This is a genomic window from Rhodosalinus sediminis (assembly GCF_003385555.1).
Lineage (GTDB): Bacteria > Pseudomonadota > Alphaproteobacteria > Rhodobacterales > Rhodobacteraceae > Rhodosalinus > Rhodosalinus sediminis.
The window spans coordinates 1-54,875 of the sequence record NZ_QOHR01000017.1 but is presented as its reverse complement, the minus strand read 5'-3'; the positions used below and the strand labels follow the sequence as shown (position 1 = coordinate 54,875).

Sequence of the window (54,875 nt, the reverse complement as noted above, 5' to 3'; positions counted from 1 at the left end):
CGGCCCGGCGATCAGCTTCCGCACCTCGTGCTGGCTCTTGCCGCAGAAGGAGCAGTAGAGCGTGTTCTTGCTGTCGCCTGAATTCGTCGCCATCTTCCACCTTTCGGCCGGGTCTCGTGCCGGGCGCCGCGTGGCGCGCCGGCGGTTGGCCTGTCTAGAGAAGCTTAGGGCAGCCTCCTGACCTCTACAATGTCAAAGTTTCCCAGACACTGGGATCAGCTTTCCGCCTCCTCGTGCTTGCCGCGGTTTTCGACGATCTCGTCGATGAGCCCCCACTCCTTCGCGTCCTCGGGGGACATGAACTTGTCGCGCTCGAGCGCCGCCTCGACCGCCTCGAGGGTCTGGCCGGTGTGGTGCACGTAGATCTCGTTCAGGCGGCGCTTGAGCTTCAGCGTCTCCTCGGCGTGGATCATGATGTCCGTCGCCTGCCCCTGATAGCCGCCCGAGGGCTGGTGCACCATGATGCGGCTGTTGGGCAGCGAGAAGCGCAGGTCCTTCGAGCCGGCGGTGAGCAGGAGCGAGCCCATCGAGGCCGCCTGACCGACCACCAGCGTCGAGATCTTCGGCTTGATGTACTGCATCGTGTCGTAGATCGAGAGCCCCGAGGTCACCACGCCGCCGGGACTGTTGATGTACATCGAGATCTCTTTCTTCGGGTTCTCCGCCTCGAGATGCAGGAGCTGCGCGACCACGAGGCTCGACATCCCGTCGTGCACCGGGCCGGAGACGAAGACGATGCGCTCCTTCAGCAGGCGCGAGAAGATGTCGTAGGCGCGTTCGCCCCGGCTGGTCTGCTCGACCACCATGGGGACGAGCGTGTTCATGTAGGTGTCGATCGGGTCGTTCATGCTGCTCCTGCCTGCGCTTGTGCTGCCGGGTCTCCGTCTGACCCCGGAGTCTTAGTGCCGGCACCGGACCCCTGCAAGGGCGCGACCCTCACGCTTGGCGCGGGGGCAGGCCGCGCTAGCTCGGCTCCCGATGACGGATACCGCCCCCCTCCCCCCGCTCGACCGCTTTCCGCCGACCCGGGCCGCCGGGCTCGAACGGCTGCGCGATTTCCTGCCCCGCGCGGGCGCCGACTACGCGCGCCGGCGCAATCACGACATGGGCCGCGACGCGCATGACGGCGTCTCGCAGCTTTCGCCGTGGATCCGCCGGCGCCTGATCACCGAGGAGGAGGTGCTCGCCGCCGTCCTCGCGCGGCACTCGCGGAACGCGGCCGAGAAATTCGTGCAGGAGGTCGTCTGGCGCACCTTCTGGAAGGGCTGGCTGGAGCGCCGCCCCTCGGTCTGGACGATGTACCGCGCCGGCCTCGCCCGCGCGCTCGACCGCGTCGCGACCGAGGGCGGCCTGCGCCGCGACTGGGAGGCCGCCTGCCACGGCGAGACGGGGATCGACGCCTTCGACGCCTGGGCGCGCGAGCTGGTCGAGACCGGGTACCTGCACAACCACGCGCGGATGTGGTTCGCCTCCATCTGGATCTTCACGCTGCGCCTGCCGTGGGAACTCGGCGCAGATTTCTTCCTGCGCCACCTGCTCGACGGCGATCCGGCCTCCAACACGCTGTCGTGGCGCTGGGTCGCGGGGCTGCAGACGAAGGGCAAGAGCTACCTCGCGCGGCCCGACAACATCGCCAAGTACACCGGCGGGCGCTTCCGCCCCGAGGGCCTCGCCACGAGCGCGCCGCCCTTCGACGGGCCGGAGCATCCGCCGCTCGGCCCCGCGCCGGTCTCCGATCCGATCGACCCGGCGGCGCCCACCGGGCTCCTCCTGACCGAGGAGGACCTCGCGCCGGGGTTTCTCTTCGAAAGCGGCGTGCAGCCCCGCGCGACGGCCTTCCTCGATTGCACCGCGGGCCTGAGCCCGCTCGCCGTCGCGCCGCATGTGAGCGCCCATGTCGCGGGCGCGATGGAGGACACCGCCGCGCGCTGGTCGGAGCGATTCGGGCCGGTGACCCGGCTCGGGAGCGCCGATCAGATCGCCGACTGGGCCGCGCGCGAGGGGCTCGCGCAGGTGGTCACGCCCTGGCCCTGCACCGGCCCGGCGGCCGACGCGCTCGCCGGGACGGGCGTGCTGCGCCACGTGCGCGCGCTCGACGCCGCCGCATGGCCGCACGCGACGCACGGCTTCTTCCGGTTCAAGACACACATCCCCGCGCTTCTCGGGCAGGTGACGGGGCGCGACGCCGCCTGAGCGCTCACTCCGCCGGCTGGCGGAACCCCTCGATCAGCTGGCGCAGCCCCAGCGCGGCCCCCGCGAAGACGGCGAGGAAGGTGACCGGCGCGCTCACCGCCAGCGTCGAGAAGGCGGTGAGCCCCTGCCCGACGCTGCAGCCCATGGCGACCACGGCGCCGCCGCCCATCAGGATCGCTCCGAAGATCTGGCGGCGGAGTTCCCGCGGGTCCTCGCAGGCCTCCCAGCGGAAGTGGCCCTTCACGAGCGAGCCGATGAAGGCGCCGAGCCAGACGCCCGCGACCGAGCCGACGGCGAAGCTCAGCGGCCGCGCGCTGCCGGTCATGGCGAAGAGGATCGATTCGCCCACCGGCGCCGAGAAGGAATGCGAGACCACGGGCAGCGCCTCGAAGCCCGTCGCGGCGACCCAGTGGGTGCCCGCCCAGCCGCTCACCACGGCGAGCCCGACGACGGCGGCCCAGAAGATCGATTTCGGGCTGCGGCGCAGCTCCGGCGAGGCGAGCGCGAGCGCGATGAGGCCTGCGCCCGCCGCGAGGCCGAAGAGCGCGGGCGGCAGCCCGGTCCAGGCCGCGGCGTAGGCCGCCAGCGCCGGCGGCGTGCCGGTCACCGCCTCCTGCGGGAAGAGCCAGTTGCGCAGCGGCGCGAGCGGCCCGGCGAGCACCGCGTAGGCCGAGACGCCCATCACCAGAACGATCACGAAGCTGCGCAGATCGCCGCCGCCGAGCCGCGCGATCGCTCCGTAGCCGCAGTTCCCGGCGAGCGCCATGCCGTAGCCGAAGGCGAGCCCGCCCAGAATCGAGGCGAGCGGCATCCAGCGGATCGAGTGATAGAAACTCGCCCCCGGATCGAAGAGCCCGAGCCCCGCGAGCGCGAAACTGCCCGCCACGGCGACGCCGATGGCGAGGCACCACATCCGGAGCCGCGTGTCGCTGCCGCCGTAGAGGAGGTCCTCGATCGCGCCGAGCGTGCAGAAGCGCCCGAGCCGCGCGGCGAGGCCCAGAAGCACGCCCCCCGCGACACCGACCGCCGCGACGATCCATGTTTCCGGAAACAGTTCCAGCATGTCAGCCCTCCCCGGGCCTCGCTTCCCCAAAGGGCACTATGTCGCAGCGCGGGACGGAAGACAACGGCATGCCGGACGGCGGGCGCCGGAGGCAGGGGGGCTGTCCGCCCCCTCTTGGCCTGCGGCCAATTCACCCCCCGAGGATATTTGAGCCAAGAAGAAGGACCGGCCCCCGCGCGGGCGATCGGGGACCCCCTCAGCCGGTCGGGCACGCGGCGCCGGCGCGACGGGCTCCGCCGGCCCTGTCGGGCGGACCGGCCGCGCCCGTCGGTGCGGCCGGCCGCGGGCGCGTCAGCCGAACATGTCGCTCGTGATGCCGGAATACCAGCCGAGGCTTTCCTCGTAGGTCTGGCGGCGCAGCGCCGCGTCCTCGCCGGTGTCGCTGATGAAGGACGAGACGGAGGCGATCTTCTCCTCGGTGGGCTCGTAGGAGGCGCCGACCTTCACGCCGTCCTCGGTGGCGATCAGCGACCAGCAGGTGTTGGAGTAGCGCGCCGGGAAGACCGCGCTGCCGGTGAGCTCGCCCCGGATCGCCATGGCGGCGACCTTGGCCTGGCTGTTGGCGGAGAAGCCGGATTTCGGCATGTCGCCCTGGCTCGTCGCGTCGCCCAGAACCCAGACGTTGGGGTCCTTCTTCGAGCGCATGCTGTCGGGTTCGACCGGCGCCCAGTTCCCCTCGGTCAGGCCCGCCTGATGGGCGATGCGGCCCGCCTTCTGCGCCGGGATCACGTTGCAGGCGTCCACCTTCTCCACCATGCCGTCGATCGAGACCGTCATCGCGGCCGGATCGACCTCCACCTTGTCGCCGCCGAAGTCGGGGCCGATGCGCTCGATCATGCCGGAATAGTGCTTCTGCCAGCCCTCCTCGAAGAGCGCCTGCTTGGAGAACTTCGCCTTGGGGTCCACGATCAGGATCTTGGCGGTCGGGTTCACTTGACTGAGCGCGTGGGCGACCATCGAGACCCGCTCGTAGGGGCCCGGCGGGCAGCGGTAGGGGTTGGGCGGCGCGACCATGGCGTAGCGCCCGCCCTCGGGCATGGCCATGACCTGCGCCTTGAGAAGCTCGGCCTGCGTGCCGCCCTTGTAGGCGTGGGGCATCGCGTCCTGGTCCGCCACGCTCCAGCCCGGGACCGAGCCCTCGACGAAGTCGATGCCGGGGCTCACGACCAGCCGGTCGTAGGGGAGCGCCCCGCCGCTCGCCAGCGTGACGCTTTTGGCGTCGCGGTCCACGGCGGTGACCCAGTCGTGGACGACGTTGATCCCGTAGTCCGCGGCCAGCGTGCCGTAGCCGTGGCCGAGGTCGTCCATCTCCTGAAAGCCGCCGATGTAGAGGTTCGAGAAGAAGCAGGTGTAATAGGTGCGCGTGGGCTCGATCAGCGTGACGTCGATGGCGCCCTCGCTGTCCTTGGCGATGTAGCGCGCGGCGGTGGCGCCGCCGCAGCCGCCGCCCACGACGACGACGCGGGGCCGTCCCTGCGCGCGGACCATGGGCGCGGCGAGCGTGGCCGCCGCGGCGGCCGTCGTGCCGATGAAGGCGCGTCGGTCGAGTGTCATGTCTCCTCCCTTTCTCGCGCGGGATGCCCCCGCGTCGTGCTTTTTACGCAGCGTCATGATGGTGCCCTCTCGTCGCCTCTCGGTCCAGAGTTTCCTCGCGCCGACGCGGGGGGACAAGGCGCCAGGGGCGCGTGGGCCGCGGGCGGTGGAGCGGATGGTTTGCGCGGCGGGCCGCTCGGGGGCGCGCGTTCCGCGGGGGCCGGTCGGGCGCGGGACGGCGGCGCGCGCGGCGCGGCGAAAAAAGGACGTCGGCCGCGGGGGCGGGCCGCGTCAGTCGATGCGCGCGAAGTAGGCCGCGAGCGCCGCGATCTCGTCGTCGGAGAGGCGCTTGGCCATCATCTGCATCACCGGGTGGGGGCGGATTTCCTGCCGGTAGGCGTGCATGGCGACGACGAAGTCCTCCTCCGGCCAGTTGGTGATGGAGGGGATGCCGTCGCTCGCCCCGTCGCGGCGGTGGCAGGTGGTGCATTCGGCCGAGAGGTATTCGCCGTAGGCCGGGTCGCCCGCGATCTCGAGCACCTCGGGCGGCAGGTCGACCTCGCGGACGATGGCGGTGGGCTCGGCCTCGGGGATGTTCGCGGGGCTCGCCGAAAACTGCCGGAGGTAGGCGAGCAGGTCGGCGCGGTCCCCGGCGCTTTCCATGCCGGGGTAGGCCATGCGCGTGCGCGAGACGAGGGCGCGCGGGTTCTCGATGTAGGCGTCGAGCGTCTCGAGCGTCCAGGTCAGCCCATCGGCGCCCATCCGCGCGAGGCCCTCGGAGTAGGGGAAGCCCTCGATCGCGCCGGCGCGGCGGCCGAAGATGTCGTTGAGATGCGGGCCGATGCGGTTCTCCGCCTCCGGCCCGACCTGATGGCAGCCGACGCAGTCGGTGAAGAGCTCCGCGCCGCGCTCGGCGTCGCCGATGGGCGCGGCCTCTTCGAGCGCGACGGCGGCGCCCCCGGGGAGCGCCGCCGCCGTGAGGATCACGGCGATATGGGCCGCGATCCGCGCCATCTAGTCGGACTGATGGGTCTTGAGGAACTCGATCACGGCCGCCACGTCCTCATCGCTGCGCAGGCCGTTGAAGGACATGGTCGTGCCTTCCACGTAGTCACGCGGCTTGACGAGAAACTCGGCGAGCGTCTCCTCGTTCCAGACCATGCCCTCTTCGCCCATCTCCTCCATGGAGGCAGAATAGCGGAACCCGTCGATCCCGCCCATGGGCCGTCCGATCAGATCGTTGAGCTGCGGGCCGACGCGGTTCTGCGCGCCCTCGCCGACCATGTGGCAGGCCTTGCACTGGCGGAAGACGCCCTCGCCCTCCTCGGCGAGCGCCATGTCGATCTGCATGCCGTCGCCGCCCTCGTCGGCGGGCGCCGCGGCCTCGACCGGCTCGGCGGCGGCCTGCTCGGTGGTCTCGGCCTCGGCCTCGTCCTCCGGCGTCACGTCGAGGATCGTGGCGCGCATGGTGATCTCAACCTCGTCCTTGCAGTTTTCCATGCAGGGCTCGGTGCGCCACTTGACGTATTCGGTCTCGGGCCGGTCGTCGACGATGAAGCCATCGGCGTTCGGCATCTCCACCTCGGTGAAGTTCTCGTCCGAGAGCACGAAGTCGCTTTCCACGAGGAAGTTGGAGTAGAGGATGTAGGCGGTGATGGCGTAGACCTCGTCGTCCGAGAGGGTCTGCGCCGCGCCGTAGGGCATGGAGCGGTGCACGTAGTCCCAGACGGTCGAGAGATAGGGCCAGTAGCTGCCGATCGTCTTGACCGGGTCCTCGTCGGCGAGCGTGCCGTCGCCGCCCGCGAGCGGAGGCCAGTTGCCGACGCCCTCGGCGAACTCGCCGTGACAGACGGCGCAGTTCTGCGAGAAGAGCATCTCGCCGTCGCGGACCGAGCCCGAGCCTTCGGGCAGGCCGCTGCCGTCGGGCATGATGTCCACGTCCCAGGCCGCGATTTCCTGCGGAAGCGCCTCACGGCCGAGGCCGTAGACCGCGCCGGCACCGCTCGCTTCGGCGTTCGCCGCCGCGATCAGGCCGCCGGACGGCTCGGGCTCGGGCGCGCGCTCGGCGAGCATCGGGTCCGGCCCGGCGAGCGCGGCGCGCTCGGGATAGGCGGTCACGTTGCGGTCGGCGAAGTTATAGGCCGCCGTCAGCACGACGGCGACGCCGAGGGCCGAACCGCCGTAGAGCTTAAGAGACTTCGACATTTTCGGCCTCTCCGTTCGTCTTGACGTGCCAGGTCTGGATGGCGTTGTTGTGATAGATCGAGTTCAGCCCGCGCACCTCGCGGAGCTGCGCCTTGGTGGGCTGGACGTAGCCGGTCTCGTCGATCGCGCGGGACTGCAGGAGCAGCTCCTCGCCCTCCCACGTCGTGTCGAGGTAGAAGCGCGCGACGGCCTTGGGATCGCCCGGCTGCGCGAGGCGCGCGGTCTCCCAGGTCTTGCCGCCGTCCTTGGAGACGTCCACCCGCGTGATCGCGCCGTGCCCCGACCAGGCGAGGCCGGTGATGACGAGCGGGCCGGGGCCGTGCTGGATCGGCGCCTGCGGCGAGGGCGAGGTGATGACCGACTTCGCGTCCATCTCCCAGGTCCACTTGCGCGCGGTGCCGTCCTCGAGGACGTCGGTGTACTTCGAGGTCTCCTCGCGGCTCTCGACGGCGGCGTCGGTGACCTCCACGCGGCGGAGCCACTTCACCCACATGTTGCCTTCCCAGCCCGGCACCACGAGGCGCACGGGATAGCCGTGCTCCTTGCGGAGCGCCTCGCCGTTGGCCTTGAAGGCGACGAGCACGTCGTCCATCGCCTTGGACATCGGGATCGAGCGGCCGTTGGAGGAGGCGTCGTGCCCCTCGACGTAGATCCACTTGTCCTCGAGGTCGCCCGCGGCCTCGAGGCCCGCTTCCTGCAGGAGCGTGCGCAGGGGCACGCCGGTGTATTCCATGTTGTGGATCATGCCGTGGGTGAACTGCGCGCCGTTGAGCTGCGCGCCGGCCCATTCCATGCCGGAGTTCGCCGCGCATTCGCAGAAATAGACGTGCTGCTCGCGCGGGAGGCGCTCCAGATCCCAGTAGGAGAAGACCAGCGGCCGGTCCACGAGGCCGTTGATCATCAGCCGGTAATCCTCCTTGCGGAGCTCGATCGCGCCGGAGTGATGGCGCTCGAAGGCGCAGCCCTGCGGCGTGATCGTGCCGTCGAGCGCGTGGATCGGCGTGAAGTTGATCGAACTGATCGTGTCCGCGGTCAGCCATTCGACGTTGCGGCGTATGACATGATCCTCGAACTCGATCGGCATGCCGTAGGGCGTGGCGTCCACGCCCTCGCCGAAGCCGGTCGCCCACGGCTGAAGCTCGGTGATCTTCGGATCCGGCGTCGCCGCGCCGCTGGCCGAAGCCGCGACCGCGCCGGCGCCGGCGGCCGCCGCGCCGGACAGGAACTGCCGGCGCGAGGGGGTCGGTCCCTTGAAGCTCTGCGTCATCTCTCTGCGTCTCCCTTCAGATCATCGAATTCGCTTTCGTGAATTCGATGGACAGACTGCGGCCCCGCGAGGCCGGGCGTCTCAGACGCCCGTGACCTCGACGGAGGTGTTCGGCTCCATCCTGATGGTGCCCTTCTGGCGGATGTGATCCTCCACCACGTCCCAGATTTGCGGTCCCTCGGTCCCCTCGTTCACGCTGGCCCAGCCGGCGACGACGTAGGAACGGGCGGGGTCGATCGGCTCCCCGGTCTTCAGGAAGGTCATCTCCGAGATCCGCTCGCCCGCCGGCGCGGTCACGTCGATGCGGTAGCCGAGGCCGCCCATCCGGACCATGTCGCCGCCCTGCTGGTAGTAGGGGTCGGGGTTGAAGAGGTTGTCGGCGACGTCCTCCATCACGACCTTCAGGAATTCCCCCGTCATCTCGGTGCGGTAGGCGCGCCCGTAGGTCATCGAGGTGACGTTCCAGATGTCCTCGCGGGTGATGTCCTGCCCCGGGATCATCGAGGGGCCCCAGCGCACGCCCGGCGACATGGCGATCTCGGCGTCGCGCTGTTCGATCAGCGCCTCGCAGATCAGGTCGTCCCAGGTGCCGTTGAAGTTGCCCCGGCGGTAGAGCAGGCTCTCCGTCTGGCCGATCACTTCCGAAAGCTCCGCCTCGAAGGGCGCGCGCTCGGCGTCGATGGCGGCGGCGACCTCCGGGTCCGGCTCGATCACGTCCGAGAAGATCGGGATCAGCTTGTGGCGGAAGCCCATCATGCGCCCGTCGCGCACGTCGAGATCGACGCGGCTCACGAACTTGCCGTTCGAGCCGCTGGCGATCAGGATCGTGTCGCCCACCATCACCGGCTCGGGCAGCGCGTCGTGGGTGTGCCCCGTCAGGATCACGTCAATGCCCGAGACCTGGCTCGCCATCTTCTTGTCGACGTCGAAGCCGTTGTGGCTGAGGCAGACGACGAGCTCGGCGCCCTGCGCGCGCACCTCGTCGACCATCGCCTGCATGTTCTCGTCGCGGATGCCGAAGGTGTAGTCGGGGAACATCCAGCCGGGGTTGGCGATCGGCATGTAGGGGAAGGCCTGCCCGATCACCGCGATCTTGACGCCGCCGCGCTCGAAGAACTCGTAGGGCTTGAAGCGCTCGGCCGGCTCGTCCCACATCGCGTCGAAGACGTTCTGCCCGAGCGCGGCGAAAGGCAGCCCCTCGACCAGCTCGCGGATGCGGTCCTGTCCCAGCGTGAACTCCCAGTGGAAGGTCATCGCGTCGGGGCGCAGCTTGTTCATCACGTTGACGACGTCCTGCCCCTCGGTGTGGTAGCAGGTGTAGCTGCCGTGCCACGTGTCGCCGCCGTCGAGCAGCAGCGCGTCGGGCCGCTCGGCGCGGATCGCGTTCACGACCGTGGCGACGCGGTCCATGCCGCCCATCTTGCCGTAGGTCTGCGCCAGCGCGGAGAAATCGTTGTAGGTCAGCGCGTAGTGCGAGGGGCTGCCGTCCTCGATGCCGTAAAGGCGGCGGAAATCGGCGCCGGTGATATGCGGCACCTCGCCCTTGTTCGGGCCGACACCGAGATTGATCGAGGGCTCGCGGAAATAGATCGGCTTCAGCTGCGCGTGAATGTCGGTGATGTGGATCAGCGACACGTTGCCGAAGCTGTCGAACTCCAGAAGCTGGTCCTGCGTCAGCGCCTGCTGCGCCGCGAGCCGCGACCAGTTGCCGAAGCCCGAGGCCCCGACCAGCGCGGAGGCGGCCATGCTCGCTTGCAGGAAATCGCGGCGGGAGATCATCGGTGCCAGGCTCCGTTCTTGTCGTTCGTCAGGATGAGAGGGGCCATGCCCCTCCCGCGCGGGCGGGAGGGATATGGCGTGTCAGGCTGTCACGAGCCTCAGTTGCGGACGGCCGGACCCTCGACCGAGAGGCCGTTGCCGCGCGAGGCGACGTAGAGCNGGTCGGCGGTCAGTCCCCTCCCGCCTGGGCGGGAGGGGATATGCCGTGTCGTGCTGTCATGCGGATCAGTTGCGGACGGCCGGTCCCTCGACCGAAAGCCCGTTGCCGCGCGAGGCGACGTAGAGCTCGAGCGCCACGAAATCCTCGCTGCCGATCTCGTACGGCACGCCGCGCGTGTCCCGGATGCAGCCGTTGAAGCGGTTGTGCATCGACACGAGGTTCGCCTGCTTGAGCCGGTAGGTCGGGAAGCCGTTGATGTGCCCCTGGCTCAGGTGGTCAGCGCGGATATTCATGTCGTAGTTTTCTTCGTGACACGTCGCGCAGGCGAGCTCGAGCTGGCCGTAGCGGGTGTAGTAGATCTCCTTGCCCCGCTCCCAGGTCTCGCGCACGGGGCCGTCGATCTGCACGTCCACCGTCATGCCGCGCGAGACGGAGGAGATGAGCGCCGTCATGTTCTTCATCTCCTGGCTGTCCCAGCCCCAGGGCTCGGCCTCCATGCGCTCGGTCCGGCACTCGTTGACGTACATCTCGGCCGTGTAGACTTTGCCCGCCTCCTCGTTCCACTTGGGAAGCTCGGCGCGCAGCCCTTCGAGCGACTCCGGGTCCTCGTGGCAGCTCGCGCAGGACTGATCGGCGGCGCCGTCCTTCGCGTACCAGGCGTCCCGCGCCTCGTCGACGTAGATCATCGCCGGGTTGTCGAAGTCGTCCATCTGCAGCGACTGGGTCTCTTCCGTGCGGAAGGTCCAGCCGGAGCGGATGGTGCGCAGGCCGTCGAGATGCTCGGGCGCCTCGGTCTCGGTCGTCATCTCGATCTGGCCGTTGACCACGAGCTTGGCGTCCGGGTTCGCGGCCAGCATCGCCGGCGTCACGAGAGCGAGCGCCGCGGCGGCCGTCATTGTGTTGAATTTCATTCGCTTCCTCCCTTGGGGCCGCCCCGCGCGACGGACGCGCGGGGCGGATCTGCCTTGGGGCGCGGGTGCGGCCCGGCGCTTGGCTCAGCTCACCTCGACGGACTTGGTCTCTTCGTAGACGGAGCCGTCGTCGTCGTACCAGGTGAACTGGAAATCGCCCGATTCCGGGATCTTAACCTCGAACTCGAAGTAGGGGTTCGTGGAGATCGCGGGCTCCATCGTCACGTCGATCACGTTCTCGCCGTTGAAGTCGCAGGTGAAGCGATTGATGATCTGCCGCGGGATGGTGTTGCCCTGGCTGTCCTTGCGCTGACCCGATTCCATCGGGTGGCTGATGAGCGTCTTGATCGTCGCCACGTCGCCTGCGGAGGCGGAGCGCGGCGTGCGGACGCGGGGTCTGACGTTGTCCATGGTCGTGTCCTCCTGTTCTCTCAGCCGCCGCAGCCGCCGATGGTGACTTTCACTTCCTTGGAGGTGCGCGCGAAGCTGCCGTCGGCCATCTTCGCCACGGCGATCACGTCCTGCGTGCCGGCGAGGCGGATGCGCGTGCTCGCGCTCGACGAGCCAGCGAGCGGGCCGAAGTTGAAGGTGGCCACGGGCGGCGTCGGGTTGCCGGCCGCGAGCACCATGATCGACGCCGCACCCTCGGCCGAGACGCTGATCGGCACGGTGTTGCCGTTCTCCGCGATCTCGGGCGCGTCGAGCGTCACGCCGCCCTCGGCGACGTCCGCGCCGCCGGTGAATTCGTTGACGAGCTCGTCAACGGTGGCCGCCGAAGCGCCGACCGGCAGCAGCGTCAGGGCCGCCGCGCCGGCGCCGAGCGCCAGTGTCTCACGTCTGGTGAAATCCATCTCGATCCTCTCCTTCATGGGTTCCGGGCATCGGTGTCCGGGGCGCGCGATCGCGTCAGTCTTCCCAGTGCAGGGTGGACAGGAACGCGACCACATCCTCGATGTCCTGCGCCGAAAGCAGGGGCGGCAGCGGCTCCTCCGCCGGCTTCTTGGTGAACGCCTGCCCGGGACGGACGTAGCCGGAGGTCTTGAAGTAGGCCGGCATGATCGTGCCCGGGTAGGTCTGTTTCGCGTCGACGAGCAGACCGCGCAGCTGCGCCTCGTCCCAGCGATCCGCGACGCCGTCGAGCGGCGGGCCGACCTCGCCGTGGAAGGGCGCGAAATCCAGCGCGCTGACCATGTGGCAGGAGATGCAGTTGCCCTCCGACTTGGTCACCATGATCTCCGCGCCGCGCTCGGGGTCGCCGGGCGTGTCGGTCAGCGGCTCGGCGACGCCGCCGTATTCGCCGAAGCTGATCTCCTGCGCGTAGGCCCCCTCGTCGGCCTGCGCCGCGCCGGCCAGCGCGATGACGCAGCTCGCAAGGATGGTTGCGGTCTGTTTCATGAATCCTCCCTTGGCTTGCCGGTCCGTCGCCGACCGCTCGCTTTGTATACCGTAGGCGACATAGTGTCGCAACGCAACAACGAATTCACGGATGTGAATAACATGCTGCGTCGCGGCATGACCTCAGTCGGCGCCCTCCGCGCGCTCGCGGATGCGGCGGGCGTGGTAGCGCTGGAAGTCCTCGTCGGTGTCCATGGCGTAGCGCTTTTCCTTGACCCAGGTCAGCAGGTCGAGCGTCGTCTGCCAGCCGAAGGCGCCCGGCATCGTGGCCACCGCCGCCTCCGGCGCGCTCGTGTCCTCGGGCACCTCCTCGGGGAAGAACATCAGCGTCGGGGTGAAGAGAATCCCCCACTTCCGCGCCATCGCCTTCTCGGGCAGCACCTCGCCGTCGAAGTCGGTGACCTCCAGGTCGCCGTGCAGGTTGAGCTGCACGACGAAGAAGTTCTCCTCAATGTAGTCGGCGATCTCGGGGCGCGGGAAGACCTCCTCGTGCATCTTCTTGCAGTAGATGCAGCCGCGCTGCTCGAAGATGATGGCGAAGCGCTTGCCCTGCGCGCGCGCCTCCGCGAGGTCGCCGCGCAGGTCCATGAAGGTCTGCGCCATCCAGGGCGCCTTGTGCAGCCCGTCGTCGCCCATCCGCGTCTCCGCGCCCGCGGGCAGGGCCAGCGCCGCCGCCGCCGCGATCCCGAGAATCGCGCGTCTCGTCCATCCGGTCATGGTTCTCTCCTCCCTGTGACGGTCTCAGCCGAGGCGGGTGAAGCCGGGCGCCACCTCGATCATCCAGTTGGCGATGACGTTGACCATGTCCGTCGCGATCAGCGCCGCGAAGAGCAGAAGCATCCCGCCGAGCGCCGTCTCGACGTGGCGCATCAGGCCGCGATGGCGCTGCACCCAGCCGAGGAACGGTCGCGCGAAGAAGGCCGCCACCACGAAGGGCGCCGTCATCGCCAGCCCGTAAACCATCAGAAGCAGCCCGCCCCGCGCGATGTCGCCCATGCCGCTCGCGATCATCAGGATCGAGGCGAGCGCCGGGCCCACGCAGGGCGTCCAGCCGAAGCCGAAGGCGAGCCCCATGACGTAGGCGCCGAAGAGCGTCGAGGGCTCCGCCGTGCTCTCGATCTTGGCCTCGCGGTAGAGAAAGCCGATGCGCAGCACCCCGAGGAAATGCAGCCCGAAGACCGCGAGCACCGCCGCCGCGACGTAGCGCAGCGGCTCGCGCCAGGCGGCGAAGGCCTCGCCCACCGCGGTCGCGCCCATGCCGAGCAGCACGAAGATCGTCGTCACGCCGAGCGCGAAGGCGACGGCCGAGATCACGAGCCGGCGCTGCGCCCCCGGCGCGATCGCCCCGTCGCCGCGCAGCTCCTGCATCGAGACGCCGGCCATGTAGCTCAGGTAGAACGGCACCATCGGCAGGATGCAGGGCGTGAAGAACGACAGGAGCCCCGCCGCCGCCGCGCCCGCGAAGGAAATCTCCAGCATGGCCGCTCCTTGTGCCATTCACGTATTCATATTACGTTGAGTGAAACGGCCCGTCCGATCAAGAGGCAGATGCCCATGCGCCGCGCGCTCCTCGCCGCCGCCCTGCTCGCGCCCCTGCCTGCGCAGGCGGCCGACCTCGTCATGGTGGAACAGCCCGGCTGCACCTATTGCGAGGCCTGGATGCGCGAGGTCGCGCCGGAATACCCCAAGACCGACGAGGGCCGCTTCGCGCCCCTGACCACCGTGCGCCTGCGCGAGGCGCCGCCCGAGGGCATGACCTTCGACCGCCCGGTGGTCTTCACGCCGACCTTCGTCCTCGTCGAGAACGGCGCGGAGATCGCCCGCCTCGAGGGCTACCCGGGCGAGGATTTCTTCTGGGGCCTGCTCGGACAGATGCTCGAAGAGCACACCGACTACGCCCCCGACGCTGCAGACGACACAGAGGGAGGAGGGACATGAAGAAGATTTTCGCCGCCGCCGCGCTCAGCGCGAGCACCGTCGCCGCGCCCGCGCTCGCGCAGGACGCCTTCGTGGAGTTCCGCGCGCTCACGCCCGAGCTGGCGCAGCGCGCCGCCACCGCCGCGCTGGAGCACTGCCGCGCCGAGGGCTACCAGGTCGGCGTCACCGTCACCGACCGCTTCGGAACGCCTCAGGTCTTCGTGCGCGACCGCTTCGCCGGCGCCCACGTCCACGAGACCTCGCTGCGCAAGGCCTGGACCGCGGTGAGCTTCCGCACGCCCACCTCCGAACTCGCCGAGGCGACCGAGGCGGGCACCGAGGCCTCCGGCATCCGCCACCTGTCGCAGGCGCTGCCGCTCGGCGGCGGCATGATGATCCGCGCCGGCGACGGCGACGTGGTCGCCGGTATCGGCGTCTCCGGCGCGCCGAGCCCGTCGCTCGACGACGTCTGCGCCGAGGCGGGCATCGCCGCGATCGAGATGGACATCGCCTTCTGAGCGCCGCCGCCGCAGACATCAGCACCGCAGGAAAGGCCCGCGCAATGGCATTGCCCGTCATCGACCCCGGCATGACGGAAGCCGAGCTCGACCGAATCGTCGACAAGGCCGAGACCGCCTCGGCCTTCCTCAAGGCGATCAGCCACGAGGGCCGGCTGATGATCCTCTGTCACTTGGTCACCGGCGAAAAGTCGGTGACCGAGCTCGAGGAGCTGCTCTCGGCCCGCCAGGCGGCCGTGTCGCAGCAACTCTCGCGCCTGCGCCTCGAGGGCCTCGTGGTGCCCCGCCGCGACGGCAAGACCATCTACTACCGCCTCGCCGACGATCGCCCCCGGAAGATGCTGGAGACGGTCTACGACCTCTTCTGCCGCGACGAGCCCTGACGCGGCCCGTCGAAGGCGCGGAAGGTCGCCACCTGCGCCCGCGGATACGGGCGAGGGGCTCTGCCCCTCGCGCTCCCCGGAGTATTTTCGCCAAGATGATGGAGCCTACACACCCCATCATCTTGGCCCAAATACTCTCGGGGGGTGAGGCGGCGCAGCCGCCGAGGGGGGCAGACAGCCCCCCTGCTCCGGCCGGCCGTCGCGCGCGTCAGCCGGCCTCGGCGAGCCGCGCGACGTAGCGGGCGAGCGTGTCGATCTCGAGGTTGACGGCATCGCCCGGCGCCACCTCGCCCCAGGTCGTCACCTCCTTGGTATGCGGGATGAAGTTCACGCCGAAGTCGCGCCCCGCGACGTCGTTCACGGTGAGCGAGGTACCGTTCAGCGCGACCGAGCCCTTGGGCGCGATGAACTTCGCCAGCCCCTCCGGCGCGCGGAAGGTGACGCGGGTGCTGTCGCCCTCCTCCTCGACCGCCACGACCTCAGCCACGCCGTCGACGTGGCCCGAGACGATGTGCCCGCCGAGCTCGTCGCCGACCTTCAGCGCGCGCTCGAGGTTGACGCGCTTGCCCGGCGTCCAGTGCCCGAGGTTCGTCTTGGACAGCGTCTCGGCGGAGTAGTCCACCTCGAACCAGTCGGGCCCGAGCGCCACCACCGTCAGGCACACGCCGTCGCAGGCGATGGAGGCGCCGATCTCGATGGTGCCCGTGTCGTAGCCCGTGGCGATCCGCGCGCGGGTGTCGCCGCGGCGCTCGAGGCTGCGGATTTCGCCCAGATCGGTGACGATGCCCGTGAACATGCCCTGCTCTCCCTTTCGCCCCTTCGGGCGGTCATAATTTCGGCGCGTTCCTATCCTACCCGAGCGGGGAGATGTAAGGGCGATGCGACCGATGACCACCGCGACCGGCGACGGCAGGGTGTTTCTCTTCCTCCAGGGGCCGCACGGGCCCTTCTTCGACGCGCTCGGGGCCATGCTGCGCCGCGCGGGCGCGACGGTCTGGCGGGTGGGCTTCAACGCGGGCGACGCGGCCTTCTGGTCCGACCGCGCGCGCTACATCCCCTATCGCGCGGCGCCCGAGGACTGGCCGGATCGCCTCGCCGCGCTTCTCGACGCGCAGGGCGTGACCGACCTCGTCCTTTACGGCGATACGCGGCCGGTGCACGCCGCCGCCGTCGCCGCCGCCCGGGCGCGCGGCCTCACCGTGCACGTCTTCGAGGAGGGCTACCTCCGGCCCTGGTGGGTCACCTACGAGCGCGGCGGCTCCAACGGCAACTCCCGGCTGATGGAGATGAGCGTGGCCGAGATGCAGGCCGCCCTCGCGCTGTCGGACCCGGACGATCCGCTGCCGCCCGCGCACTGGGGCGACACGCGCCAGCACGTCTTCTACGGCGCGCTCTACCATTTCCACGTCCTGCTGCGGAACGGCGCCTACCGGGGCTTTCGCCCGCATCGCGCGCTCGACGTCGGGCAGGAGTTCCGCCTCTACCTGAAGCGGCTCCTGACGATGCCCGCGCTGCGCGCCGAGCGCGCGCTCGCCACACGGCGGGTGCGCGGCGGGGGCTTTCCCTATCACCTCGTGCTTCTGCAGCTCGAGCACGACAGCGCCTTCCAGAGCCACTCGCCCTTCGCCAGCACCGCGGAGTTCCTCGATCTGGTACTCTCCGGCTTCGCCGCCGGCGCGCCGCGCCATCACCACCTGGTCGTGAAGGATCACCCGCTCGAGGACGGGCGCGCGCAGGTGCGCCGCACCCTCTCCCGTCTCGCGCGGTCCCACGGGATCGAGGACCGCCTGCACTACGTCCGCGGCGGCAAGCTCGCCCGGCTCCTCGACGAGGCGCGCAGCGCGGTCACCGTCAATTCCACCGCCGGGCAGCAGGCGCTCTGGCGGGGTCTGCCGCTGCGCTGCTTCGGCCGCGCCGTCTACGCCAAGCCCGAGTTCGTCTCCGAGCAGCCCCTGCCCGAGTTCTTCCGCCGGCCGGTGCGCCCCGACGCCCGCGCCTACCGGGAGTTCCGGCGCTACCTTCTCGAGACGAGCCAAGTGCCCGGCGGTTATTACTCCGCGCGTGGGCGCCGGCAGCTGTTGCGGCAGGTGGTGGACATGATCCTCGCCCCCGAGGATCCCTACGACGCGCTCAAGGCCGGGACCGCGGCGCCGCGGCAACAGTTGCGCGCCGTCACCTGAGCCGCGATTCGCGGCGGTTGGCGCGGCCCGCGCATTTCGGCTACACAGGTGTCAAAAGATAAAGGCAGGACAGACCAAGGTCGAGGGAGACCGAGCAGTGACTTCCCATCATCGCTGGGCGCGCCCCGTCGCCCTGCTCCTCATCGCCGCGCTCGTCGCGGGCTGCGGCCTGCCGCGCGGCGGTCCGACGAAACGCGAGATCTTCGCCGGCTCCGTCCAGAACGAGGGCGACGCCTTCGTGCTCGCCGTGAACGACCGCGTGACGCGGGCGACCGCCGTGCAGCCGGCGCTCGGCTTCTCGGATGCGTTCCGCTCCGCCGGTGTCCTCGGCTCCGACACCATCCGGCCCGGCGATACGCTGGGCCTCACCATCTGGGAGAACGTCGACGACGGGCTCCTCTCTAGCGAGGGGACCAACTTCACCACCCTCGAGGAGGTGCAGGTCGACGGCTCCGGCTTCATCTTCGTCCCCTACGCCGGCCGCATCCGCGCCGCCGGCAACACGCCCGAGGCGGTGCGCCGCATCGTGACCGAGCGCCTCGCCGAGCAGACGCCGGACCCGCAGGTGGCCGTGCGCCGCCTCGCCGGCGACGGGGCCAGCGTCTCGATCTCCGGCGTGGCGGGCGGCCCCGGCGTCTATCCGATCGAGCGGCCCACCCGGACGCTCTCGGCCATGCTCGCGGCGGCCGGCGGCGTCGCCGTCGCCCCGGAGGTCGCGCAGGTCACCGTGGTGCGCGGCGACCGGCGCGAGACGGTCTGGTATCAGGACCTCTTCGAGGATCCACGCTTCGACATCGCCCTGCGCGACGGCGACCGCATCCTGATCGAGGAGGACAGCCGCGCCTTCACCGTGCTCGGCGCGACCGGCGCGCAGGCGCAGGTCCCCTTCGAGCGGCAGACCCTCTCGGCAGTCGAGGCGCTCGCGCGCGTCGGCGGGCTGCAGACGGCCGCGGCGGACCCGACCGGCGTCTTCGTCTTCCGCAACGAGCCCGAGGCGATCGCGCGGCAGGTGCTCGCCCGCGACGACCTGATCGGCGCGCAGCGCATGATCTACGTGCTCGACCTGACACAGCCGAACGGCATGTTCCTCGCGCGGGATTTCCTGATCCGCGACAGCGACACGCTCTACGTCACCGAGGCGCCCTTCACGCAGTGGAGCCGCGTGATCTCCGCCTTCACCGGCACGCTCGGCACCGTGTCGCAGGTCGATTCCGCCGCCTCCGCGATCAGCGGCGACGAGTGACGACAGACCCGGCGCGGGAGAGCGACGCCGGGGGCGCGCGCCCCCGGCGTCTCTGCGTTTTCAACGGCGGGTTCCTCGCGCAGCGCCGCCTGCGCCGGATTCTCGCCCTCGCCGGCTACCGCGTCGCGCTCGGCCTGCCGCGGTCGGGCGACATGGTCGGCGTCTGGGGGCAGAGCCCGACCGCCTGGCGCGGCGAACGGGTCGCGGCGCGCACGGGGGCGCCGCTACTGCGGGTCGAGGACGCCTTCCTGCGCTCGCTCTTTCCGGCCCGCGCGCGCGGCGAGGCGCCGCTCGGCCTCCTCCTCGACACCCGCGGCGTGCATTTCGACGGCCGCGCGCCCTCGGATCTGGAGCATCTGCTCGCCACGCATCCGCTCGACGACACCGCGCTTCTCGACCGCGCCCGCGAGGGGATCGCGCGCCTCAGAGAGGCGCATCTGACGAAATACGCCGCCGTCGACCCCGATCTGGCGCCGCCCGCGCCGGGCTACGTCCTCGTCCTCGACCAGACGCGCGGCGACGCCTCGGTGCGCGCGGCCGGCGCCGGGCGCGCGCGCTTCCGCGAGATGCTCGCGCGCGCGGCCGAGGAGCACCCGGGCGCCCGCATCCTGATCCGCACCCACCCCGAAACCTCGGGCGGCCACCGCCCCGGCCACTTCGGCCCGGAGGACGCCGGCGGGCGCGTCTCGCTCGTCGCGGGGCCGCACTCGCCCTGGCGGCTCCTCGAGGGGGCGGTCGGCGTCTACACGGTCTCCTCGCAGATGGGCTTCGAGGCGATCCTCGCCGGCCACCGCCCCCGCGTCTTCGGCCAGCCCTTCTACGCCGGCTGGGGGCTCACGGCGGACGAGGAGGCGCCCGCTCGCCGGGGCCGGCGCCTGACGCGGGCGCAGCTCGTCGCCGCGGCGCTCATTCTCCATCCCACCTGGTACGACCCCTGCCGCGACCGCCTCGCCTCCTTCGAGGAGGCGCTCGACACGCTCGAGGCGGAGGCGCGCGCCTGGCGCGAGGACCGCCGCGGCTGGGTGGCGAGCGGCATGCGCCTCTGGAAGCGCGCGCCGCTCCAGCGCTTCGCCGGGCGCCACCGCGGCCTCGTCTTCGAGGATCGCCCCGCGCGCGCGGCGGCCCGCGCCACGCGGGAGGACCGCCGCCGCATGGTCTGGGCGAGCGCCGCGCGCCCCGACGACGACGCCGTGCGCGTCGAGGACGGCTTCCTGCGCTCGCGCGGCCTCGGCGCCGAGCTCGTGCCGCCCCTCAGCCTCGTCTTCGACGATCTCGGCATCTACTACGACCCGCAGCGCGAAAGCCGCCTCGAACGCCTGATCGCCGCCTCGGCCGATCTCCGGCCCGGTCAGCGCGCCCGCGCCGAGGCGCTCGCGCGCTTCCTCGCCGAGACCCGCGTGACGAAATACAACCTCCCGGGCGCGCGGCCCGAGCTGCCGCCGGGCCGCCGCCTCCTCGTGCCCGGGCAGGTGGAGGACGACGCCTCCATCCGTCTCGGCGCCGGCGCGGTGGCCACCAACCGCGCGCTCCTCGAAGCCGCGCGCGCCGCCAATCCCGACGCGATCCTCCTCTACAAGCCCCACCCTGACGTGGAGGCCGGCCTGCGCCCCGGCGCCCTGCCCGAGCGGGAGGCACTGCGCCACGCCGACGCGGTGCTCGCGCGGGCCGACCCGGCCGCCCTCCTCGACGCGGTGGACGAAGTCTGGACGATGACCTCGCTCCTCGGCTTCGAGGCGCTTCTGCGCGGCGTGCCCGTCACCACGCTCGGCGCGCCCTTCTACGCGGGCTGGGGCCTCACCCGCGATCTCGGCCCCGTGCCCGCGCGGCGGCGCGCCCGCGTCGATCTCGCCGGGCTCCTCCACGCCGCGCTGATCGCCTACCCGCGCTACCACGACCCGGTCACCGGCCGCCCCTGCCCGCCGGAACTCGCCGCCGAGCGCCTCGCCCGCGGCGCCCTGCCCCGCCGCGGCATCGCCACACGCACGCTGGCCAAGCTTCAGGGCCGCTTCGCCGGATACGCCCACCTCTGGCGCTGACCCCCGCGCCCGAGCCACCGCCGCAAGGGCCCACACGGTCCGCCCCATCATCTTGGTCCAAATACTCCGGGGGTGAATTGGCCGTCAGGCCAAGAGGGGGCAGCGCCCCCTCAGCCCCGGCGCCAGCGGTGCAGCACGTCGCCGCCGAGCGCCCGCGTCTCCGCGAGCCGGAAGCGCGGCGCCTCCGCGAGCCGCGCGAGGCCCAGCGCGCCGAGCGCCGGCCGCCCCTCCGCGCCGAGGGCGAGCCCGGCGCTCATCACCACAAGTTCGTCCACGAGGTCCGCGCCGAGGAGCGTCGCGGCGAGCGCGCCGCCCCCTTCGCAGAACACCCGCGTCAGCCCCGCCGCGCCGAGCGCCTGCAGCACGCCCGCCGGGTCGAGCCCGCCGCCGACCGCCTCCGGACAGGGCAGGAGCCGCGCACCGAGGCCCTCCCAGGCGGCGCGGGTCTCGCGGTCCGCCTCGGGCCCGTGGCAGAGCCAGACGGGCACCTCCCGCGCCGTCCGCGCGAGCTGTCCCATCAGCGGCAGGTCGAGCCGGCGCGAGACGGCGACGCGCACGGGCTGGTGCGCGATGCCGAGCCCGCGCACGGTGAGCGAGGGATCGTCGGCCCGCGCGGTGCCCGCGCCCACCATCACCGCGTCGTGGCGCGCGCGCAGCGCATGCACCTCGCGCCGCGCGGCCGGGCCGGTGATCCACTGGCTCTCGCCCGTGGCGGTCGCGATGCGCCCGTCGAGCGTCAGGGCGAGCTTCAGCGTCACGCGGGGCCGGCCCTCCGCGAGCCGCAGGAAGAAGCCCGCATGATCCTCGGCGGCCTCCTCGGCCAGCACGCCCGTCGTCACCGCGACGCCCGCGCGGCGCAGCCGGTCGAAGCCCTGCCCCGCGACGCGCGGATCGCTGTCGGCGAACGGCGCGACGACGCGGCCGACGCCGGCGGCGGCCAGCGCGTCGGCGCAGGGGGGCGTGCGCCCGTGGTGGGCGCAGGGCTCCAGCGTGACATATGCGGTCGCGCCCCGGGCCGCGGCGCCGGCCCGGGCGAGGGCCTCGGTCTCGGCGTGCGGGCGCCCACCCGGCTGCGTCCAGCCGCGCCCGACCACGCGGCCCTCCTTGACGATCACGCAGCCCACCGCCGGGTTGGGCCAGACGCGGCCCTGCCCCCGGCGGCCGAGCGTCAGCGCCACCCGCATCCAGCGGGCGTCGTCGGCCCCGGTCATTCGCCCGGGTCCACCGGCGACCGGGGGCGCAGTTCGGAGACGAAGTCCTCGAAGTCCTCGACCGCCTGGAAGTTCTTGTAGACGGAGGCGAAGCGCACGTAGGCCACGGTATCGATCCGGGCGAGGCTCTCCATGACGATCTCGCCGATGGTCTTGGAGGGGATGTCCGTGTCGCCGAGGCTCTCGAGGCGGCGCACGATGCCCGAGATCATCTGATCGACGCGCTCCGGCTCGACCGGGCGTTTCTGCAGCGCGATGCGGATCGACCGCTCGAGCTTGTCGCGGTCGAAATCCTCGCGCCGGCCGTTGGACTTGACCACGACGAGGTCGCGCAGCTGCACGCGCTCGTAGGTGGTGAAGCGCCCGCCGCAGGCCGGGCAGAACCGCCGGCGCCGGATCGCGACGTGATCCTCCGCGGGCCGGGAATCCTTCACCTGCGTGTCGACATTGCCGCAGAATGGACAGCGCATCGCGGTCCCCCATCGCTCTCGCCGGGCCGGGCACCGGGCCGGACGCTAGCAGTATAGGGCGACCGCGATATCGCGGGTAGCCCCAAATCGCGGCAACAAGATATTCACGCCCGCGGGGTGCGGCCTGCGTGCCGCACCGATGCCTCAGGGCAAGAGATGCGCGGCGACGCGGCGGCGGTGGGGCGCGTCGCGGTGCTCCACGAGGTAGATGCCCTGCCAGGTGCCGAGCACGGGCCGGCCCTCGGCCACGGGGATCGACAGCGAGACGGGCAGGAGCGCGGCGCGCAGGTGCGCGGGCATGTCGTCCGGGCCCTCGACCGTGTGGCGCAACCAGCGCATCGACGGGTCGTCGGCGCGCGGCGCGATCCGTTCCAGAAAGCCCTGAAGGTCGCGGCGCACGTCTGGGTCGGCGTTCTCCTGCACGAGGAGCGAGCAGGAGGTGTGGCGCACGAAGAGCGTCAAGAGCCCCGAGCCGGTCGTCCAGCCGGTGACCTCGCGCGTGATCTCGTAGAGGCCCGGGCCGGTCGTGGCGACGATGAACTCGGTCTGCATGACCGCGATCCTGACCGCCGCCGCGCCCCGGCGCAAGGCAGCGTCACGGGTCCCAGGTGTCGCCCCGCCCGGGCTGGTCCACGGCGCAGAAGGCGTCCGCCGTGGAGACGCTGTAGGTCTCTCCCGCCTCGCGCACGATGGCGAAGCCGCGGGCCGTGGTCTCGGGCCGCGCCTCGCGCGACATCAGGCGGAAGCGCGTGGCATCGCGCTGCGCGTCGGTCTCGGCGGGTCCGCGCGGCGCGGTGATCACCAGCCGGTCCGACGCGCCGCCGGAAAGCTCGGCGCGGGCGTAATCCGCGGCGGCGCACCAGATCTGCGTCGGCCCCGCGCCGCGCGACTGGATCACCTCGAAGGTCGCGGGCTCGGGCAGCGCGGTCACCTCGAGCCCGTTCTCCGCGCGGAAGGCCTGCGCGGCGGGCGCGATCAGGGACAGGGCGAGCGCGGCGAGCATGGTTTGCTTACGTGCCATGATCCGATGATAGCCGCGTGCCCCGGCGGCTCAACTCACAATCCCGCCATCACCGCGGGGAACGCAGGCAGGCCGCGCACGTTGGCCCCCTGCAATGGCAACCGACAGGAGGACGACATGAGCGTCGCACGCGTCACCGAGATTTCCGCCACCTCGCAACACAGCTTCGACGACGCGGTGAAACAGGGCATCACGCGCGCCAACGAGTCGCTGCGCAACGTCAAGAGCGCCTGGATCAAGGACAGCAACGTCGAGGTCGAGAACGGCGACGTTGCCGGCTACCGGGTCAACATGGAAGTGACCTTCGTGCTCGATCAGTGAGCCGTCCCGCGGCCGGCCGGTGCCCGAAGCCGGGACGCGCCGACCGGCCGCCTCTACCAGTCGATCAGATCGTGGAAATCCGCCACGGCGACGCCCCACATGCGCAGGACTTCCGCGAAGGCCGCGCGGGGTACGCCGCCCTTGGCCTCGACGTAGTAATCGATGTAGGCGGCACCGTCCTCGGCGACGTAGGTCCGCCCGACGAGCTTGTCGCGGTTCCAGTCGTTGACCTCGGCAAGCGTCAGGGGAACGGTGAGATCGTAACCCGACGAGAAGTGCAACGCCTCGCAGCGCGTCCCGTCCGTCCGGCACCCGTAGAACCAGATGGTGTAATCCGCGCCCTCGATCGAACTGCGGATCTTCGGATCGCCGGTCGTGTCGGTTTCGAGCGCCGCGCGATAACCGAGGTCCTGTATCGCCTGCACCACGGACCGGGGAAACGCGGGATCGACCATCTGCGCCGCCGCGATCGACGGCGCCATGGTCACGAGGCACACCAGCCCGGTTCTGACGCAGCGCATGAGACGCTCCCTTTCACGTTTCGGCGCGAGCGTAGGGCGTCCCGCGCGACCGGGAAAGCGCGCATAAGTTGCCCGCACGGCGCGACGGCGCGCGCCGCTCACTGATCCAGGAAGCTCCGCAGCTTGCGCGAGCGGGAGGGGTGCTTGAGCTTGCGCAGCGCCTTCGCCTCGATCTGGCGGATGCGCTCGCGGGTGACGGAGAACTGCTGGCCCACCTCCTCGAGGGTGTGGTCGGTGTTCATGCCGATGCCGAAGCGCATGCGCAGCACCCGCTCCTCGCGGGGCGTCAGGCTGGCGAGCACGCGGGTCGTCGTATCGCGCAGGTTGTCCTGAATGGCGGCATCCAGCGGCAGGACCGCGTTCTTGTCCTCGATGAAATCGCCGAGCTGGCTGTCCTCCTCGTCGCCGATGGGCGTCTCGAGCGAGATCGGCTCCTTGGCGATCTTCATCACCTTGCGGACCTTCTCGAGCGGCATCTGCAGCTTCTCGGCGAGTTCCTCGGGCGTGGGTTCGCGGCCGATCTCGTGCAGCATCTGGCGCGAGGTGCGCACCAGCTTGTTGATCGTCTCGATCATGTGCACGGGGATGCGGATGGTGCGCGCCTGATCGGCGATCGAGCGGGTGATCGCCTGCCGGATCCACCAGGTGGCGTAGGTCGAGAACTTGTAGCCGCGGCGATACTCGAACTTGTCCACGGCCTTCATCAGGCCGATGTTGCCCTCCTGGATGAGGTCGAGGAACTGCAGGCCGCGGTTCGTGTATTTCTTGGCGATGGAAATCACGAGGCGGAGGTTGGCCTCGACCATCTCCTTCTTGGCCTGGCGGGCCTCCTTCTCGCCCTTCTGAACCTGCGCGACGATGCGGCGGAACTCGGAGATGTCGAGGCCGACGTACTGCCCGACCTGCGCCATCTCGGCGCGCAGTTCCTCCACCTTGCCGGCGGAGCGTTCGCAGAAGGTCTGCCAGCCGCGGCCCGGCTTCTCGCGCATGCGGTCGAGCCACGCCGGGTCGAGCTCCGAGCCGCGGTAGGCTTCGACGAAGTCCTTGCGGTTGATGCGCGCCTGATCGGCGAGCTTCACCATGGCGCCGTCGATGCCCATGATCCGGCGGTTGATGCCGTAGAGCTGATCGATCAGCGCCTCAATGCGGTTGTTGTGCAGGTGCAGCGAGTTGACGAGCTCGACGATCTCCGCGCGCAGCGCCTGATAGGTCGCCTCCTGATCGGCGGTGAAGGAGCCGTCCTCGTTCAGCGTGGCCGAGATGCGCGCGTCCTGCATGTCGGAGAGGCGCGCGAAATCCTCTGCGATGCGGTCGAGCGTCTCGAGCACGCGGGGCTTGAGCGCGGCCTCCATCGCGGCGAGCGACATGTTGCCCTGTTCGTCGTCGTCCTCGTCGTCGTCGCGCTGGATCGGGTTGCCGTCGGCGTCGTACTCGGGCTCGCGCGCCTCTTTCTTCTCGCCCGTCTCGGCCGGGGCCTCGGGCTGCACGACGGGCTCCTCGGCCTCGCCGTCGCCGAGCTGATTGCCGAAGGTCGTCTCGAGGTCGATCACGTCGCGCAGGAGGATCTCCTCGGCGAGAAGCTCGTCGCGCCAGATGGTGATCGCCTGGAAGGTCAGCGGGCTCTCGCAGAGGCCCGCGATCATGGTGTTGCGGCCGGCCTCGATCCGCTTGGCGATGGCGATCTCGCCCTCGCGCGACAGAAGCTCGACCGAGCCCATCTCGCGCAGGTACATGCGCACGGGATCGTCCGTGCGGTCGAGCTTCTCGGACTCGGAGGAGGCGACGGCGACGTCCTTGGACGTGGAGGCCTCGACGAGTTCGGTGGAGCCCTTGTCCTCCTCCTCGACCTCTTCCTCCTCGATGATGTTGATGCCCATCTCCGAGAGCATCGACATCACGTCCTCGATCTGCTCCGAGGAGACCTGATCCGGCGGCAGCACCGAGTTCAGCTGATCGTAGGTGATGTAGCCGCGTTCGCGCGCCTGCGTGATCATCTTCTTGACCGCGGCCTGGCTCATGTCGAGCGTCAGGGCGGTCTCGTGATCCTGCTCTTCGGTCTTGCGGTCCTCGGTGTCCTTGGCGGCCATTCAGGTCTCCTGGCTGTCAGGGCGAGTCGGTTGGCACGAATCGTTAGCGCGGGTAAGTGATTCGGACAGCCGCCGCCCTCATTTTTCCGGAATCTGTATTCTTGCGGCCTCAGCGATCCGAGTCGCCGAGCCCGAGTTCCTCCAGCATCTTCGCCATGGCCTCGCGCTCGCGCCGGTCGATTCGCGCGCCGTTCTCGGCGACCTCGTAATCGGCGCGGTCCTCCTGCATGGCCTGCGCCGCCTTCTGGCGGGCCTCGGCCGCGTCGCGCAGGCGCCATGTCAGCGTCTCGCTCGCCAGACCGGCGATGTCTTCCTCCGCCTCGCTCAATTCCATCCGGTGGCCCCGTTCCGCCTCGAGCCGGTCGAGCGCCCCGGTCACGGCCTGCCGGGCCGCGTCGCGATCCGCCGGCCGGCGGCGGAACGGCATGACCGCCAGATGGTCCAGCCCGTCGAGACGTTCAAGAGGCTCCGTCCCCAAAACTTGGGCGACACGATCGCGCAACGCCTCCGGCGCCTCGTCCGCGTGCGCGAGGATCAGCTCGGCGAGCGCGGCGGCGCCGGGCTCCGACCATTCCAGCGCCTCCAGCCGCGGCTCGACCTCCAGCGCGAGCGCGGGGTGCAGGAGAAGCGCCGAGAGAATCACCGATTCGGCGAGCCGCTCGCCCCCCGGCCCCTCCGCCGCGGCGGCGAGCGCCGAGCGTTGCGTCGTGGGCCGCGGCTGCGCCTCGGGCGGCGGGCCGCGCCGCGCGCCCTGCCCCTTCGGGCGCGCGCGGAAGAGCTGGTAGCGCTTCTCGCGGATCGCCTCGCCGTAGTGGCGGCGCAGGCCCGCATCCTCGATCTTGCCGAGTTCGGCGCGCAGCTTGGCGTCGAGCGCCGCGCGCCGCTCGGGGCTGTCGAGCACCCGGCCCTCGGTCTCGCGGCGCCAGAGCAGATCGACCATGGGCAGCGCGTCGTCGATCAGCTTCTGCAGCGCCCCCGCGCCGCCCGCGCGCAGGAGGTCGTCCGGGTCCTGCCCCGGCGGCATCAGCACGAAGCGCAGCCCCTTGCCCGCGCGCAGCTTCGGCAGCGTCAGGTCGATCAGCCGGTAGGCCGCGCCGATCCCCGCCCGGTCGCCGTCGAGCGCGACGAGCGGCTCGTCGGCCATGCGCCAGAGAAGATCCAGCTGATCGCCGGTGACCGCCGTGCCGAGCGGCGCGACCGCCGCCTCGAAGCCCGCGCGCACCAAGGCGATAACGTCCATGTAGCCCTCGGCCACGATCAGCGGCTGGCCCTTGCCGGCCGCCTCGCGCGCGGGGCCGTGGTTGTAGAGGCTGCGGGACTTGTCGAAGAGCGGCGTCGCCGGCGAGTTGAGGTATTTCGCCCGCGCGTCAGCGCGCATCGCCCGCCCGCCGAGGCCGATCGCGCGCCCCTGCGCGTCCCGGATCGGAAAGACGATGCGGCCGCGGAAGCGGTCGTAGGCCGCGCTGCCGTCGTCAGGCTCCGCGGCGAGGCCCGCCTCGACGATCAGCCGGTCCTCGACGCCCTTGGCGCGCAGCGCCTCGAAGAGCCCGCGCCGCGCCTCCGGCGCGAAGCCGATCTCGAACCGCGCGAGCGCCGCCTCGTCGAGCCCGCGCCGCGCGAGGTAGTCGCGCGCCTCCCCCGCCGCCGCGGTCGAAAGCTGCATGCGGTAGTGGCGCACCGCCGCCTCCATCGCCTCGCGCAGGCGGGTGAGGTGATCGGCCTTCTCCTGCGCTTGCGGGTCGCGGGCGGGCATTTGCATCCCGGCCTCGCGGGCGAGGATCTCCACCGCCTCCATGAAGTCGGCGTTCTCCGTCTCGCGGACGAAGGAGATGGCGTCGCCCTTCGCGTGGCAGCCGAAGCAGTAGTAGAAGCCCTTGCGGTCGTCGACGTGGAAGCTCGCCGTCTTTTCCTGATGGAAGGGGCACGGCGCCCACATGTCGCCCTTGGCCTGGTTGGACTTCCGGGTGTCCCACATGACCTTGCGCCCCACCACCTGCGCGAGGCTCAGGCGGCTGCGCAACTCGTCGAGAAATCCGGGGGGCAGGCTCATGCCTCCTATATCGGGTGCGCGGGGCCGCCTGTCCAGTTCCCGCGCTCACTCCATCGCCGCGCCCTGTTCGAGGCATTGCGCGACGAAGGCGGCGCGGATCTCCTCGGGCGCCAGCGCGTCGGCGGGCAGCGTCCAGACCCAGGCGGCGATCTGCGGCGCGAGCGCGGCGAGCGCGGGGGCCTCGGTGCCGGCCGCGATCTCGGCGGCCGCCTCGGCTTCGCCCGCCTCGGCGCGGCGCAATTCGGCCGCGTCGGCGGCCATGGCGGCGCTCTCTTCGCAGAGCGCGCGCAACCCGTCTGCCGGGGCCGCGGCGGCGGGCAGGCAGAGAGCGAGAGCAAGAGCGATGAGACGCATGGGCAGGCTCCTTTCGCGGCCGGGCCTACCCGTCCGGCGCCCCGGTTTCGAGCCCGCGCCGCGCCGCGACACGCTCCATCGCCGTCTGCAACTCGTGCACGAGCGTCCCGGCCATGGAGCGGAAGGCCATGATCCGCAGCCGCTCGGGCCCGGTGCGCGTGATGCTGACGCTCATGTGGCCCAGGAGCGTGCGCGCCGTCGCCCCCTCGGCGAAGACATGGGCGCGCAGGTCCACCGGCACCAGCCGCGCGAGCGCCTCCGGCCCGTCCTCGCCCGACAGGTCCACCACCGCCCAGGCGTCCGACTGATCGGTGAGCGCGGCCGCTTCGGCGAGCGCGGGTTCGGGCGCGGGGCCCACCAGCATCGCCTGATCCATGCCGGTCCAGATCACCGCCGCCCCGTCGCCGAGATGCGCCGTGCCGGGATCGGGCCAGCCCACCCCGTGCGCCGCGTGGAGCGCCGCGTCGAGCGCCCCGGCCTGCCCCGGCCCCGGCATCAGCGAAGTGATCCGCCCCGGGTCCACCTCCTCCAGCCACATCGCGCCCGCGCGCAGCGGCAGCAGCCCCGCGCAGGGTGTCGTCGCCCTCAGCTCAGCCACGCAGACGCCCTCCCTCCGGGTCGAATTGAACGGGCTCCTGCACGGTCGCGCGCACGCGCGTGCCGCGCAGGTGATCCACGAGGACCACCGTCTCGCCGTGCCGCGCGCGCCCGTCGCGCAGGAAGCCGAGCGCGAGCCACCCGCCGAAGGCCACCGAGGGCGCGACGGAGGTGACGTAGCCCTGATCGTTCTCGCGCACCGCCTCCGCGCCCTCGGCGAAGACATGCGCGCCGGCGCTCATCGCCGCGCCCTCCTCGACCGGGCGGAAGCCCACGAGCTGCTCGCGCTCGGGCCCCGAGAGCCCCTCGCGCGAGGCGGCGGCCTTGCCGATGCAGTCGGTCTTGGCGCTCACCATCCGCCCCATGCCGATGTCGAAGGCGGTGGTGCGGCCGTGGATCTCGGCATGGGTGATGAAGCCCTTCTCGACGCGCAGCGCGTTCAGCGCCTCCATCCCGTAGGGCCCGCCGCCCAGCGCCTCGGCCCGCGTCGCCAGCTCTTCGAAAAGCGCGGCGCCGTAGCGCGCCGGCAGCGCGATCTCGTAGCCCTCCTCGCCCGAAAAGGAGATGCGGAAGAGCCGCCCCTCGATCCCCTGCACCGTGACCGGCCCGCAGGACATGAAGGGCCAGGCGCTCTTGTCGAGCCCGCCGTCGATCAGCCCGTCGAGAAGCTCGGCCGATTTCGGCCCGGCGACGGCGAACTGCGCCCACTGCTCGGTCACCGAGATGAGCCGCACGTCCCACGCGGGGCAGAGGCCCTGACGCACCCATTCGAGATGGGCCATCACCTCCCCGGCGGCGGCGGTCGTGGTGGTGGTGACGAAGTGATCCTCGCCGAAGCGCGCGGTGGTGCCGTCGTCCATGACGTGCCCGTCCTCGCGCAGCATCAGCCCGTAGCGCACGCGCCCCGGCTTCAGCGTCGAGAAGGTGTTGGCGTAGACGAAATCGAGAAACCGCGCCGCGTCCGCCCCCTGCACGTCGATCTTGCCGAGGGTCGAGACGTCGGCGACGCCCACCGCCGCGCGCACCATGCGCGCCTCGCGCCGGCAGGCGGCCTCCCAGTCCTCGTCGCCTTGGGGGAAATAGCTCGGCCGGTACCAGAGCCCCGCCTCGACCATCGGCGCGCCGCGCGCGCGGCTCGCCGCATGGCTCGTGGTGTGGCGCACCGGCGCGAAGCCCTCGCCCTGCGCGCCCGCGCCCATGGCCGCGATCGAGACCGGCACATAGGGCGGGCGGAAGGTCGTCGTCCCCGTCTCGGGGATGCTGCGCCCGGTCGCGTCGGCCAGAACGGCCAGGGCCGCGACGTTGGAGTTCTTGCCCTGATCGGGCGCCATCCCTTGCGTCGTGTAGCGCTTCATGTGCTCGACGGAGCGGTAGTTCTCCCGCGCGGCGAGCTTGACGTCCTTCACCGTCACGTCGTTCTGGAAATCGAGCCAGGCGCGACCCTTGCCCTCCACCGCCCAGAGCGGGCGCAGGCGGTAGGGCGCGTCCTCGGCCTCCGGCACCTCCGCCGCCGGCGCCTGCCGCCCGAGATCGGCGAGCGCCTCCCGTGCGGCCCGCGCCCCCGCCTCGAGGCAGCCGCGCGTGGAAAAGACCCCGGCGCAGGCGCCCGCGGGCGTGAGCCCGGGCACCGCGCCCTCCGCCGGGACGAAGGCCGCGATCTCCTCGTTCCAGACGGGGCGGCCGTTCATGTGACAGGTCAGATGCACCGTCGGGTTCCAGCCCCCCGAAACCGCGAGCGTGTCGGCGGCGAGGCGCTCCTCCCGCCCGTCCTCGAGCCGGAGCGAGACCGCCTCGACCCCCTGCCGCCCGCCGGCGGCGCCGGTGACCACCGCGCCGCGATGGGTCGGCACGCCGGGGACCTCCGGCGCGTCGGGGCGCGCGTCCACCATCGCCGCGACATGCACGCCCGCCGCGGCGAGGTCGCGCGCGGTGCGCTGCGCATCGTCGTTGTTGCCGAAGACGACCGCCGACCGCCCCGGCACCACGCCCCAGCGGTGCAGGTAGCTCCGCAGGGCGGAGGCCATCATCACCCCGGGCCGGTCGTTGCCGGCGAAGGCCACGGGCCGCTCCAGCGCGCCCGCCGCCAGCACCGCGCGCTTGGCCGAGATGCGCCAGAAGCACTCCCGCGGCAGCTCCGGCGCGGGGCTCGCGAGATGCCCGCTCACCCGCTCCAGCGCGCCATAGGTGCCCTGATCGTAGGCACCCGTGACGGTGGTGCGCGTCATCACCCGCACGTTGGGCATCGCCGCGAGCTCGGCCAGCGCCGTGGCGACCCAGACATGCGCGGGCTGGCCCGCCACCGTCTCGTCCTCCGACAGGAGCCGCCCGCCCGGCTCGACCCCCTCGTCGGCGAGGATCACCTCCGCCCCCGCGCGCCCCGCCGTCAGCGCAGCCATAAGCCCCGCGGGCCCCGCCCCGATCACCAGCAGATCGCAGAAGGCGAAGGCCTTCTCGTAAGGGTCGGGGTTGTGCTCGCCCGACAGCGCGCCGAGCCCCGCGGCCCGGCGGATCGCCGGCTCGTAGACCTTCTCCCAGAAACGGCGCGGCCACATGAAGGTCTTGTAGTAGAACCCCGCGCCGAGAACCGGCGCGAAAAGATCGTTGACCGCCATCACGTCGAAATCGACCAAGGGCCAGGCGTTCTGCCCGAAGGCCTCCAGCCCCGCGTGCACCTCCTGCACCGTGGCGCGCACGTTGGGCTCGCGCCCCGCGCCCCGGCCCACGGTCACGAGCGCGTTCGGCTCCTCCGATCCGGCGGTCATCACGCCGCGCGGGCGGTGATACTTGAAGCTCCGCCCCATCACGCGCACGCCCTGCGCCATCAGCGCCGCGGCGAGCGGCTCGCCCGCGCGGCCGCGCAGCTCGCGCCCGTCGAAGCGGAAGCGGACCTCCTCGGCGTCCCGGTTGCGCCCCTTGCCGGCGAGCCTCATGCCGCCCCCTTCCCGCGCGCGGCGTCCCGCGCGAGCGCCACCTCCGTCACCGCATGCGTGACCGTGTCCCGCGTCACCACGAGCCACGCGCCGCAGCCGGCGGCGTGCTGCCAGAGATCGCGCGTCTCGCCCGCGGGGTTGGCGCGGTTGTGCAGGTAGTCGTCCCACTCGGCCGACCAGTCCTCGGTCGCCGGCCGGTCGAGCGCCACCGCCGCCCCCTTGTAGCTGAACTCGCGCCGGTCGCGTTCGCCGCAGAGCGGGCACCTCAGCCGCATGACCGTCCTCCCGCATGCCCCGCGCGCGCCGCGCAGACGCCGCGCCGGTCCTTCTTCTTGGTCCAAATATCCCCGCCGGAGGCTCCCGGCGGCGCAGCCCGCACGCCGGTCCGCGGCCGCGCGCGCTCAGTGCAGGTTGTGCTGGGCACCGGTCCCCTCCTCGTCCATGAGCCCGCGCCCCGTCGCGAAGCGGTCCAGCCGGTAGCGCGCGGCGGGCGCGTGATGCCGGTCGGTCGCCATCAGATGCGCGAAGGAAAAGCCCGAGCCCGGCACCGCCTTGAAGCCGCCGTAACACCAGCCGCAGTTGAGATAGAGCCCCTCGACCGGCGCGCGGTCGATGATGGGCGAGCCGTCGGGCGTCATGTCCATGATCCCGCCCCAGGAGCGCAGGACCTTCGCCTTGCCGATCATCGGCATCAGCGTCATGCCGGCCTCCATCACGTGCTCGGCCATGGGCAGGTTCCCGCGCGCGGCGTAGGAGGCGTAGAAGTCCAGATCGCCGCCGAAGACGAGCCCGCCCTTGTCCGACTGGCTGATGTAGAAATGCCCCATGCCGAAGCTCACGACATGGTCGATCGCGGGCTTGAGACCTTCCGTCACGAAGGCCTGCAGGACGTGGCTCTCGATCGGCAGGCGCAGCCCCGCCATCGCCGCCACCTGGCTCGAGCGGCCGGCGACGACGACGCCCACCTTCTTCGCCCGGATCGCGCCGCGCGTGGTCTGCACGCCGGTGACGCGGCCCTGCTCGACGTCGATGCCCGTGACCGCGCAGTTCTGGATCAGGTCCACGTCGCGCGCGTCCGCGCCGCGCGCGTAGCCCCAGGCCACCGCGTCGTGGCGCGCCGTGCCGCCGCGCGGGTGGTAGAGCCCGCCGTAGATCGGGAAGCGCGTGTTCTCGAAGTCGAGATAGGGCAGATGCTGCCGCACCCCCTCGCGGTCCAGCAGGATCGCGTCGTCGCCCTGGTTCACCATGGCGTTGCCGCGCCGGGCGAAGGCGTCGCGCTGCCCGTCGGAGTGGAAGAGGTTGATGAGCCCGCGCTGGGAGTGCATCACGTTGAAGTTGAGCTCCTCCTCCATGCTCTCCCAGAGCTTGAGGGAGTGGGAGTAGAACTCCGAGTTGCCGGGCAGGAAGTAGTTGGCGCGCACGATGGTGGTGTTGCGGCCCACGTTGCCGCCGCCGAGATAGCCCTTCTCCAGCACGGCGACGTTGGTGATCCCGTGCTCCTTCGCGAGGTAATAGGCCGTGGCGAGGCCGTGCCCCCCGCCGCCGATGATCACCATGTCGTAGGCGCCCTTCGGGTCGGGATCGCGCCAGTGCGGGCGCCAGCCGCGGTTGCCCGTCAGCCCCTCCTTGATCACCTTCAGCCCAGAAAAGCGCATGATCCTCTCCCGTCGCCGGGGCGGACTGAAGCACCGCGCGCCGGGCTTGGCAATACGCCCGGCGGCGTGCGCGGGGCGATTTCCGACAGACTGCCCGCGCGGGCGGCGGACGTGGCGTCAAGCCGCTGGCCCAGTCGGGGCCCCTGGCCGGCGCGCGCCGCCCGGACAAGTATCCGCCGGGGAGCGGATGCGCGCCCGCGCCGCGCCGTCCGCGCGCCGAATGATCCGGCGGCCCCGACCCGGGCTGACATCGGAGCGCCGCGCGGCGCGCGGGCGCCATTCCTCGCCGCCTCAGTCCGGGGCGCCGCCGCGCGGCGTCCGTCACACGTCGGGCCGGCGGGCACCTCGCGCGCAAGACGCCTGCGGCGGGGCCGGAGACCACCTGCCCCTCCAGGATCGCCCACGGCGAGGGCACGTCCCCCGGGGACCGCGGGCCTGTCACGGCGGCAGCGCCTGCGCGCCGCGCGCGCAAGGCACAGCCGGCGCGGCAGGAGGCGACCCGTCCGGTCCGGATCGCCCGGCTTGGGGCACTGCCGCTACCGCCGCGCGCACCGTCGCGCTCCGGCGCGCCCGTGGCGCGGGGAACGCCCCGCCGTCCGGCGGCGTTTGCGGCACGTCAAGGCGGCGGCGCCCGCGTCGCCGCATCCTCGGGCGCGACAAGGAAAGGAGAGCCCGATGCCCGGCGCGATTCTCTGCCATTCCTTCACCGGCACGACCCTGACCCTCTGCGAGCGCCTCACGGGCGAGACCGGCGCGGCGCTCCACCGGATCGAGGCCGGCGGCCCCGGCCCCGGCGCGGTCGGCTACGCGGTCTGGGGCTTTCGCGCCGTCACGGGCCTCGGCGGCGCGCCCGAGGCGCCCCCCGCCGACGCTGCGGCCGAGGCACCTTGGGCCGTGCTCGCCGCGCCGGTCTGGATCGGGCGCGCGGCGCTGCCGCTCCGGCGCTGGCTCGAGCGCGCGCCGCCCCTGCCCGACCGCCTCGGCCTGATCCTGACGAGCGACTCGCCCCGCCACCCGGACCCGGCCTTCACCGAGCTCGGCCGCCTCGCCGGCGTCGAGGACGCGCCCCGCCTGCACCTGACCCGCAAGACCGTGGAGACCGGCGGCGGCGACGCCGAGATCGCCGCCTTCCGCGAGGCGCTCGGCGTCTGAGGCGCGACGGCCCAGCCGCCACCCGCGCCCGGCGCCCGAGCACCGCACCCCGGCCGGGACCTGCGCACAGCGCGTCGCTAACCCGCCCGCCGCAGCCAACGCATGCCATCTGCGGCGCGGCCGCCGTGCACACGGCCCTAGGGCGTGACGCGCCCACTGCGCGCGGCGCATCGCCCGTCGCCGGCAGGTGCTCGATCGCCTCACGCACAGCGACCACTATCCGCCACCTGCCGCGACGCGCGCTTTCCACCGGGAGGCAGGCTTCGACCCGCCAAGACGGCTCGCCCCGCCCGAGACACGCAGCCCGCCGCAGGCGACGCATCGACCGATCGACGCAAGGTCAGCCATGGACGGGCCGCCATCCACGACCAGCCCGCGCGCGACCCCGCCAGAGCCCGGCCCCCGCCGTCCAAGCCGGGCGTAGCGAGGAGGCCCGGGCGAGGGCCGACGAGCGCGCCGCTCAGAGCCCCTTGGCGGTGTAGCTCGCCGCGACCCGCTCGATCGCCACGAGATAGGCGGCGGTGCGCAGGTCCGGGACCTCCTCGCGCCCGTGCCAGACCTCGCGCATCGACTGGTAGGCGGTGCGCATCGTGTCGTCGAGGCCCGAGCGCACCAGCTCCAGCTCGTCCGCGCCGCGCAGGTACTTCGCCTTGAAGTCCGGCGAGAGGCTCCAGGCGTCGCCGAGCATGTGGTCGAGGCGCTCGAGCTCGCCGAGGATCAGCTCGTGGCGCGCCTCCTCCTGCCGGCGCTGGAGCCGGCCGAAGCGGATGTGCGAGAGGTTCTTGACCCATTCGAAATAGCTCACCGTGACGCCGCCGGCGTTGGCGTACATGTCGGGGATGATCACCGTGCCCTTGCGCCGCAGGATCTCGTCGGCGGCGGCCGTGACCGGGCCGTTCGCCGCCTCGATGATGAGCGGCGCCTTGATGCGCTCGGCGTTCTCGCGGTGGATCACCCCCTCGAGCGCGGCGGGAATGAGGATGTCGCAGTCCTCCTCCAGCACCGTCGCCCCCTCGGCGGTGTGCGTGGCGTCGGGAAAGCCGGAGACGCCGCCGTGGCGCAGGATCCAGTCGCGCACTGCGTGACAGTCGATCCCCTCGGGATTGTAGAGCGCCCCGTCGCGCTCGATGATGCCGACGAGCCGCGCGCCGTCCTCGCCGCAGAGGAAGCTCGCCGCGTGGTAGCCCACGTTGCCGAGGCCCTGCACGATCACGCGCTTGCCCTCGAGCCCGCCCGCGAGCCCGGCGGCGGCGACGTCCTCGGGGTGGCGGAAGAACTCGCGCAGGGCGTATTGCACGCCGCGGCCGGTCGCCTCCACCCGGCCCTCGATGCCGCCGCCGTTCAGAGGCTTGCCGGTGACGCAGGCGCGGGCGTTGATGTCGGTGGTGTGCATCCGGTTGTACTGGTCCGCGATCCACGCCATCTCGCGCTCGGAGGTGCCCATGTCGGGCGCGGGCACGTTCTGCGCCGGATTGACGAGGTCGCGCTTGATGAGCTCGTAGGCGAAGCGGCGCGTGATCTGCTCCATCTCGTGCTCGTCATACTCGCGCGGATCGACGCAGAGCCCGCCCTTGGAGCCGCCGAAGGGCGCCTCGACCAGCGCGCACTTGTAGGTCATCAGCGCGGCGAGGGCCTCCACCTCGTCCTGGTCCACGGCCAGCGCGAAGCGGATGCCGCCCTTGACCGGTTCCAGATGCTCGGAATGCACCGAGCGGTAGCCGGTGAAGGTATGGATGCGCCCGCGCAGGCGCACGCCGAAGCGCACTGTGTAGGTGGCGTTACAGACGCGGATCTTCTCCTCGAGCCCCGGCGCGAGGTCCATCAGCGCCACGGCGCGGTTGAACATCAGATCCACGCTCTCGCGGAATGTCGGCTCGGCGGCGGGCTGTCCCATGCGCTCCTCCCTCGTCTTGCGCGCGATTCGCCCCGAGCCTAGGCCGCGGGGCGGGGCGGGCGCGACGCTTTTCTTGTCCACACCCCGCGCGACGCGGCGGACGCGCGGCACCGGGTCCGGCCCGCGAACAATCGCGCGGGAGGGGCGGAACCAGTGACGCGCCGGCGACGACGGCACACGCGCGCCCGGGGTCGAGCCACAATTTCGCCCGTTTCCGGTGTCATTAACTTCAGGCGCGCAAGAGCAGCAACGCAGGGCGACGCTCACGCACGCCACGTCGGGGGGCGTGACAGGATCGGGGTGACGGAGATGGTCGGGACGCACGCACGAAGAGACCACAGCCCCCGCCGGGCGGTCGCGGCGTCGCGCCTTCTGACGCGGCGGATGCGCCGGTTCCGCCGCGGCGAGGACGGCGCGCTGGCGATCTGGTCCATCTTCATGGTGCTGATGATGCTCATGATGGCGGGCCTCGGGATCGACTTCATGATGAACGAGATGCGGCGCACCCAGCTTCAGGGTACGCTGGATCGCGCGGTGCTGGCGGCGGCCGATCTCGATCAGACGCTCGACCCGGAGGCGGTCGTGCAGGATTATTTCGACAAGGCAGGGCTCGGCGACGACCTTCTGGCGGTCGAGCCGGTGAGCGGGCTGAATTTCCGCACGGTGTCGGCGCAGGCGGTGACGCAGAGCGACCCGATCCTCCTGCAGCTCGCGGGCGTCGAGCGGCTGACCGCGCCGGCCTCCGGCACCGCCGAGGAGGTGATCCCCAACACCGAGATTTCGCTCGTCCTCGATATTTCGGGCTCCATGCGCTGGTCCGAGCGGATGGCCCGGCTGAAGCCCGCGGCGCAGGATTTCATCTCGACGGTGCTCGAGGACGACGCGGCGCGCACCACCTCGGTCAACGTCGTGCCCTACGCCGGACAGACGAACCCGGGGCGGGTGATGTTCGATTATCTCGCGGGGCAGCGCTACGCCGCGAGCGGGGGAGACTACTTCCCCGAGTGGCCGCAGGACATCTCCAACGTCGTCCTCCACTACGACCGGGACGGCGACGGCGCCATCGACTACGCCGCCAAGGTCGACGGCTTTCCCGACGCCGATCAGGCGAGCCACCGCGGCAACGACCTCGACGCCTTCTTCGGCCTGGTCACGGATTTCGTGGCGCGCCGGAGCGCCGAAATCGACTCGGCGACGGTGCCGCAGGGCGCCTCGATCCGCGGCGGAGAGAAGGAGGCCGCGTTTTTCGCCTATGCCGCGGACGAGAACGGCCCGCGTCCCGACGCGGGGCCGACCGAGAACACCGGCAGCGGGCCCGACCTCGAGCTTGCCTACAGCGATTTCGACGCCGCGGCGATGCCGGACCCGGCCTCCTGCCTCGAGATGCGCGCGGGCGACTTCGACGACCTGGGCCTGCCGCCCGCCGGCCGGCCGCAGGTCCCGCATTTCATGTTCTGGCCGATCGCGGCGGACGTCATGGACTGGGGCTGGTGCCCGGAGGACGACACCCGCATCCAGTACGCGCAGAACGACGCGGCAGCGCTGAACGGCTTCATCGGCGACATGCGCATGCACGACGGCACCGGCACGCACTACGCCATGAAATGGGCGCTGGCGCTGCTCGATCCCGCCACGCGGCCGGCCTTCGCGCAGCTGAACGCCGCCGGGCAGGTGCCCGACGGCTTCGACGACCGCCCTTCGGACTGGAACGCCGAGGGCTGGCGCAAGGTGATCGTCCTGATGACCGACGGGCAGATCACCCCGCAGGTCCGCCCGAGCGACCCGCTCGACGTCACGAACGCCACTGTCGAGCTGCAGAACCAGCCCGGCGAGGCACGCACGGAGATCACCGGGGAATCGACCAACGTGCAGAGCTTCTACGACCAGTGCGATCTGGCGAAGGCCAACGGCGTGACCGTCTACACCATCGCCTTCGAGGCCCCGTCCGACGCACAGCGCCAGATGCGCACCTGCGCCTCCTCGCCGTCGCACTACTTCAACGTCGAGGGCCTCGAGATCGCCGACGCCTTCGACGCCATCGCGCACCAGATCAACCAGCTGAGGCTGACGCAATGATCCGTCGCGGCGCGCAGCGGCTCGGCCGGTTCGCCCGGCGCGAGGACGGGAACCCCACGATCGAGTTCGTGATCTGGTTCCCGTTCCTCTTCTTCTTCATGTACGCCTCCTTCGAGCTCAGCCTGATGACCATGCGCCACGCCATGCTGGAACGCGGCCTCGACATCGCCGTGCGCGAGATCCGTCTCGGCACCGGCGAGGTGCCGCAGCACGACGACATCAAGGCCGCGGTCTGCGAAAACGCGATCGTCATGCCGGGCTGCGACGAGAACCTGCAGCTGGAAATGCGGCCCACGGACATGCGGGACTGGCGCGCGTTGCCGACCCGGCCCGATTGCACCGACCGCTCCGAGGAAGCGCGCCCGCTCCGCGAGTTCACCCCGGGCACCGCGAACGAACTGATGCTGCTGCGCGCCTGCCTGAAGGTGCAGCCCCTCTCCCCCGCGAGCTGGCTGATCGACTACATGCAGACCGACGGGGCGGGCGACGTCTCGATCATCGTGACCTCGGCCTTCGTTCAGGAGCCGCGATGAGACGCGCCCTGCACCGCATCCTCCGCCGTCCCCTCGCGCGCTTCGCGCGGCGCGAAACCGCGAGCCTGACGGTCGAGGTGATGATCATGTTCCCGGTCCTTCTGTGGGCCTTCGCCGGAACCTTCGTCTTCTTCGACATGTTCCGCGAAAACTCCGTGAGCGAGAAGGCCGCCTACACGGTCGGCGACATGCTCTCGCGCGAGACCGACGCGATCACGCCCACCTACATGGACAACACGCTCACGCTCTTCAGCACGCTGAGCGGCATTCCCGCGGAGAACATCGGGCTGCGCGTCTCCGTGATCCGCTGGGACGGCGACGACGAGGTCTACGACCTGCGCTGGTCGCAGGCGCGGGGGGGCGCCACGGCGCTCGATGCCGACGAGGTGGAGACCTGGGAGGACGTGCTGCCCATCATGGTCGACGACGAGCAGATCATCCTCGTCGAGACCTTCTCGCGCTACACGCCCTTCCTGGACGTTGGCCTCGGGACGATGACGCTCGACACCTTCGTCTACACCCGGCCCCGCTTCGCGCCGCAACTCGTCTGGGAGGGCTGAGCCTCAGCCGCGCCGCATGGCGAGGCGCACCTGGATCGCGTCGGCCATCGCCCGCGCCGGCCCGCGCGGCGTCAGCCCGCCGATGCCGACGCGGCGCCCCGTGCGCCACCAGAGCCCCGGCCGCCACGCCCGCGACGCCGGCGCCGAGAGCTTCAGCAGGAACCCGTTCGACGGCTTGAAGGCGAACATGCCACGGTCGATCGCCTCGATCTCGTCGAAGGCGGCGATCACCGTGCCGTCGGACGCGCGCAACCCTGCGTCGGTCAGCTCGACCGCCTGCCCGGTCGCGCGCCAGATACGCGCGGCCCCCCAGAGCGCCAGCGCCCCGAAGCCGAGCAGGAACCCGTGCCAGAGCGGCGCGGCCGGCGGCGCGACGACCGCGAGCCAGAGCACGATCGCCCCGAGCGCGCCGACGAGGGCCGTCCCCACGACGCGCCGCGCTGGTGCCGGCTGCAGCGCCAGAATCACATCGTCCGCCCCGTCCGTCATCCGCGCCCTCCGCTTTGCACGGCGCGGCGATAGCGCACCGCGCCGCCTCTGGCGAGAGCGCAGGCGCGGCTTCGGGTCCGCGACGGCGCAGCCTGCCCGCCGTCACGGGCGCGGCTACCCTCGGGGCGCCGCCCTCCTGCCGACGAGCCACCCAATCGGTCCTGCGCCACACCGGCCTCACCCGCCGGACCCCGCGCCGCCCGCAGTCGCCGCGCCGGCATGTGCCCTCCGATGGGTGCACGCGCCGGCCTCACGCCGGCCGGGCGCCCCGGCCGCCTACAGAAGCCGCATCTGCGCAGGGCCCGCGGTGAGCGGCGCGAAACGGTCCGTGCGGAGCGGCGGCAGGCGCTCGGCGAGCCCCGCGCGCCGCGCCGCCGCGGCGAAGCGCTGCGCCGTGAGCTCGGCATGGACCCCTTCGCCGCGCATCCGTCGGCCCCAGTCGGCGCGGTAGTCCTGCCCGCCGTGCATCTCGCGCAGGCGCGCCATGACGCGGCCCGCGCGATCGGGGCGGTGCTCGGCCAGCCACTCCCGCCAGAGGGGCGCGACCTCGCGCGGGAGGCGCAGCATCACCCAGCTCGCCGCCACCGCGCCCGCCCCGGCGGCGGCCTCGAGGATCGCGTCAATCTCATGGTCGGTGAGCCCCGGCACCACCGGCGCGAGCATGACGCGCACCTCCACGCCCGCCGCGGCGAGCCGCCGGATCGTGGCGAGGCGGCGGGCGGGCGAGGGCCCGCGCGGCTCCATCCGCCGGGAGAGATCGGCGTCGAGCGTCGTCAGCGAAATCGCGACCCGCGCGATCCCGCGCGCCGCCATCCGCGCGAGGATGTCGGCGTCGCGCTCCACCAGCGTGCCCTTGGTCACCACGCCCACGGGGTGGCCCGCCGCCTCCAGCACCTCGAGACAGGCGCGGGTCAGGCCGCGCGCCCGCTCCACCGGCTGATAGGGGTCCGTCGCCGTGCCGAGAGCGAGCGGCGCAGGCCGGTAGCGGGACCGCGCGAGCTCCCGCGCGAGGACCTCGGCGATGTTCGGCCGCGCGACGAGCTTCGTCTCGAAGTCGAGGCCGGGCGAGTGGCCGAGATAGGCGTGCGTCGGCCGCGCGAAGCAGTAGATGCAGCCGTGCTCGCAGCCGCGATAGGGGTTGAGCGCGCGGTCGAAGGGCACGTCGGGGGAAGTATTGCGAACGATCGCGCTGCGCGCCCGCTCTTCGGTCACAATGGTCCGCAGCGGCGGCGCGTCCGTCTCCGCCATGCCCCAGCCGTCGTCCACCGCCTCGCGCACCGCGTCGAAGCGCCCGGGCCGCGCGCTCGCCGCGCCGCGCCCGCGCCGGCGCGCCGGGTCGACGTGGTGGGGGCGGGACGGGTCGAACACCATGGCGCCAATATAGAACATAAAGCGAACACCCGCAACGCCTGCGGCGATCCGATCACAGGCGGCGCAGGAACGCGGCACAGGTCGGCTTCGGCTCCGCTTGTGTCGCGAAACGCCAAGTCGGCCCGGCGCGTTTGCCGCAGACACGGGCGCACGGGATGCATGCAGTGGTATCCGCGCCGGATCCGAGGGGAGCGCGCCATGGCCGAAAACGACGACGACATCGTTCTCGCGGAGCTCGACGACGAAGAGCTCGTGCAGCAGATGTGGGACGACCTCTACGACGGTCTCAAGGACGAGATCGAGGAGGGGGTCGGCATCCTGCTCGAGCGCGGCTGGGCGCCCTATCGCATACTGACCGAGGCGCTCGTCGGCGGCATGACGGTCGTCGGGCAGGACTTCCGCGACGGCATCCTCTTCGTGCCGGAGGTGCTGCTCGCCGCCAACGCGATGAAGGCCGGCATGTCGATCCTCAAGCCGCTGCTCGCCGAGACGGGCGCGCCCCGCATGGGCAAGATGGTGATCGGCACGGTGAAGGGCGACATCCACGACATCGGCAAGAACCTCGTCGCCATGATGATGGAGGGCGCGGGCTTCGAGGTGGTGGACATCGGCATCAACAACCCGGTCGAGAATTACCTCGAGGCGCTCGAGACCGAGGCGCCCGATATCCTCGGCATGTCGGCGCTCCTGACCACGACGATGCCCTACATGAAGGTCGTCATCGACGCGATGGTCGAGAAGGGCCTGCGCGACGACTACATCGTGCTCGTCGGCGGCGCGCCGCTCAACGAGGAGTTCGGCCGCGCCATCGGCGCCGACGCCTACTGCCGCGACGCCGCCGTGGCCGTCGAGACCGCCAAGACGCTCGTCGCGCGCCGCCACAACCAGCTCGCCGCCGGCTGAGGGCCCGGCGGTGGCGCCGGGAGAGACCAGCGCGCCGCGCGCGCCCGATCCGGAGAGGCTCACGCACGAGGGCCTCGCGCCCGCGCGCGCGGGGCGCGTCCTGCTCATCGCCTGCGGCGCGCTCGCGCGCGAAATCCTCGCGCTGCGCGCCGCCAACGGCTGGACGCATCTCGACCTGCACTGCCTGCCGGCGATCCTGCACAACACGCCCGAGCGCCTGCCGGAGGCGGTGCGCGCGGCGGTGACGCGCCATCGCGACGCCTACGAGGCGGTCCACGTCGTCTACGCCGACTGCGGCACCGGCGGGCGCCTCGCCGCCGTCTGCGCCGAACTCGGCGTCGAGATGGTGCGGGGGCCGCATTGCTACGCCTTCTTCGAGGGCACCGAGACCTTCGCCGCCCGCGCCGAGGACGAGTTCACCGCCTTCTACCTGACCGATTTCCTCGTCCGGCAGTTCGACGCTTTCGTCTGGCGCCCCCTCGGTCTCGACCGCCACCCGGAGCTGCGCGACGCCTACTTCGGCCACTACGAAAAGCTCGTCTACCAGGCGCAGACCGACGACCCGGCGCTGACCGCGCAGGCGCGGGAGTGCGCCGCACGCCTCGGCCTCGCCTTCGAGCGGCGCTTCACGGGGTACGGCGACCTCGCCGTGACGCTCCGGGACTGGGCCACGCGCTGAGAACGGGCGGAGGGGGCGCTGCCCCCTCTTGGCCTTCGGCCAATTCACCCCCGGAGTATTTGGACCAAGATGATGGGGGAGGTCAGCATCACACAGTCCATCATCTTGGCGTAAATACTCCGGGGGGTGAGGCCCCGACAGGGCCGAGGGGGGCAGCTCCCCCCTGATCGCACGAAGTGCCAGAGAGCGTGCGGCCGCAAGGCCGCTCTGCCCGGTCGATCGAGCGCCGGGGTCAGCCGCGGCGACGGCTGCGGCGGCGCCGCGGCGCGGGCTCGGCGCCGGGCTCCGTGCCGTCGGAGGCTGACGAGAAATCGCCCAGCGCGGCGGTGATCTCGGCGAGGGTGGGCGGCGGGCCTTTGGCACGCGTCTCAAGCGCCTCGCGCATGCGCGCGAGGTGCGCGGGCTGCGTCCCGCAGCAGCCGCCGATGATCCGCGCGCCGGCGTCGCGGGCGAGCACGGCGTACTCGGCCATCAGCGCGGGCGTGCCGTCGTAGTGGATGTGGCCGTCCACGAACTTCGGGATGCCGGCGTTGCCCTTGGCGATCACGGGGCGCGTCGCGCCGGCCTCGGCGAAGCCGAGCACCGTGCGCAGGAGGTCCGCCGCCCCGGTGCCGCAGTTCGCGCCGAAGGCGATCGGCGGATTGGGCAGCCCCTCGACCAGCTCGACCATGCCGGGGGCGGTGACGCCCATCATGGTGCGCCCGGCGGTGTCGAAGCTCATGGTGCCGCACCACGGCATCCCGGCGCGGGCGAAGGCCTCGGCGGCGGCGCGGTATTCCTCGGGCGCCGCGATCGTCTCGAGCCAGAGGACGTCTGCGCCGCCCTCCTTCAGCCCCTCGGCCTGCTCGTGAAACATCTCCACGGCGTCGGCGTGGCTGAGGCTGCCGACGGGCGCCATGATGTCGCCGGTCGGCCCGACGGAGCCCGCGACGACCACCGGGCGGCCGGCGGCGTCGGCCACCTCGCGCCCGATCTCGGCGGCGGCGCGGTTGAGCTCGCGCACCCGGGTCTCGGCCGCGTGGAGCTTCAGGCGCGAGGCGTTGCCGCCGAAGGAATTGGTGAGGAACAGATCGCTGCCCGCGTCCACGGCGCCCCGGTAGAGCCGGCGGATGCGGTCCGGGTGCTCGACGTTCCAGAGCTCGGGCGCGTCGCCGGAGGAGAGCCCCATCTCGAAGAGCGTGGTGCCCGTCGCGCCGTCGGCGAGGAGCCAGTCGCGCGTCTCGAGCAGCCGGCTGAGAAGGTCGGTCATCGGGGACTCCGCGCAGGGCAGCAACGTCGCGCCGCCGCCGGATCGGGACGGCGCCGCGCTCAGGATTCCTCGAGCAGCTGGCCCTTGGCCACGGCGAGCAGGTCGGCCATCTTCGCGCGGATCTCTTCCGGCATGGCGAGGTTGCCGAGGTCGCCGGCCACCTTGCGCACCACGTCCTCGTGGCCCGCCTCCTCGAAGTCGGCCTTGACCACCTCGCGGGCGTAGGCTTCGGCCTCCTCGCCGGTCTTGCCCAGCTTCTCGGCCGCCCAGAGGCCCAGGAGCTTGTTGCGGCGGGCCTCGGCCTTGAACTGCATCTCGGCGTCATGGGCGAACTTCGCCTCGAAGGCGTGTTCGCGGTCGTCGAAGGTGCTCATCGGTCGTGTCCTCAGGATGCCTGCGCGGGGCGCCCCGCGCGTCGCGCTCAGGTATGCCCGTCCGGCGCCCGCGCTGCAAGGGTCGCCGCGCTTGCGGCGGGGGGCGGCATGCCCTATGTCCACGCCATTGTCGCCGGGGGTGCCCCGGCGCGTTTCGATGGAGTCCCGATGGCGCGGCGCAACAAGATCTACGAGGGCAAGGCGAAGATTCTCTACGAAGGGCCCGAGCCCGGCACCCTCGTTCAGTACTTCAAGGACGACGCCACCGCCTACAACGCCGAGAAGCACGACGTCATCGACGGCAAGGGCGTGCTCAACAACCGCCTGTCCGAGTTCTTCATGACCGGGCTCAACGCGGTGGGCGTGCCGACGCATTTCATCCGCCGGCTCAACATGCGCGAGCAGCTCGTGCGCGCCTGCGAGATCATCCCGATCGAGGTGGTGGTGCGCAACGTCGCCGCCGGCTCCATGGCCAAGCGCCTCGGCATCGAGGAGGGCACCCCCCTGCCCCGCCCGATCGTCGAATACTACTACAAGGACGACGCGCTCGGCGATCCGCTGGTGACCGAGGAGCACATCGCCGCCTTCGGCTGGGCGAGCCAGCAGGACATGGACGACATGGTGAGCCTCGCGCTTCGGGTGAACGATTTCCTGTCCGGCGTGATGACGGCGGTGGGCATCCGCCTCGTCGACTTCAAGATCGAGGTGGGGCGGCATTACGAGGGCGACTTCCAGCGCCTGATCGTCGCCGACGAGATCAGCCCCGATTCCTGCCGCCTCTGGGACATCCAGACCGGGCAGCGGCTCGACAAGGACGTGTTCCGCAAGGACCTCGGCAATCTCTCGGACGCCTACACCGAGGTCGCGCGGCGGCTCGGCGTGATGCCGAAGAACGCCGCCGCGGGCACCAAGCCGCATCTCATCAACTGAAGGCCCGCGCGCGGGCGCGGATTTCTCGATCAAGGACCGAACGGCGAAGGAACGGGGCGGGCGATGAAGGCACGGGTCACGGTGATGCTCAGGGACGGGGTGCTCGACCCCCAGGGCGAGGCGGTGCGCCACGCGCTCGGCGCGCTCGGCTTTTCCGGTGTCGCGGGCGTGCGGCAGGGCAAGGTGATCGAGCTCGACCTCGCCGAGGGCACCACGCGGGACGAGGTCGCGCGCATGTGCGAGGCGCTGCTCGCGAACACCGTGATCGAGCGCTACGAGATCGAGATGGCGTGATGCGCGCCGCGCGCCTCTCCGCCTGGCGCGCGCCGCTGGAGCTCGTCTCGGCCCCCGATCCGACGCCGCCGCCGGGCGGCGTGGTGGTGCGCGTACTGGCCTGCGGCGTCTGCCGCTCGGACTGGCACGTCTGGACGGGCGCGGACCCGGACGTTGCCCTGCCCCACACCCCCGGGCACGAGTTCTGCGGCGAGGTGGTGGCGACCGGCGCGGGGGTGACGCGCTGGCGCGCGGGCGACCGGGTGATCGCGCCCTTCATCCTCGCCTGCGGCGCCTGTCCCGACTGCGCCGCCGGGCATCAGACGGCCTGCGCGCATCAGGTGCTGCCGGGCTTCACCGCGCCGGGGGCCTTCGCCGACTACGTCGCGGTGGCGCATGCCGACGCCAACCTCGCCGCGCTGCCCGCGGGCGTGGCGCCCGATCTCGCCGCCGCGCTCGGCTGCCGGGTGACGACCGCCTGGCAGGCGCTCACGGGGCGCGCGGCGCTGGCGCCGGGCGAGTGGCTCGCCGTGATCGGCGGCGGCGGCGTGGGCATCGCGGCGCTCCTGCTCGCGCGGGCGCTCGGCGCGCGGGTGGTCGTGGTGGACGTGGTGGACGAGAAGCTCGCCTTCGCCCGGCGCCTCGGCGCGGACGCGGTGGTGGACGCGCGCGCCGGGGACGCCGCGGAGGCGGTGCGCGAGATCACCGGAGGCGGCGCGCATGTCGCGCTCGAGGCGCTCGGCACGGCGGAGACGACCGCCACGGCGCTCCGGTCGCTGCGCAAGCTCGGGCGCATGGTGCAGGTCGGCATGCCGGCCGGGGATCACGCGACGATGACGCTGCCCTGGGACGTGGTCTATTCCGGGCAGCTCGCCATCTACGGCACGCGCGGGATGCCCGCGTGGCGCTATCCGCCGCTTCTGGACCTGATCGCCGCGGGCCGCGTGGATCTCTCGCCGCTCGTGACCCGGCGCGTCGCGCTCTCGGAGGTCACCGCGGAGCTCGCCGCCTTCGACCGCCCCGCCCCGCCGGGGGTGGCGGTGGTGACGGATTTCTCCGGCTGAGGCGGCGCGGGCGCGCCCCGGCGCACGACAGCGGGGCGCCGGCGTCCCGGCCGCAGCGGAGGGCTGGCGAAACCGGCGCGATCGGCGTATCTGACGGGCGAAACCCGCCGCACACCAACCGGAGACCGCCCATGCGCGCCGCCGTTCTCGTCTTTCCCGGCTCCAACTGCGACCGCGACGTCGCCGTGGCGCTGCGCGCCGCCGGCGCGCAGGTGGAGATGGTCTGGCACAAGGAGACCGAGCTGCCCGGGGGCACCGACCTCGTGGCGCTGCCGGGGGGCTTTTCCTACGGCGACTACCTGCGCTGCGGCGCGATCGCGGCGCAGTCGCCGATCTGCGGCGCCGTCGCGCGCCACGCCGAGCGCGGGGGCTACGCGCTCGGCATCTGCAACGGCTTCCAGGTGCTGACCGAGATGCGCCTCCTGCCCGGGGCGCTGATGCGCAACGCCGGGATCACCTTCCTCTGCCGGACCGAGGTGCTGATCGTGGGCACCGCCGAGAGCGACTTCACGTCGGGCTATTCCGCGGGGCAGGAGATCGCGCTGCCGGTGGCGCACCATGACGGCAACTACGCCGCCTCCGAGGCGGAGCTCGACCGCCTCGAGGGCGAGGGGCGCGTCGCCTTCACCTATGCGGAAAACCCCAATGGCTCGGCGCGCGACATCGCGGGCGTCCTCTCGGAGAACCGGCGCGTCCTCGGCCTGATGCCGCACCCCGAGCGCGCGGTGGACACGGCGCACGGCGGCACCGACGGGCAGGCGGTCTTTCGCTCGCTCGTCGGCGCGCTCGCCGACGCCTGACTTGTTCGCGCGCGGGGCGGGGCGTATCCTCCGCCCATGAAGGCCCCGGCACAGCAGGGACGGAAGATCTGGCGGCGCGGCGGGCCGCTGAGCTGGCGCGGGCGCATCGCCCTCGCCGCGCTGGTCGCGCTCGCCGCCGCGGTGGTCTGGATCACCAACGTCTTTCTGACCGAGCGCTTCACCGAGACGACGCGCAACCGCGCGGAGGTGCGGCTCGCGCTCTACTCGGGCAACCTCGTCTCGGAACTGCGCCGCAACGCCATCGTGCCGCAGCTCCTCGCGCGCGATCCGGCGCTGATCGGGGCACTGAACTCGGGCGACTACACGCAGTCCACGCAGCGGCTGATGAGCTTCGTGGACGAGATCGGCGCGGCCTCGCTCATGCTGCTCGACCGCGAGGGGCGCGCGGTGGCGGCCACCGACCGCGCGCGGCTGGGCTCCACGCACCGGACCCAGCCCTATTTCGTCGAGGCGCTGCGCGCCTCCGGCACGGTCTTCACCACGCTCCCGCGGGAGGCGGGCGGCTACCGCTTCACCTATTCGCGGCGCGTCGAGGGGCAGGCCGGCACCCTCGGCGCGATCCTCGTGGAGGTGGACCTCGCCAAATTCGAGCGGGCGTGGTCCGGCATCTCGGACGCGGTGCTCGTCACCGACAGCGAAGGGACCATCGTGCTCTCGACCGAGCCGCGCTGGCGCGGGCTGACGGAGGCGGAGGCGCTGAAACGCGAGCCGCCGCTCACCGCGATCCGGCGCGCCGTGCAGGAGGCGGTGGACTGGGCGACCATCCCCGCCGACGCCTATCTCGAGGGGCAGGCGGTGATGCGGATGGAGACGCGCATCCCCTTCCGCGGCTGGCGCATGGCGAGCTTCACCACCTACGCGAGCGTCCGCGACCAGGTGAACGCGGTGCTCGCGCTCGAGATCATGGCCTTCGCCATTCTGCTCGCTGGGGGCTTTTACCTGCTCAGCCGCAAGACGGCGCTGCGCATGGCGCTCTTTCAGCGGGAATCGGCCGAGCTCCGCGACCTGAACGCCCGGCTGCAGCGCGAAATCGCAGAGCGCGAGCGGATGCAGGAATCCCTCGCCGTGGCCGAGCAGAGCCTACAGCAGAGCTCCAAGCTCGCCGTTCTGGGCGAGATGTCGGCGGCGGTGAGCCACGAGCTGAACCAGCCGCTCGCGGCGATGAAGACCTATCTGGCCGGCGCGCGGCTTCTCCTGCGGCGCAACCGGCCCGAGGAAGCGGCCACCGCCTTTCACCGCATCGACGGGCTGATCGAGCGGATGGGCGCGATCACGCGCCAGCTCAAGGCCTACGCCGGCAAGGGCGCCGAGACGCTGGCGCCCGTGGACCTCGCCGAGGCGCTGACCTCGGCGCTCTCGATGATGGAGCCGCAGCTTCGGCAGGGGCGCGTGCGGGTCAACCGCGTCCTGCCCGAGGCGCCGGTGATGGTGATGGGCGACCGCGTGCGCATCGAGCAGGTGATCGTCAACCTGATCCGCAACGCCTTCGACGCCGTGAAGACCGCGCCCGAGCCGGAGATCGACATCCTGCTCGCCCGCGGCGAGACGGCCGTGCTGACCGTGCGCGACAACGGCGCGGGGATCGAGGACCTGACGGCGCTCTTCGAGCCCTTCTACACGACCAAGGCGCCGGGCGACGGCGTGGGCCTCGGGCTCGCCATCTCGTCGGGGATCGTCTCCGACCTCGGCGGGCGGCTCACCGCGCGCAACGCCGAGGGCGGCGGCGCCGTCTTCGAGATGCAGCTGCCGATCCTGACCGAAGACACAAGAGCAGCGGAGTGACGCGCCATGACCAAGGCCACCAAGATCGCCGTCGTCGACGACGAGCGCGACATGCGCGAGTCGATCAGCCAGTGGCTGGCGCTCTCGGGCTTCGACACGGAGGCCTTCGAGAGCGCCGAGGCGGCGCTGCGCGCGATCGGCCCCGACTATCCCGGCATCGTGATCGCCGACATCCGGATGCCCGGCATGGACGGGATGCAGTTCCTGAAGAAGCTCATGGGCCTCGACAGCGCCCTGCCCGTCATCATGATCACCGGCCACGGCGACGTGCCCATGGCCGTGGAGGCGATGCGCATGGGCGCCTTCGACTTTCTCGAGAAACCCTTCGACCCCGAGCGCATGACCGATCTCGCCAAGCGCGCCTCGGCGGCGCGGCGGCTGACGCTCGACACGCGCGCGCTGCGCCGTGACCTCGCCGAGGGCGGGCACATCATGGAAAAGCTCATCGGCGCGAGCCCGGCGATGGAGCGCCTGCGCGAGGATATCCTCGACCTCGGGCAGGCCGACGGCCACGTGCTGATCGAGGGCGAGACCGGCACCGGCAAGACGCTGGTGGCGCACGCCCTGCACGCGGTGGGCAGCTCGGCGGGCCGGCGCTTCGTGCTCGTGTCCTGCGGGGCGCTGGACGAGAACGCGCTCATGCGCCGGCTCTTCGGGCCGGACGACGCGGGCGCGGGACAGCTGCCCGCGATCGAGGAGGCGCGCGGCGGCACGCTCGTCCTCGAGGACATCGAGACGCTGCCCGACGCCGTGCAGGCGCGGCTATTGTCCGTGCTTGACGAGGAGGGCACGCCGCCCGAGGCGCGCCCCGAGATCCGCCCCGAAACCCGTGTCGTCGCCATCTCCAACCTTCAGGACGAGGGCGAGACCTGCGAGACGGTGCTGCGCCCGGACCTCTACTACCGCCTCGCCGCGCACCGCATCGTCGTGCCGCCGCTGCGCGCCCGCGGCGAGGACGTGCTCACGCTCTTCGCGCGGCTGACCGAGCAGTTCGCCGAGGAATACGGCTGCGAGACGCCGCAGGTCACCGCGCAGGAGGCCGCGCAACTCCTGCAGGCGCCGTGGCCCGGCAACGTGCGCCAGCTCATCAACCTCGCCGAGCGCGCGGTGCTTCAGGCGCGGCGCGGCCAGGGCTCCCTCGCGTCGCTCCTGATGAACGACCACGAGGAGATGCGCCCGGTGATGACCGCCGAGGGCAAGCCGCTCAAGGAATACGTCGAGGCCTTCGAGCGGATGCTGATCGACAACGCGATGCGCCGCCACAAGGGCTCCGTCGCGGCGGTCATGGAGGAGCTCTCGCTGCCGCGCCGCACGCTGAACGAGAAGATGGCGAAATACGGGCTGCAGCGCGCCGATTACCTCTGACCCGGGCGCCCGGGGCGCCGCGGCCGGCCAGCGCGCGCATTTTGGCATTGTATTCCGCGCCATGCTCGCACTATGGTGCCCCGAGGCGCGGCGCGCCCGACGTGCCGCCGCCGCAGGACGTTTCTCTGTTTCCGACGCTCAAGGGCGCTCCGGCCCGACGATCCGGAACAGACCGCCCCGGCCCCGCGCCGGCCCGATCGCCCCGACCGCAGCCGCGGAGGGCCCCAACGGATGTCCCTCGCGGGACGTCGAAGTGGAACCGCGATGACGCGCAGACGACCCGCTCAAGAGACCGGATCGACGGCACCAACGCCCATCTGTCGCGTCGCACCCATCGCACAGACAAGACACGGCCGCCCCGCCCCGCGCCCAAGTAGCGCGCGCACCGGGCCGCCGTGCGAACGGAAGACATGCCCAAGAAGATGCTCATCGACGCCACCCACGCGGAGGAGACCCGCGTCGTGGTGGTGGACGGAAACAAGGTCGAGGAATTCGATTTCGAGTCGGTCAACAAGCGCCAGCTCGCCGGCAACATCTACCTAGCCAAGGTCACGCGGGTCGAACCCTCGCTGCAGGCCGCCTTCGTCGATTACGGCGGCAACCGGCACGGCTTCCTCGCCTTCTCGGAAATCCATCCGGACTATTACCAGATCCCCGTCGCCGACCGCGAGGCGCTGATGGAGGAGGAGCGCGCCTACGCCGAGGAGCAGCGCGCGCGCGACGAGCCGGACGAGGAGAAGAAGCCGAAGAAGAAGACCCGCACGCGCAGCCGCGCCAAGCCGGCCGCGGCGAAGAGCGGCGACGCCGAGACCAGCACGGACACCGCCATCCAGGGGATGGAGACGATCGACCCCGCCGAGGGCGAGGAGGGAGTCTCGCCCATGGAGCGCGTCGGCGAGGCGCCGGTCGCCGCGCCCGAGGACACGGGCGAGACCGACACGGGCGCGACCGACACGGGCAACAACGGCGAGACGGGCGGCAACGGCGCGCAGCCGGGCGGCGAGGACGAGGACAAGCCCTTCGTCGCCGCCGATCACGCCGCCGAACGCGACGAGTCGATCGAGGCGGTCTCGGAGATCGACGATCAGGAGGACATCCGCCCGCCGCGCAAGCCCCGCCCGCGCCGCTACAAGATCCAGGAGGTGATCAAGGTCCGGCAGATCATGCTGGTCCAGGTCGTCAAGGAGGAGCGCGGCAACAAGGGCGCGGCGCTCACCACCTACCTCAGCCTCGCCGGACGCTACTGCGTGCTCATGCCGAACACCGCCCGCGGCGGTGGCATCTCGCGCAAGATCACCAACGCGCCCGACCGCAAGAAGCTCAAGGAGATCGCCGGCGAGCTCGACGTGCCGCGCGGCGCCGGCCTCATCATCCGCACCGCGGGCGCCAAGCGCACCCGCGCGGAGATCAAGCGCGACTACGAGTACCTGCAGCGCCTCTGGGAGCAGATCCGCGAGCTCACGCTGCAGTCTATCGCGCCGGCGAAGATCTACGAGGAGGGCGACCTCATCAAGCGGTCGATCCGCGACCTCTACAACCGCGAGATCGACGAAGTCCTTGTCGAGGGCGAGGCGGGCTACCGCAACGCCAAGGATTTCATGAAGATGATCATGCCGTCCCACGCCAAGAACGTGAAGCACTACCAGGACCCGCTTCCGCTCTTCGCGCGCTACCAGGTCGAGAGCTACCTCGGCTCGATGTTCAACCCGACGGTGCAGCTCAAGTCCGGCGGCTACATCGTGATCGGCGTGACCGAGGCGCTGGTGGCCGTCGACGTGAACTCCGGCAAGGCCACCAAGGAAGGCTCGATCGAGGACACGGCGCTCAAGACCAACCTCGAGGCCGCTGAGGAGATCGCGCGCCAGCTCCGCCTGCGCGACCTCGCGGGGCTGATCGTGATCGACTTCATCGACATGGACGAGCGCAAGAACAACGCCGCCGTCGAGAAGAAGCTCAAGGACAAGCTCAAGACCGACCGCGCCCGCATCCAGGTGGGCCGCATCTCGGGCTTCGGCCTGCTGGAGATGAGCCGCCAGCGCCTGCGCCCCGGCATGATCGAGGCGACGACGCAGCCCTGCCCGGCCTGCCACGGCACCGGCCTCATCCGCTCCGACGACAACCTCGCGCTCGCCATCCTGCGCGAGATCGAGGAAGAGGGCGTGCGCGGCCGCTCGCGCGAGGTGCTGGTCAAGGCGCCCGTCGCCATCGCCAACTACCTCATGAACCAGAAGCGCGAGCATATCGCGGTGATCGAGGCGCGCTACGGCCTCGCCGTGCGCGTGGAGGGCGACCCGATGCTGGTGAGCCCGGACTACAGCCTCGAGAAGTTCAAGCAGGCGACGCGCGCGGTCCCCGAAGCGGCGGTGCCCGTGGTCTCGCTCACCGCCTCCAGTGCCGCGCCGGAGGCCGCCGAGCCGGAGGCCGAGGAGGCCCCCGCCCCGGCCGAGGCCGCCGAGGGCGAGGAGGCGCCGAAGCCCAAGAAAAAGCGCCGGCGGCGTCGGCGCAAGAAGCCCGCGCAGGCGCAGGCCGGACAGGAGGAGAGCCTCTCCGAGGCCGCCGGCGCGCAGAGCCCGGCCGAGGCCGGCGAGCCGCTGGAGGCGGCGCCCGAGGGCGCGGCGCCGGACAGGGTGGCCTCCGACAGCGCGGCCCCCGAGGCGGCGTCCGAGCCGAGCGCGGACACCGGCGGCACCGAGGAGGCCCCGGCGCCCAAGACCCGCACCCGCCGCCGGCGCCCCAGCCGCGCGCGCAGCGCCAAGGCCGCCGACGCGGCACCGGAGGGCGACGCCCCCGCGCAAGCCGAGGCGTCCGCGCCGGCAGAGGCCCCTGCGCAGGCGGACGTGCCCGCACAGGCCGAGGCGCCAGCGCAGGCCGAAGCGCCGACGCAGGACGACGCGCCGGCGGAGGCCCCCGCAAAAACCGAAGCGCCCGCAGCGCCGGTCGAGGCGCCGGAGACGGCACCGAAAGCTCCAGTGGCGGAGAAAAAGACCGCCGAAGCGCCCGAGCCCACCCCCGCGGCCGAGCCGACGGAGCCCGAGCCCGCTCCGGCCGCCGAGACGGCGGCGCATGACGCCCCTGCCAAGGAGCCGGAGCCGGTGGGCGCCGAGGAACAGCCCTCGGAGGCGCGCAAGCCCAAGAAGCGCGGCTGGTGGATGCTCGGCCCGCGCTGACGGCGGCGCCGCGGCCTATCTTTCGGCAGACCGCTGCCCGGATAAGAAAACCGGCGCGCGCGGTGGCGATCGCCCCGCGCGCGCCGGCACGTAGGCTTTCAGGTGATGTTTCGCCGGAACCCCGCCACGCCCTGCCGCAAGGACCGGGCCGCCTCCGCGAGCCGCGTCCGGAGCCGCAGGACGGGGAGCGGGC

General features: G+C 71.7%; 53 protein-coding genes (1 of these 53 running past the window's edge). 21 read left to right on the top strand and 32 right to left on the bottom strand.

Annotated elements, in window-relative coordinates:
• Together clpX and DRV84_RS11525 are read right to left on the bottom strand one after the other, a co-directional pair.
• A protein-coding gene (clpX, locus tag DRV84_RS11530; RefSeq protein WP_115980781.1) for an ATP-dependent Clp protease ATP-binding subunit ClpX crosses the window boundary here: on the bottom strand, positions 1 to 93 show its 5' end (the start). 1,170 nt of this gene lie to the left of the window's left edge; only the first 93 of its 1,263 coding nucleotides appear in the window; its start codon is at positions 91 to 93; the stop codon falls past the left edge of the window.
• A gap of 122 nt (positions 94 to 215) precedes the next feature.
• Positions 216 to 848, bottom strand: coding sequence for an ATP-dependent Clp protease proteolytic subunit (locus DRV84_RS11525; RefSeq protein ID WP_115980778.1), 633 nt, complete (start codon positions 846 to 848; stop codon positions 216 to 218).
• A gap of 130 nt (positions 849 to 978) precedes the next feature.
• Between DRV84_RS11525 and DRV84_RS11520 the strand changes: the two genes are divergently transcribed.
• A complete protein-coding gene (locus DRV84_RS11520) occupies positions 979 to 2,193 on the top strand; it encodes an FAD-binding domain-containing protein (protein ID WP_115980775.1) in 1,215 nt (404 codons plus the stop codon).
• 4 nt (positions 2,194 to 2,197) lie between these two features.
• Here the strand turns inward: DRV84_RS11520 and DRV84_RS11515 are convergent, their stop codons facing one another.
• From DRV84_RS11515 to DRV84_RS11460, 12 genes are all read right to left on the bottom strand, one after another.
• Positions 2,198 to 3,256, bottom strand: coding sequence for a YeeE/YedE family protein (locus DRV84_RS11515; RefSeq protein ID WP_115980772.1), 1,059 nt, complete (start codon positions 3,254 to 3,256; stop codon positions 2,198 to 2,200).
• 291 nt (positions 3,257 to 3,547) lie between these two features.
• Positions 3,548 to 4,810, bottom strand: coding sequence for an NAD(P)/FAD-dependent oxidoreductase (locus DRV84_RS11510; protein WP_115980770.1), 1,263 nt, complete (start codon positions 4,808 to 4,810; stop codon positions 3,548 to 3,550).
• A 270-nt stretch (positions 4,811 to 5,080) separates the two neighbouring features.
• The gene (locus DRV84_RS11505) at positions 5,081 to 5,803 is read right to left on the bottom strand and encodes a c-type cytochrome (protein WP_192881418.1); all 723 of its coding nucleotides are present in this window, start codon (positions 5,801 to 5,803) and stop codon (positions 5,081 to 5,083) included.
• On the bottom strand, positions 5,804 to 6,994 hold the full coding sequence (locus DRV84_RS11500; protein ID WP_115980767.1) for a c-type cytochrome: 1,191 nt from the start codon (positions 6,992 to 6,994) through the stop codon (positions 5,804 to 5,806).
• Entirely contained in the window at positions 6,978 to 8,261 is a 1,284-nt protein-coding gene (soxC, locus tag DRV84_RS11495) for a sulfite dehydrogenase (protein ID WP_115980764.1), read from the bottom strand. Before soxC ends, DRV84_RS11500 begins: the two co-directional genes overlap by 17 nt.
• A gap of 81 nt (positions 8,262 to 8,342) precedes the next feature.
• On the bottom strand, positions 8,343 to 10,040 hold the full coding sequence (soxB, locus tag DRV84_RS11490) for a thiosulfohydrolase SoxB (RefSeq protein WP_115980762.1): 1,698 nt from the start codon (positions 10,038 to 10,040) through the stop codon (positions 8,343 to 8,345).
• A gap of 225 nt (positions 10,041 to 10,265) precedes the next feature.
• Complete coding sequence (soxA, locus tag DRV84_RS11485) at positions 10,266 to 11,111, bottom strand: sulfur oxidation c-type cytochrome SoxA (RefSeq protein ID WP_115980759.1); 846 nt, start codon at positions 11,109 to 11,111, stop codon at positions 10,266 to 10,268.
• 84 nt (positions 11,112 to 11,195) lie between these two features.
• On the bottom strand, positions 11,196 to 11,522 hold the full coding sequence (gene soxZ, locus DRV84_RS11480; RefSeq protein ID WP_115980757.1) for a thiosulfate oxidation carrier complex protein SoxZ: 327 nt from the start codon (positions 11,520 to 11,522) through the stop codon (positions 11,196 to 11,198).
• 20 nt (positions 11,523 to 11,542) lie between these two features.
• Positions 11,543 to 11,962 carry a thiosulfate oxidation carrier protein SoxY gene (soxY, locus tag DRV84_RS11475; RefSeq protein ID WP_115980812.1) on the bottom strand — a complete coding sequence of 140 codons (420 nt, stop codon included), beginning with the start codon at positions 11,960 to 11,962 and terminating at the stop codon, positions 11,543 to 11,545.
• Between the two features lie 55 nt (positions 11,963 to 12,017).
• Positions 12,018 to 12,506 carry a sulfur oxidation c-type cytochrome SoxX gene (gene soxX / locus DRV84_RS11470; protein ID WP_115980754.1) on the bottom strand — a complete coding sequence of 163 codons (489 nt, stop codon included), beginning with the start codon at positions 12,504 to 12,506 and terminating at the stop codon, positions 12,018 to 12,020.
• Positions 12,507 to 12,629: 123 nt separating this feature from the next.
• Positions 12,630 to 13,223: a thioredoxin family protein gene (locus tag DRV84_RS11465; RefSeq protein WP_115980751.1), complete on the bottom strand. Its 594-nt coding sequence runs from the start codon at positions 13,221 to 13,223 to the stop codon at positions 12,630 to 12,632.
• A 24-nt stretch (positions 13,224 to 13,247) separates the two neighbouring features.
• Complete coding sequence (locus DRV84_RS11460; protein WP_115980749.1) at positions 13,248 to 13,985, bottom strand: cytochrome c biogenesis CcdA family protein; 738 nt, start codon at positions 13,983 to 13,985, stop codon at positions 13,248 to 13,250.
• A gap of 69 nt (positions 13,986 to 14,054) precedes the next feature.
• Between DRV84_RS11460 and DRV84_RS11455 the strand changes: the two genes are divergently transcribed.
• The 3 genes from DRV84_RS11455 to DRV84_RS11445 are packed head-to-tail and all read left to right on the top strand — an operon-like array spanning position 14,055 to position 15,324.
• The gene (locus DRV84_RS11455; protein ID WP_115980746.1) at positions 14,055 to 14,444 is read left to right on the top strand and encodes a thioredoxin domain-containing protein; all 390 of its coding nucleotides are present in this window, start codon (positions 14,055 to 14,057) and stop codon (positions 14,442 to 14,444) included.
• Positions 14,441 to 14,941 carry a GlcG/HbpS family heme-binding protein gene (locus tag DRV84_RS11450; RefSeq protein ID WP_115980743.1) on the top strand — a complete coding sequence of 167 codons (501 nt, stop codon included), beginning with the start codon at positions 14,441 to 14,443 and terminating at the stop codon, positions 14,939 to 14,941. The genes DRV84_RS11455 and DRV84_RS11450 overlap by 4 nt, the downstream gene beginning before the upstream one ends.
• Before the next feature lie 44 nt (positions 14,942 to 14,985).
• Positions 14,986 to 15,324, top strand: a complete 339-nt coding sequence (locus DRV84_RS11445; RefSeq protein ID WP_115980741.1) for an ArsR/SmtB family transcription factor — start codon at positions 14,986 to 14,988, stop codon at positions 15,322 to 15,324.
• A gap of 208 nt (positions 15,325 to 15,532) precedes the next feature.
• On the opposite strand, the gene DRV84_RS11440 is transcribed toward DRV84_RS11445, so the two are convergent.
• Positions 15,533 to 16,120 (bottom strand): riboflavin synthase, encoded by a 588-nt coding sequence (locus DRV84_RS11440; RefSeq protein ID WP_115980738.1) that lies wholly within the window; start codon positions 16,118 to 16,120, stop codon positions 15,533 to 15,535.
• A gap of 91 nt (positions 16,121 to 16,211) precedes the next feature.
• Here DRV84_RS11440 and DRV84_RS11435 point away from each other — a divergent pair, with 91 nt between their 5' ends.
• The 3 genes from DRV84_RS11435 to DRV84_RS11425 all read left to right on the top strand — a co-directional run bounded on the left by DRV84_RS11435 (position 16,212) and on the right by DRV84_RS11425 (position 20,783).
• Positions 16,212 to 17,504 (top strand): capsule biosynthesis protein, encoded by a 1,293-nt coding sequence (locus DRV84_RS11435; RefSeq protein WP_115980735.1) that lies wholly within the window; start codon positions 16,212 to 16,214, stop codon positions 17,502 to 17,504.
• Between the two features lie 97 nt (positions 17,505 to 17,601).
• Positions 17,602 to 18,747, top strand: a complete 1,146-nt coding sequence (locus tag DRV84_RS11430) for a polysaccharide biosynthesis/export family protein (RefSeq protein ID WP_239995062.1) — start codon at positions 17,602 to 17,604, stop codon at positions 18,745 to 18,747.
• On the top strand, positions 18,744 to 20,783 hold the full coding sequence (locus tag DRV84_RS11425; RefSeq protein ID WP_239995061.1) for a capsular polysaccharide biosynthesis protein: 2,040 nt from the start codon (positions 18,744 to 18,746) through the stop codon (positions 20,781 to 20,783). The genes DRV84_RS11430 and DRV84_RS11425 overlap by 4 nt, the downstream gene beginning before the upstream one ends.
• A gap of 110 nt (positions 20,784 to 20,893) precedes the next feature.
• Here DRV84_RS11425 and ribD read toward each other — a convergent pair whose 3' ends face one another.
• From ribD to DRV84_RS11405, 4 genes are all read right to left on the bottom strand, one after another.
• Entirely contained in the window at positions 20,894 to 21,994 is a 1,101-nt protein-coding gene (gene ribD / locus DRV84_RS11420) for a bifunctional diaminohydroxyphosphoribosylaminopyrimidine deaminase/5-amino-6-(5-phosphoribosylamino)uracil reductase RibD (protein WP_239995060.1), read from the bottom strand.
• Positions 21,991 to 22,464 carry a transcriptional regulator NrdR gene (nrdR, locus tag DRV84_RS11415; protein ID WP_115980732.1) on the bottom strand — a complete coding sequence of 158 codons (474 nt, stop codon included), beginning with the start codon at positions 22,462 to 22,464 and terminating at the stop codon, positions 21,991 to 21,993. Before nrdR ends, ribD begins: the two co-directional genes overlap by 4 nt.
• A gap of 144 nt (positions 22,465 to 22,608) precedes the next feature.
• Entirely contained in the window at positions 22,609 to 23,016 is a 408-nt protein-coding gene (locus DRV84_RS11410; protein ID WP_115980729.1) for a secondary thiamine-phosphate synthase enzyme YjbQ, read from the bottom strand.
• Positions 23,017 to 23,059: 43 nt separating this feature from the next.
• A complete protein-coding gene (locus tag DRV84_RS11405) occupies positions 23,060 to 23,485 on the bottom strand; it encodes a hypothetical protein (RefSeq protein WP_147298858.1) in 426 nt (141 codons plus the stop codon).
• Between the two features lie 117 nt (positions 23,486 to 23,602).
• Here DRV84_RS11405 and DRV84_RS11400 point away from each other — a divergent pair, with 117 nt between their 5' ends.
• Entirely contained in the window at positions 23,603 to 23,806 is a 204-nt protein-coding gene (locus DRV84_RS11400) for a dodecin family protein (RefSeq protein ID WP_115980724.1), read from the top strand.
• Between the two features lie 53 nt (positions 23,807 to 23,859).
• Here DRV84_RS11400 and DRV84_RS11395 read toward each other — a convergent pair whose 3' ends face one another.
• From DRV84_RS11395 to DRV84_RS11360, 8 genes are all read right to left on the bottom strand, one after another.
• Positions 23,860 to 24,327 carry a YbjN domain-containing protein gene (locus tag DRV84_RS11395; protein WP_115980721.1) on the bottom strand — a complete coding sequence of 156 codons (468 nt, stop codon included), beginning with the start codon at positions 24,325 to 24,327 and terminating at the stop codon, positions 23,860 to 23,862.
• 98 nt (positions 24,328 to 24,425) lie between these two features.
• Positions 24,426 to 26,414, bottom strand: a complete 1,989-nt coding sequence (gene rpoD, locus DRV84_RS11390) for an RNA polymerase sigma factor RpoD (RefSeq protein WP_115980718.1) — start codon at positions 26,412 to 26,414, stop codon at positions 24,426 to 24,428.
• 109 nt (positions 26,415 to 26,523) lie between these two features.
• Positions 26,524 to 28,464, bottom strand: coding sequence for a DNA primase (gene dnaG / locus DRV84_RS11385; protein ID WP_115980715.1), 1,941 nt, complete (start codon positions 28,462 to 28,464; stop codon positions 26,524 to 26,526).
• Positions 28,465 to 28,509: 45 nt separating this feature from the next.
• Positions 28,510 to 28,818, bottom strand: coding sequence for a hypothetical protein (locus DRV84_RS11380; RefSeq protein ID WP_147298857.1), 309 nt, complete (start codon positions 28,816 to 28,818; stop codon positions 28,510 to 28,512).
• A gap of 25 nt (positions 28,819 to 28,843) precedes the next feature.
• Positions 28,844 to 29,416: a sarcosine oxidase subunit gamma gene (locus DRV84_RS11375; protein WP_115980709.1), complete on the bottom strand. Its 573-nt coding sequence runs from the start codon at positions 29,414 to 29,416 to the stop codon at positions 28,844 to 28,846.
• Positions 29,409 to 32,345 (bottom strand): sarcosine oxidase subunit alpha family protein, encoded by a 2,937-nt coding sequence (locus DRV84_RS11370; RefSeq protein ID WP_115980706.1) that lies wholly within the window; start codon positions 32,343 to 32,345, stop codon positions 29,409 to 29,411. The genes DRV84_RS11375 and DRV84_RS11370 overlap by 8 nt, the downstream gene beginning before the upstream one ends.
• On the bottom strand, positions 32,342 to 32,620 hold the full coding sequence (locus DRV84_RS11365; RefSeq protein WP_115980703.1) for a sarcosine oxidase subunit delta: 279 nt from the start codon (positions 32,618 to 32,620) through the stop codon (positions 32,342 to 32,344). The genes DRV84_RS11370 and DRV84_RS11365 overlap by 4 nt, the downstream gene beginning before the upstream one ends.
• 126 nt (positions 32,621 to 32,746) lie before the next feature.
• Positions 32,747 to 34,000 (bottom strand): sarcosine oxidase subunit beta family protein, encoded by a 1,254-nt coding sequence (locus DRV84_RS11360; RefSeq protein ID WP_115980700.1) that lies wholly within the window; start codon positions 33,998 to 34,000, stop codon positions 32,747 to 32,749.
• A 675-nt stretch (positions 34,001 to 34,675) separates the two neighbouring features.
• Here DRV84_RS11360 and DRV84_RS11355 point away from each other — a divergent pair.
• Entirely contained in the window at positions 34,676 to 35,152 is a 477-nt protein-coding gene (locus DRV84_RS11355; RefSeq protein ID WP_115980697.1) for a hypothetical protein, read from the top strand.
• Positions 35,153 to 35,612: 460 nt separating this feature from the next.
• Here DRV84_RS11355 and DRV84_RS11350 read toward each other — a convergent pair whose 3' ends face one another.
• A complete protein-coding gene (locus tag DRV84_RS11350; RefSeq protein ID WP_115980695.1) occupies positions 35,613 to 37,046 on the bottom strand; it encodes a Glu/Leu/Phe/Val family dehydrogenase in 1,434 nt (477 codons plus the stop codon).
• A gap of 384 nt (positions 37,047 to 37,430) precedes the next feature.
• Between DRV84_RS11350 and DRV84_RS11345 the strand changes: the two genes are divergently transcribed.
• From DRV84_RS11345 to DRV84_RS11335, 3 genes are read left to right on the top strand one after another with little or no spacing between them, the layout of a single operon-like run.
• Positions 37,431 to 39,122 carry a TadE/TadG family type IV pilus assembly protein gene (locus DRV84_RS11345; RefSeq protein WP_158547801.1) on the top strand — a complete coding sequence of 564 codons (1,692 nt, stop codon included), beginning with the start codon at positions 37,431 to 37,433 and terminating at the stop codon, positions 39,120 to 39,122.
• Positions 39,119 to 39,655 (top strand): TadE/TadG family type IV pilus assembly protein, encoded by a 537-nt coding sequence (locus DRV84_RS11340; RefSeq protein WP_115980690.1) that lies wholly within the window; start codon positions 39,119 to 39,121, stop codon positions 39,653 to 39,655. Before DRV84_RS11345 ends, DRV84_RS11340 begins: the two co-directional genes overlap by 4 nt.
• The gene (locus DRV84_RS11335) at positions 39,652 to 40,215 is read left to right on the top strand and encodes a TadE/TadG family type IV pilus assembly protein (protein WP_115980688.1); all 564 of its coding nucleotides are present in this window, start codon (positions 39,652 to 39,654) and stop codon (positions 40,213 to 40,215) included. The genes DRV84_RS11340 and DRV84_RS11335 overlap by 4 nt, the downstream gene beginning before the upstream one ends.
• Positions 40,216 to 40,218: 3 nt before the next feature.
• Here the strand turns inward: DRV84_RS11335 and DRV84_RS11330 are convergent, their stop codons facing one another.
• Entirely contained in the window at positions 40,219 to 40,704 is a 486-nt protein-coding gene (locus DRV84_RS11330; RefSeq protein ID WP_115980685.1) for a hypothetical protein, read from the bottom strand.
• Positions 40,705 to 40,980: 276 nt separating this feature from the next.
• Positions 40,981 to 42,075, bottom strand: coding sequence for a PA0069 family radical SAM protein (locus DRV84_RS11325; protein ID WP_115980801.1), 1,095 nt, complete (start codon positions 42,073 to 42,075; stop codon positions 40,981 to 40,983).
• A gap of 198 nt (positions 42,076 to 42,273) precedes the next feature.
• Between DRV84_RS11325 and DRV84_RS11320 the strand changes: the two genes are divergently transcribed.
• Entirely contained in the window at positions 42,274 to 42,978 is a 705-nt protein-coding gene (locus DRV84_RS11320) for a corrinoid protein (protein ID WP_115980682.1), read from the top strand.
• Positions 42,979 to 42,988: 10 nt separating this feature from the next.
• A complete protein-coding gene (locus tag DRV84_RS11315) occupies positions 42,989 to 43,657 on the top strand; it encodes a DUF1638 domain-containing protein (protein ID WP_115980679.1) in 669 nt (222 codons plus the stop codon).
• 232 nt (positions 43,658 to 43,889) lie between these two features.
• Here DRV84_RS11315 and bmt read toward each other — a convergent pair whose 3' ends face one another.
• Together bmt and DRV84_RS11305 are read right to left on the bottom strand one after the other, a co-directional pair.
• A complete protein-coding gene (bmt, locus tag DRV84_RS11310) occupies positions 43,890 to 44,906 on the bottom strand; it encodes a betaine--homocysteine S-methyltransferase (RefSeq protein WP_115980676.1) in 1,017 nt (338 codons plus the stop codon).
• A 59-nt stretch (positions 44,907 to 44,965) separates the two neighbouring features.
• Complete coding sequence (locus tag DRV84_RS11305; protein WP_115980673.1) at positions 44,966 to 45,280, bottom strand: DUF1476 domain-containing protein; 315 nt, start codon at positions 45,278 to 45,280, stop codon at positions 44,966 to 44,968.
• Positions 45,281 to 45,448: 168 nt separating this feature from the next.
• On the opposite strand from DRV84_RS11305, the gene purC reads away from it, so the two are divergent.
• The 7 genes from purC (at position 45,449) to DRV84_RS11270 (ending at position 54,682) form a co-directional block, all read left to right on the top strand.
• A complete protein-coding gene (gene purC, locus DRV84_RS11300) occupies positions 45,449 to 46,210 on the top strand; it encodes a phosphoribosylaminoimidazolesuccinocarboxamide synthase (protein ID WP_115980670.1) in 762 nt (253 codons plus the stop codon).
• 63 nt (positions 46,211 to 46,273) lie between these two features.
• Positions 46,274 to 46,504 (top strand): phosphoribosylformylglycinamidine synthase subunit PurS, encoded by a 231-nt coding sequence (gene purS, locus DRV84_RS11295; RefSeq protein ID WP_115980667.1) that lies wholly within the window; start codon positions 46,274 to 46,276, stop codon positions 46,502 to 46,504.
• Positions 46,504 to 47,547 carry a zinc-binding dehydrogenase gene (locus tag DRV84_RS11290; protein WP_115980665.1) on the top strand — a complete coding sequence of 348 codons (1,044 nt, stop codon included), beginning with the start codon at positions 46,504 to 46,506 and terminating at the stop codon, positions 47,545 to 47,547. The genes purS and DRV84_RS11290 overlap by 1 nt, the downstream gene beginning before the upstream one ends.
• A gap of 131 nt (positions 47,548 to 47,678) precedes the next feature.
• The gene (gene purQ, locus DRV84_RS11285; protein WP_115980662.1) at positions 47,679 to 48,347 is read left to right on the top strand and encodes a phosphoribosylformylglycinamidine synthase subunit PurQ; all 669 of its coding nucleotides are present in this window, start codon (positions 47,679 to 47,681) and stop codon (positions 48,345 to 48,347) included.
• 36 nt (positions 48,348 to 48,383) lie between these two features.
• Complete coding sequence (locus DRV84_RS11280) at positions 48,384 to 50,150, top strand: sensor histidine kinase (protein ID WP_115980660.1); 1,767 nt, start codon at positions 48,384 to 48,386, stop codon at positions 50,148 to 50,150.
• 6 nt (positions 50,151 to 50,156) lie between these two features.
• Positions 50,157 to 51,515, top strand: a complete 1,359-nt coding sequence (locus DRV84_RS11275; RefSeq protein WP_115980657.1) for a sigma-54-dependent transcriptional regulator — start codon at positions 50,157 to 50,159, stop codon at positions 51,513 to 51,515.
• A gap of 410 nt (positions 51,516 to 51,925) precedes the next feature.
• Entirely contained in the window at positions 51,926 to 54,682 is a 2,757-nt protein-coding gene (locus tag DRV84_RS11270; RefSeq protein ID WP_115980654.1) for a ribonuclease E/G, read from the top strand.
• The last annotated feature ends 193 nt before the right edge of the window (positions 54,683 to 54,875 follow it).

Bases quoted from the DNA above. Each gene is read 5' to 3' on its own strand.
- DRV84_RS11500 (WP_115980767.1), bottom strand. From the start codon at position 6,994: ATGTCGAAGTCTCTTAAGCTCTACGGCGGTTCGGCCCTCGGCGTCGCC.
- DRV84_RS11305 (WP_115980673.1), bottom strand. From the start codon at position 45,280: ATGAGCACCTTCGACGACCGCGAACACGCCTTCGAGGCGAAGTTCGCC.
- DRV84_RS11505 (WP_192881418.1), bottom strand. From the start codon at position 5,803: ATGGCGCGGATCGCGGCCCATATCGCCGTGATCCTCACGGCGGCGGCG.
- DRV84_RS11445 (WP_115980741.1), top strand. From the start codon at position 14,986: ATGGCATTGCCCGTCATCGACCCCGGCATGACGGAAGCCGAGCTCGAC.
- ribD (WP_239995060.1), bottom strand. From the start codon at position 21,994: ATGACCGGGGCCGACGACGCCCGCTGGATGCGGGTGGCGCTGACGCTC.
- DRV84_RS11325 (WP_115980801.1), bottom strand. From the start codon at position 42,075: ATGGTGTTCGACCCGTCCCGCCCCCACCACGTCGACCCGGCGCGCCGG.
- DRV84_RS11345 (WP_158547801.1), top strand. From the start codon at position 37,431: ATGCGCCGGTTCCGCCGCGGCGAGGACGGCGCGCTGGCGATCTGGTCC.
- DRV84_RS11465 (WP_115980751.1), bottom strand. From the start codon at position 13,223: ATGACCGGATGGACGAGACGCGCGATTCTCGGGATCGCGGCGGCGGCG.
- DRV84_RS11525 (WP_115980778.1), bottom strand. From the start codon at position 848: ATGAACGACCCGATCGACACCTACATGAACACGCTCGTCCCCATGGTG.
- DRV84_RS11520 (WP_115980775.1), top strand. From the start codon at position 979: ATGACGGATACCGCCCCCCTCCCCCCGCTCGACCGCTTTCCGCCGACC.
- DRV84_RS11395 (WP_115980721.1), bottom strand. From the start codon at position 24,327: ATGCGCTGCGTCAGAACCGGGCTGGTGTGCCTCGTGACCATGGCGCCG.
- DRV84_RS11380 (WP_147298857.1), bottom strand. From the start codon at position 28,818: ATGCGTCTCATCGCTCTTGCTCTCGCTCTCTGCCTGCCCGCCGCCGCG.
- DRV84_RS11290 (WP_115980665.1), top strand. From the start codon at position 46,504: ATGCGCGCCGCGCGCCTCTCCGCCTGGCGCGCGCCGCTGGAGCTCGTC.
- DRV84_RS11435 (WP_115980735.1), top strand. From the start codon at position 16,212: ATGACCACCGCGACCGGCGACGGCAGGGTGTTTCTCTTCCTCCAGGGG.
- DRV84_RS11440 (WP_115980738.1), bottom strand. From the start codon at position 16,120: ATGTTCACGGGCATCGTCACCGATCTGGGCGAAATCCGCAGCCTCGAG.
- DRV84_RS11455 (WP_115980746.1), top strand. From the start codon at position 14,055: ATGCCCATGCGCCGCGCGCTCCTCGCCGCCGCCCTGCTCGCGCCCCTG.
- DRV84_RS11365 (WP_115980703.1), bottom strand. From the start codon at position 32,620: ATGCGGCTGAGGTGCCCGCTCTGCGGCGAACGCGACCGGCGCGAGTTC.
- bmt (WP_115980676.1), bottom strand. From the start codon at position 44,906: ATGACCGACCTTCTCAGCCGGCTGCTCGAGACGCGCGACTGGCTCCTC.
- DRV84_RS11350 (WP_115980695.1), bottom strand. From the start codon at position 37,046: ATGGGACAGCCCGCCGCCGAGCCGACATTCCGCGAGAGCGTGGATCTG.
- DRV84_RS11460 (WP_115980749.1), bottom strand. From the start codon at position 13,985: ATGCTGGAGATTTCCTTCGCGGGCGCGGCGGCGGCGGGGCTCCTGTCG.
- purC (WP_115980670.1), top strand. From the start codon at position 45,449: ATGGCGCGGCGCAACAAGATCTACGAGGGCAAGGCGAAGATTCTCTAC.
- DRV84_RS11340 (WP_115980690.1), top strand. From the start codon at position 39,119: ATGATCCGTCGCGGCGCGCAGCGGCTCGGCCGGTTCGCCCGGCGCGAG.
- soxX (WP_115980754.1), bottom strand. From the start codon at position 12,506: ATGAAACAGACCGCAACCATCCTTGCGAGCTGCGTCATCGCGCTGGCC.
- DRV84_RS11400 (WP_115980724.1), top strand. From the start codon at position 23,603: ATGAGCGTCGCACGCGTCACCGAGATTTCCGCCACCTCGCAACACAGC.
- dnaG (WP_115980715.1), bottom strand. From the start codon at position 28,464: ATGAGCCTGCCCCCCGGATTTCTCGACGAGTTGCGCAGCCGCCTGAGC.
- DRV84_RS11280 (WP_115980660.1), top strand. From the start codon at position 48,384: ATGAAGGCCCCGGCACAGCAGGGACGGAAGATCTGGCGGCGCGGCGGG.
- DRV84_RS11270 (WP_115980654.1), top strand. From the start codon at position 51,926: ATGCCCAAGAAGATGCTCATCGACGCCACCCACGCGGAGGAGACCCGC.
- DRV84_RS11330 (WP_115980685.1), bottom strand. From the start codon at position 40,704: ATGACGGACGGGGCGGACGATGTGATTCTGGCGCTGCAGCCGGCACCA.
- DRV84_RS11515 (WP_115980772.1), bottom strand. From the start codon at position 3,256: ATGCTGGAACTGTTTCCGGAAACATGGATCGTCGCGGCGGTCGGTGTC.
- DRV84_RS11370 (WP_115980706.1), bottom strand. From the start codon at position 32,345: ATGAGGCTCGCCGGCAAGGGGCGCAACCGGGACGCCGAGGAGGTCCGC.
- purQ (WP_115980662.1), top strand. From the start codon at position 47,679: ATGCGCGCCGCCGTTCTCGTCTTTCCCGGCTCCAACTGCGACCGCGAC.
- soxZ (WP_115980757.1), bottom strand. From the start codon at position 11,522: ATGGACAACGTCAGACCCCGCGTCCGCACGCCGCGCTCCGCCTCCGCA.
- DRV84_RS11405 (WP_147298858.1), bottom strand. From the start codon at position 23,485: ATGGCACGTAAGCAAACCATGCTCGCCGCGCTCGCCCTGTCCCTGATC.
- soxB (WP_115980762.1), bottom strand. From the start codon at position 10,040: ATGATCTCCCGCCGCGATTTCCTGCAAGCGAGCATGGCCGCCTCCGCG.
- soxA (WP_115980759.1), bottom strand. From the start codon at position 11,111: ATGAAATTCAACACAATGACGGCCGCCGCGGCGCTCGCTCTCGTGACG.
- DRV84_RS11335 (WP_115980688.1), top strand. From the start codon at position 39,652: ATGAGACGCGCCCTGCACCGCATCCTCCGCCGTCCCCTCGCGCGCTTC.
- DRV84_RS11275 (WP_115980657.1), top strand. From the start codon at position 50,157: ATGACCAAGGCCACCAAGATCGCCGTCGTCGACGACGAGCGCGACATG.
- DRV84_RS11410 (WP_115980729.1), bottom strand. From the start codon at position 23,016: ATGCAGACCGAGTTCATCGTCGCCACGACCGGCCCGGGCCTCTACGAG.
- nrdR (WP_115980732.1), bottom strand. From the start codon at position 22,464: ATGCGCTGTCCATTCTGCGGCAATGTCGACACGCAGGTGAAGGATTCC.
- soxC (WP_115980764.1), bottom strand. From the start codon at position 8,261: ATGACGCAGAGCTTCAAGGGACCGACCCCCTCGCGCCGGCAGTTCCTG.
- rpoD (WP_115980718.1), bottom strand. From the start codon at position 26,414: ATGGCCGCCAAGGACACCGAGGACCGCAAGACCGAAGAGCAGGATCAC.
- purS (WP_115980667.1), top strand. From the start codon at position 46,274: ATGAAGGCACGGGTCACGGTGATGCTCAGGGACGGGGTGCTCGACCCC.
- soxY (WP_115980812.1), bottom strand. From the start codon at position 11,962: ATGGATTTCACCAGACGTGAGACACTGGCGCTCGGCGCCGGCGCGGCG.
- DRV84_RS11510 (WP_115980770.1), bottom strand. From the start codon at position 4,810: ATGACACTCGACCGACGCGCCTTCATCGGCACGACGGCCGCCGCGGCG.
- DRV84_RS11360 (WP_115980700.1), bottom strand. From the start codon at position 34,000: ATGCGCTTTTCTGGGCTGAAGGTGATCAAGGAGGGGCTGACGGGCAAC.
- DRV84_RS11355 (WP_115980697.1), top strand. From the start codon at position 34,676: ATGCCCGGCGCGATTCTCTGCCATTCCTTCACCGGCACGACCCTGACC.
- DRV84_RS11450 (WP_115980743.1), top strand. From the start codon at position 14,441: ATGAAGAAGATTTTCGCCGCCGCCGCGCTCAGCGCGAGCACCGTCGCC.
- DRV84_RS11320 (WP_115980682.1), top strand. From the start codon at position 42,274: ATGGCCGAAAACGACGACGACATCGTTCTCGCGGAGCTCGACGACGAA.